At 61.2% G+C, this 40798-nt stretch carries 37 protein-coding genes, 1 pseudogene and 1 riboswitch; of the genes and pseudogenes, 13 read left to right on the top strand and 25 right to left on the bottom strand.

What is annotated here, in order from left to right; genetic code table 11:
* Positions 1–36: 36 nt before the first annotated feature.
* The 4 genes from AB5Y64_RS14915 to aceA all read left to right on the top strand — a co-directional run bounded on the left by AB5Y64_RS14915 (position 37) and on the right by aceA (position 5009).
* Positions 37–1068 carry an IS630-like element ISAhy2 family transposase gene (locus AB5Y64_RS14915; protein ID WP_001809438.1) on the top strand — a complete coding sequence of 344 codons (1032 nt, stop codon included), beginning with the start codon at positions 37–39 and terminating at the stop codon, positions 1066–1068.
* A gap of 117 nt (positions 1069–1185) precedes the next feature.
* Positions 1186–1326, top strand: a complete 141-nt coding sequence (locus tag AB5Y64_RS14910; protein WP_010675269.1) for a hypothetical protein — start codon at positions 1186–1188, stop codon at positions 1324–1326.
* A 692-nt stretch (positions 1327–2018) separates the two neighbouring features.
* Positions 2019–3626: a malate synthase A gene (aceB, locus tag AB5Y64_RS14905; RefSeq protein WP_368204071.1), complete on the top strand. Its 1608-nt coding sequence runs from the start codon at positions 2019–2021 to the stop codon at positions 3624–3626.
* Positions 3627–3695: 69 nt separating this feature from the next.
* A complete protein-coding gene (gene aceA / locus AB5Y64_RS14900) occupies positions 3696–5009 on the top strand; it encodes an isocitrate lyase (protein WP_041214877.1) in 1314 nt (437 codons plus the stop codon).
* A gap of 206 nt (positions 5010–5215) precedes the next feature.
* Here aceA and hda read toward each other — a convergent pair whose 3' ends face one another.
* The 3 genes from hda to upp form a co-directional block, all read right to left on the bottom strand.
* The gene (gene hda, locus AB5Y64_RS14895; RefSeq protein WP_010675272.1) at positions 5216–5917 is read right to left on the bottom strand and encodes a DnaA inactivator Hda; all 702 of its coding nucleotides are present in this window, start codon (positions 5915–5917) and stop codon (positions 5216–5218) included.
* Between the two features lie 102 nt (positions 5918–6019).
* On the bottom strand, positions 6020–7048 hold the full coding sequence (locus tag AB5Y64_RS14890) for a DUF2066 domain-containing protein (RefSeq protein WP_201956282.1): 1029 nt from the start codon (positions 7046–7048) through the stop codon (positions 6020–6022).
* Positions 7049–7188: 140 nt separating this feature from the next.
* Entirely contained in the window at positions 7189–7815 is a 627-nt protein-coding gene (gene upp / locus AB5Y64_RS14885) for a uracil phosphoribosyltransferase (RefSeq protein ID WP_005302745.1), read from the bottom strand.
* Positions 7816–7991: 176 nt separating this feature from the next.
* Here upp and purM point away from each other — a divergent pair, with 176 nt between their 5' ends.
* Together purM and purN are read left to right on the top strand one after the other, a co-directional pair.
* Positions 7992–9029, top strand: coding sequence for a phosphoribosylformylglycinamidine cyclo-ligase (gene purM / locus AB5Y64_RS14880; RefSeq protein WP_010675274.1), 1038 nt, complete (start codon positions 7992–7994; stop codon positions 9027–9029).
* 32 nt (positions 9030–9061) lie between these two features.
* Positions 9062–9700 (top strand): phosphoribosylglycinamide formyltransferase, encoded by a 639-nt coding sequence (purN, locus tag AB5Y64_RS14875; protein WP_042017578.1) that lies wholly within the window; start codon positions 9062–9064, stop codon positions 9698–9700.
* A 114-nt stretch (positions 9701–9814) separates the two neighbouring features.
* On the opposite strand, the gene AB5Y64_RS14870 is transcribed toward purN, so the two are convergent.
* The 5 genes and pseudogenes from AB5Y64_RS14870 to AB5Y64_RS14850 all read right to left on the bottom strand — a co-directional run bounded on the left by AB5Y64_RS14870 (position 9815) and on the right by AB5Y64_RS14850 (position 15725).
* Positions 9815–10576 (bottom strand): Nif3-like dinuclear metal center hexameric protein, encoded by a 762-nt coding sequence (locus AB5Y64_RS14870; RefSeq protein WP_042864115.1) that lies wholly within the window; start codon positions 10574–10576, stop codon positions 9815–9817.
* A gap of 107 nt (positions 10577–10683) precedes the next feature.
* Complete coding sequence (locus AB5Y64_RS14865; RefSeq protein ID WP_053288348.1) at positions 10684–12018, bottom strand: sigma-54 dependent transcriptional regulator; 1335 nt, start codon at positions 12016–12018, stop codon at positions 10684–10686.
* A gap of 70 nt (positions 12019–12088) precedes the next feature.
* Entirely contained in the window at positions 12089–13123 is a 1035-nt protein-coding gene (locus AB5Y64_RS14860) for a PAS domain-containing sensor histidine kinase (RefSeq protein ID WP_043153839.1), read from the bottom strand.
* A 105-nt stretch (positions 13124–13228) separates the two neighbouring features.
* Positions 13229–14646 (bottom strand): annotated as a pseudogene (locus tag AB5Y64_RS14855) (sigma-54 dependent transcriptional regulator).
* A gap of 239 nt (positions 14647–14885) precedes the next feature.
* A complete protein-coding gene (locus AB5Y64_RS14850) occupies positions 14886–15725 on the bottom strand; it encodes a DUF2726 domain-containing protein (RefSeq protein WP_279993259.1) in 840 nt (279 codons plus the stop codon).
* 257 nt (positions 15726–15982) lie between these two features.
* On the opposite strand from AB5Y64_RS14850, the gene AB5Y64_RS14845 reads away from it, so the two are divergent.
* The 3 genes from AB5Y64_RS14845 (at position 15983) to ppx (ending at position 20121) form a co-directional block, all read left to right on the top strand.
* Complete coding sequence (locus AB5Y64_RS14845; RefSeq protein WP_010675281.1) at positions 15983–16495, top strand: glycine cleavage system protein R; 513 nt, start codon at positions 15983–15985, stop codon at positions 16493–16495.
* A 76-nt stretch (positions 16496–16571) separates the two neighbouring features.
* Complete coding sequence (ppk1, locus tag AB5Y64_RS14840) at positions 16572–18641, top strand: polyphosphate kinase 1 (RefSeq protein WP_010675282.1); 2070 nt, start codon at positions 16572–16574, stop codon at positions 18639–18641.
* Positions 18631–20121, top strand: a complete 1491-nt coding sequence (gene ppx / locus AB5Y64_RS14835) for an exopolyphosphatase (protein ID WP_042864118.1) — start codon at positions 18631–18633, stop codon at positions 20119–20121. Before ppk1 ends, ppx begins: the two co-directional genes overlap by 11 nt.
* A 59-nt stretch (positions 20122–20180) precedes the next feature.
* Here the strand turns inward: ppx and mgtE are convergent, their stop codons facing one another.
* From mgtE to AB5Y64_RS14765, 14 genes are all read right to left on the bottom strand, one after another.
* On the bottom strand, positions 20181–21524 hold the full coding sequence (gene mgtE / locus AB5Y64_RS14830) for a magnesium transporter (RefSeq protein ID WP_042017552.1): 1344 nt from the start codon (positions 21522–21524) through the stop codon (positions 20181–20183).
* A gap of 123 nt (positions 21525–21647) precedes the next feature.
* Positions 21648–21817, bottom strand: a riboswitch (M-box (ykoK) riboswitch).
* Between the two features lie 177 nt (positions 21818–21994).
* A complete protein-coding gene (gene flgL, locus AB5Y64_RS14825) occupies positions 21995–23203 on the bottom strand; it encodes a flagellar hook-associated protein FlgL (protein ID WP_319899413.1) in 1209 nt (402 codons plus the stop codon).
* 3 nt (positions 23204–23206) lie between these two features.
* The gene (flgK, locus tag AB5Y64_RS14820; protein ID WP_201925849.1) at positions 23207–25204 is read right to left on the bottom strand and encodes a flagellar hook-associated protein FlgK; all 1998 of its coding nucleotides are present in this window, start codon (positions 25202–25204) and stop codon (positions 23207–23209) included.
* Between the two features lie 3 nt (positions 25205–25207).
* Positions 25208–26308: a flagellar assembly peptidoglycan hydrolase FlgJ gene (gene flgJ, locus AB5Y64_RS14815; protein ID WP_042017546.1), complete on the bottom strand. Its 1101-nt coding sequence runs from the start codon at positions 26306–26308 to the stop codon at positions 25208–25210.
* A 46-nt stretch (positions 26309–26354) separates the two neighbouring features.
* Positions 26355–27452, bottom strand: coding sequence for a flagellar basal body P-ring protein FlgI (locus AB5Y64_RS14810; RefSeq protein WP_010675288.1), 1098 nt, complete (start codon positions 27450–27452; stop codon positions 26355–26357).
* Positions 27453–27512: 60 nt separating this feature from the next.
* Positions 27513–28184: a flagellar basal body L-ring protein FlgH gene (flgH, locus tag AB5Y64_RS14805; protein WP_010675289.1), complete on the bottom strand. Its 672-nt coding sequence runs from the start codon at positions 28182–28184 to the stop codon at positions 27513–27515.
* A 16-nt stretch (positions 28185–28200) separates the two neighbouring features.
* Positions 28201–28989, bottom strand: coding sequence for a flagellar basal-body rod protein FlgG (gene flgG, locus AB5Y64_RS14800; protein WP_010675290.1), 789 nt, complete (start codon positions 28987–28989; stop codon positions 28201–28203).
* A 14-nt stretch (positions 28990–29003) separates the two neighbouring features.
* Positions 29004–29750 (bottom strand): flagellar basal-body rod protein FlgF, encoded by a 747-nt coding sequence (flgF, locus tag AB5Y64_RS14795; RefSeq protein ID WP_010675291.1) that lies wholly within the window; start codon positions 29748–29750, stop codon positions 29004–29006.
* Between the two features lie 146 nt (positions 29751–29896).
* Positions 29897–31243, bottom strand: coding sequence for a flagellar hook protein FlgE (gene flgE, locus AB5Y64_RS14790; RefSeq protein WP_042017542.1), 1347 nt, complete (start codon positions 31241–31243; stop codon positions 29897–29899).
* A 10-nt stretch (positions 31244–31253) separates the two neighbouring features.
* Entirely contained in the window at positions 31254–31991 is a 738-nt protein-coding gene (locus AB5Y64_RS14785; protein ID WP_010675293.1) for a flagellar hook assembly protein FlgD, read from the bottom strand.
* 90 nt (positions 31992–32081) lie between these two features.
* On the bottom strand, positions 32082–32501 hold the full coding sequence (gene flgC / locus AB5Y64_RS14780) for a flagellar basal body rod protein FlgC (RefSeq protein ID WP_005329775.1): 420 nt from the start codon (positions 32499–32501) through the stop codon (positions 32082–32084).
* Positions 32498–32899 (bottom strand): flagellar basal body rod protein FlgB, encoded by a 402-nt coding sequence (gene flgB, locus AB5Y64_RS14775; RefSeq protein WP_010675294.1) that lies wholly within the window; start codon positions 32897–32899, stop codon positions 32498–32500. Before flgB ends, flgC begins: the two co-directional genes overlap by 4 nt.
* Before the next feature lie 61 nt (positions 32900–32960).
* Entirely contained in the window at positions 32961–33785 is an 825-nt protein-coding gene (locus tag AB5Y64_RS14770) for a protein-glutamate O-methyltransferase CheR (protein ID WP_010675295.1), read from the bottom strand.
* Between the two features lie 17 nt (positions 33786–33802).
* Positions 33803–34714, bottom strand: a complete 912-nt coding sequence (locus tag AB5Y64_RS14765; protein WP_010675296.1) for a chemotaxis protein CheV — start codon at positions 34712–34714, stop codon at positions 33803–33805.
* 237 nt (positions 34715–34951) lie between these two features.
* Here AB5Y64_RS14765 and flgA point away from each other — a divergent pair, with 237 nt between their 5' ends.
* From flgA to AB5Y64_RS14750, 3 genes are all read left to right on the top strand, one after another.
* Entirely contained in the window at positions 34952–35557 is a 606-nt protein-coding gene (flgA, locus tag AB5Y64_RS14760; RefSeq protein WP_319026220.1) for a flagellar basal body P-ring formation chaperone FlgA, read from the top strand.
* Between the two features lie 94 nt (positions 35558–35651).
* Complete coding sequence (flgM, locus tag AB5Y64_RS14755) at positions 35652–35972, top strand: flagellar biosynthesis anti-sigma factor FlgM (RefSeq protein ID WP_201964201.1); 321 nt, start codon at positions 35652–35654, stop codon at positions 35970–35972.
* A complete protein-coding gene (locus tag AB5Y64_RS14750; protein WP_039040232.1) occupies positions 35969–36385 on the top strand; it encodes a flagella synthesis protein FlgN in 417 nt (138 codons plus the stop codon). Before flgM ends, AB5Y64_RS14750 begins: the two co-directional genes overlap by 4 nt.
* Before the next feature lie 43 nt (positions 36386–36428).
* Here the strand turns inward: AB5Y64_RS14750 and yfcE are convergent, their stop codons facing one another.
* The gene (gene yfcE, locus AB5Y64_RS14745) at positions 36429–36971 is read right to left on the bottom strand and encodes a phosphodiesterase (protein ID WP_049637068.1); all 543 of its coding nucleotides are present in this window, start codon (positions 36969–36971) and stop codon (positions 36429–36431) included.
* A 10-nt stretch (positions 36972–36981) separates the two neighbouring features.
* The gene (locus AB5Y64_RS14740; RefSeq protein ID WP_368204063.1) at positions 36982–38619 is read right to left on the bottom strand and encodes a peptide ABC transporter substrate-binding protein; all 1638 of its coding nucleotides are present in this window, start codon (positions 38617–38619) and stop codon (positions 36982–36984) included.
* 289 nt (positions 38620–38908) lie between these two features.
* Between AB5Y64_RS14740 and AB5Y64_RS14735 the strand changes: the two genes are divergently transcribed.
* Positions 38909–39811 (top strand): DMT family transporter, encoded by a 903-nt coding sequence (locus tag AB5Y64_RS14735; RefSeq protein WP_113977347.1) that lies wholly within the window; start codon positions 38909–38911, stop codon positions 39809–39811.
* A gap of 101 nt (positions 39812–39912) precedes the next feature.
* On the opposite strand, the gene rsuA is transcribed toward AB5Y64_RS14735, so the two are convergent.
* Positions 39913–40605, bottom strand: a complete 693-nt coding sequence (rsuA, locus tag AB5Y64_RS14730; RefSeq protein ID WP_113977346.1) for a 16S rRNA pseudouridine(516) synthase RsuA — start codon at positions 40603–40605, stop codon at positions 39913–39915.
* Between the last annotated feature and the right edge of the window lie 193 nt (positions 40606–40798).

Here is a 40798-nt window from a genome sequence, read left to right as displayed (position 1 = left end):
CTAAACAAAACAAGCCACACCCAAAGGACTGAGTTGATGCCTATCCTACCACCTCTGCCACGACCACAACGGCGCCGCATTCACAAAATCATCCATGCCACCCGTGATAAAGGACATGCTCGTCGCTTGATGGCCATCTTGCTGTTACATGAAGGACGCACGATCACCGATGTTCATCACCTTACCGGCGCTGCGCGCTCGACCATCGGTCGTTGGCTTCGGTGGTATCGAGATGAAGGCATAGATGCGCTAGAAGCCTTACCGGCTGGCCGTGCCCCAGTCTTACCTATCGCCAAGATTGTCACCTTACTGGTGCTGCTCATGCAGTTTTCTCCGCAAGATTTTGGTTATCAGCGCAGCCGTTGGTGTACTGAACTATTGGCTATAAAAATCAATCGGTTAACAGGGCTCAATGTGGCAGCCTCCACGCTCCGCCGATGGTTACCTCGTATGGGCATTGTCTGGCGCAGGCCCGTGCCGACCTTGCGGATAAAAGACCCAGCCTATCAGGAAAAAATGGCGAATATCGACGCCGCGCTGGCCCGCTGTGATGCCGATAATCCGGTGTTTTATGAGGATGAAGTCGATATAGACCTCAATCCCAAATTAGGAGCCGACTGGATGTTCAGAGCGCAGCAAAAGCGGGTTGTCACACCGGGGCAGAATGCCAAGCATTATCTGGCAGGCGTTCTCCACGCAGGCAACGGAAGGGTACTTTACGTCAGCGGGATCAAGAAAAACTCATCGCTGTTTATTGCCATGCTGGAAAAGCTGCGCCACCACTACCGACGAGCCAAAACCATCACGTTGATCCTCGATAACTACATCATTCACAAAAGCAAACAGACCGAGCGATGGTTGAAGAAGAATCCCAAGTTCTGCCTGGTGTTCCAGCCAGTTTACAGCCCTTGGGTTAATCACATAGAACGGCTATGGCACAAGTTACATGAAACCATCACGCGCAATCATCAATGCAGAGGGATGGCAAACCTGCTGGCCCGAGTGAAACACTTCATGGATACCGTGTCTCCTTTCCCGGGGAATGGCTATGGCACAGCGAAGGTGTAGCACTATTGGGATCAGTTATTTAGGATACGCAACTTTTCCGCCGGCCATAAAAACAGGGAGGTGGACACTAGGGTGATGGAATCACCGACCGGCTTGCAATCAATGAGGCAAGCATCCATGACCCAAGCTGTTGACTCCCAGCCCGTTCAGCCCCTGATCTCCCCCACGCCCTCCGAGCTCGATTCCGCAGAGCACGGGTTTGGCAGTTCAGTGCACCTCGATGTGATCGATCTCGCCGCCCCGGATGAAGATTACTGAGACGAGCCCGTACCATAGTGCGGTTCAAGACGCCGGTTTTGCTGTCCGGCACCGCCCTTGACCCCGGCCAACAGACCGCCACCGCAAATAACGACAAAATGCTGGTTTTTCTTCAAAAATCAGTTTAATTGACCATCTCCTGCGTTCCAACCTCCCTCTCCTTCATGGACACGCCGTGATACAAACCTACGTTATTGCTCGTCATTTCCCTCTCTCCTGTTCGCCTTCGCCATTTTGACCCAATTTGACATTTTAGTTTTAAACACCGGTTCACTACCCGGTCACTTCATAGCCCTCATGCAGGCTGGATTGAACGAAGGCATTTCATACAGCTGTTTTTGCAAAGCTTGGAGTAATGTCGGGATTTGTTTTTGCATTTGTAATTTTATTACGTAATTAGTTACATTTTTAACCCATCCCCTCTACCGAAATCCTCCCCCCTGCCGCCCCGGCAACCCAAGAGCATAACCATCTGCAAAGAGCTTTTGCACTAATCACATAAATCCATTTAAAACAGCATCTTAACTATCATCAAAAAACACCTGTTTTAAAAATCAAGTTGACGAATCCGCCATTCTTTTGCACCTTATGAATCGTGTTACCCCGCTGTTACGGGGAGTTTGAAAGAAAGGGATATAGACGTTAGTCGTAGTTAATAAATTCAAAATGTAACTTTTGGAGGAGTACCCACTATGTCGGCACCGGCCCAGACCATCAGCAGCCCCCGCCTGCGCATTCAAGGCGAGATGCTTCCCGATTACGCGCAGATCCTGACGCCGGATGCGGTGGCCCTGGTGTCCGAACTGGTGGAACGTTTCGCTCCCCAACGCAATGAGCTGCTGAAGCAGCGAGTCGCACGCCAGGCCCGTATCGATGGCGGTGAGTTGCCGGACTTCCTGCCAGAGACCGCCCATATTCGCGATGGTGACTGGACCATTCGCGGCATCCCCGCCGATCTGCAGGACCGCCGTGTGGAGATCACCGGCCCGGTCGAGCGCAAAATGGTGATCAATGCCCTCAACGCCAACGTCAAGGTCTTCATGGCCGACTTCGAGGACTCTCTGGCCCCGGCCTGGAACAAGGTGATCGAGGGCCAGATCAACCTGCGCGATGCGGTCAACGGCACCATTGCCTACCAGAGCCCGGAGGGGAAGGCTTATACCTTGAATCCCAATCCGGCCGTACTCATCTGCCGGGTGCGCGGTCTGCATCTGCCGGAGAAGCACGTCACCTTTGATGGTGCCCCCATTCCCGGCGGCCTGTTCGACTTCGCCCTCTATTTCCTGCACAACCACAAGGCGTTGCTGGCCAAGGGCTCCGGTCCCTACTTCTACGTACCCAAGCTGCAGAGCCATCTGGAAGGGCGCTGGTGGAGCGAGGTGTTCGCCTGGACCGAGGACAGGTTCGGCCTGCCCCGCGGTACCATCAAGGCCACCGTGCTCATCGAAACCCTGCCCGCGGTGTTCGAGATGGACGAGCTGCTCTATCAGATGAAGGATCACATCGTCGCCCTCAACTGCGGCCGTTGGGACTACATCTTCAGCTACATCAAGACCTTGAAGAACCACCCCGATCGTGTCCTGCCGGACCGCCAGGTGGTGACCATGGACAAGCCATTCCTCTCTGCCTATTCGCGACTCCTTATCAAGACCTGCCACAAACGCGGCGCGCTGGCGATGGGGGGCATGGCTGCCTTTATTCCGGCCAAGGACGCGGCCGTCAACGAGCAGGTGTTTGCCAAGGTGCACGCGGACAAGCAGCGCGAGGCCGACAACGGCCACGATGGCACCTGGGTCGCCCACCCCGGTCTGGCCGATACCGCCATGGCGGTGTTCAACGCCACCATTCCGGCGGGTGCCCAGAACCAGATCGGCGTGCTGCGCGAGCAGGATGCCCCCATCACGGCCGCCGACCTGCTGGCCCCCTGTGAGGGTGATCGCACCGAGGCGGGCATGCGCACCAATATCCGCGTCGCCCTGCAATACCTGGAAGCCTGGATCAACGGCAATGGCTGCGTGCCCATCTACGGACTGATGGAAGATGCCGCCACCGCCGAGATCTCCCGCACCTCCATCTGGCAGTGGATCCGCCACGGCAAGACCCTCTCCAACGGTCAGGCGGTGACCAAGGCGCTGTTCCGCCAGATGCTGGCCGAGGAGCAGGAGGTGGTCAGAGGCGAAGTGGGCGAGGCCCGCTGGCAATCTGGCCGTTTCGCCGAGGCGGGCGCCCTGATGGACGAGATCACCTGCGCCGACACACTCATCGATTTTCTGACGCTGCCCGGCTACGAGCGGCTGTGAGACCCGGGCCGGTAACGGCCCCCATAACAAGTCAATGGAAACGTGAAATCAATGAAAGAGGGAACTGATATGGCACTGACCCGTGAGCAACAGATCCAGGCTATCGAGAAAGACTGGGCAGAAAACCCCCGCTGGAAAGGGATCAAGCGCGGCTACAGCGCCGAGGACGTGGTGAACCTGCGTGGCAGCCTGCAGCCGGCACACACTCTGGCCCAACGCGGCGCCGACAAACTGTGGGAGCTGATCCACGGCGGCGCCAAGAAAGGCTATGTAAACTGCCTCGGCGCCCTGACCGGCGGCCAGGCGGTGCAGCAGGCCAAGGCCGGCATCGAAGCCATCTATCTCTCCGGCTGGCAGGTGGCGGCGGACAACAACCTCTCCTCCACCATGTACCCGGATCAGTCCCTCTACCCGGCCAACTCCGTCCCCTCCGTGGTGGAGCGCATCAACAACTCCTTCGCCCGGGCAGACCAGATCCAGTGGGCCAACAAAGTTGGACCAGAGGACAAGGGCTTCATCGACTACTTCCTGCCCATCGTGGCGGATGCGGAAGCCGGTTTCGGCGGCGTGCTGAACGCCTTCGAGCTGATGAAGGGGATGATTGAAGCGGGCGCCGCCGGCGTGCACTTCGAAGATCAGCTCGCGTCCGTGAAAAAGTGCGGCCACATGGGCGGCAAGGTACTGGTCCCGAGCCAGGAAGCGGTGCAAAAGCTCATCGCAGCCCGTCTGGCAGCCGACGTCTGCGGCACCACCACCCTGGTGATCGCCCGTACCGACGCCAACGCGGCAGATCTGCTGACCACGGATGCCGACCCCTACGATGCCGGCTTCCTGACCGGTGAGCGCACTAGCGAGGGCTTCTACAAGGTGCAGGCCGGCATCGAGCAGGCCATCTCCCGCGGCCTGGCCTACGCCCCTTACGCCGACATGGTGTGGTGCGAGACCGCCAAGCCCGATCTGGACGAGGCGCGCAAATTTGCCGAGGCCATCAAGGCCCAGTACCCGGACAAGATCCTGGCCTACAACTGCTCCCCGAGCTTCAACTGGAAGAAGAACCTGGACGATGCCACCATCGCCCGCTTCCAGCAGGAGCTCTCCGACATGGGCTACAAGTACCAGTTCATCACCCTGGCGGGTATCCACAACATGTGGTTCCACATGTACGAGCTGGCCTACCAGTACGCCCGTGGCGAGGGAATGAAGCACTATGTCGAGATGGTGCAGCAGCCGGAATTCGCCGCTGCCGAGCGGGGCTACACCTTCGTGGCACACCAGCAGGAAGTGGGTACCGGTTACTTCGACAAGGTGACCACCGTCATTCAGGGCGGCCAGTCGTCGGTGACCGCGCTGACCGGCTCGACCGAAGAAGATCAGTTCCACTGATAGCAGTGTAATGCTCACAAACAAACCCCGGCCAAGTCCCGGGGTTTGTCGTTATGGGGCTTAGAACCTATCCCAGTAGGCGTAATCGTTGAAGGCAGTTTGAACACGGACAGCGCGCAGAAACCGGAGCGTACTGTAGTACGTGAGGATTTCGAGCACTGCCCAGGTTCAAAATGGCGAATAAGTTAGCCTAATGGGATAGGTTTTCAGAGCTCGAGGATCTCTTTGACGAAAGGGATGGTCAGCTTGCGCTTGGCACGGAAGGAGGCGTTGTCGAGACGATTGAGGGTGGCAAGCAGGGTGCGCATGTCGCGGGAGAGGCGGTTGAGCAGGAAACGGCCCACGTCGATGGGCAGCTTGAAACCCCGCAGCTCGGCGCGCAGTTGCAGGGCGCTGAGTTTGCCCTCGTCGTCCAGCTCGTCGAGGTGGAAGCTCACTCCCCAGTCGAGACGGGACGCGAGATCCGGCAGTTGCAGCCCCAGCTTGCGTGGCGCGCTGCAGCCGGTAACGATGAGCGTCCCCTCCCCCTTCTCCTTCCAGCGATTGTAGAAGTCGAACAGGGCCCGCTCCCACAGGGCGTTGCCGGCGATCGCCTCCAGGCTGTCGAGACAGACCAGGGGCAGGCTCTCCAAAGCATCGAGCATGCTAGGGTCAAGCTGTTCGAACTGATCGAGGGAGAGATAGGCCGCCGCCGCGTCGCGGGCGTTGACCTCGGCGCAGGTGGCATGGAGCAGATGGGAGCGGCCCGACCCCTTGGCTCCCCAGAAATAGAGGAAGGGCGAGCCCTGACCGATGGCCGCATTCTTGAGGGCGGTGATCAGATGGGCGTTGTTGCCGGGATAAAAACTGACGAAGGTTTCATCATCCGGTAGTTGTACGGCTAAAGACAGTTGGGCCGGTTGCTTCACTCGTTGGGCTTTGACTGTGATATTTGCGGGCAAGTGTATCACCAGCGGGGCAGATAGAGAACCGCCCGGACCATGCCGGGCGGTCAGGATCCTTCCCCGGGATCAGGGCTGCGACCATTGATAGCGCAGGCCGCTCTCGTTGTCTTCCACCTGATGCAGGCGGCTCTCCAGTTGCAACCCCCTCACCAGCTCGGCCTTGTCCCCTTGCAGCGAGAGGTTGAAGGTCACCTTGTCCCCTTCCAGCTTGCCGATAGCCACCTTGGTGACACTTGCCATCCCCTGCAGCAGCTTCTGGATCTGGATCATGCCATCGATATCGGACAGCCCCTCCACCACCAGGGTCTGGCTGGAGGCGACACCGGAGAGACGGGTACCGTACTGCTGCACCAGCCAACCGGCAAGGGCATCGGCAAAGCCCTTTGCCACCTCGGCCTGGGTACCTGAACCCGAGCCCTTGGTCAGCTCGGTCAGCTCTCCTGCCTGCGCCCCCGGCTTGGTACCATAAAGACCCCAGTCGATGCTCCAGGCCTCCCCCTCCGGGCTCAGTTTGCCGAGCACCACCATTTCGGCGCCGTAACGCTGGCTCGCCTTGAGCACGGGATCGGCAAAGCGGCCCCAGACATCGGTGGCATTGACCGCCATGTTGTCATCCAAGTCCATCAGCGGGAGACTGACCGGCAGCCCCATGGCCTGGGTCTGGGCACGCAGCGCCTCGGACCAGCCATCGCCGGACTGATCCGGCAGAATGCGCCGCTCCCCTTCGTCGACCACCACCCAGATGGCGACCTGCGGCCGCACCGGGCCAAGCAGGGCAAACTTGCTCTGGCCGACCAGGGCGTTCACCTTGGCCACATTGAAATCCGCCTTGAGAAACTTGACCGAGCCGATGTCCTGATAGCTGTATTGCTGCACGTAATCCGCCGGCGCCGCCAGAGCCTTCACCACATCCGGCTGGGTGAGGATATCGCGCTTGCCCGTCACCTTGACGAGCACGTCCCCCAGCGCCTGGGACTGGGCGGCCGTCATGTCGCCACTGGTGGGAGCCTTGCCCTGATAGAGGTCGGTTACCTGGGCGGCCGACACCACGAGTGGCAGACAGCAGCAGAGGAGAGTCGCTAAGCGTTTCAGCATAAAGAAGATTCTCGAAATGGGGGATGGTGCTTATGGTAGCGGCAAGGCGCGCATGGCAGCAAGCAAAGGGGGGAGAAACAGCGGAGCCGGCAGGGTGCCGGCTCCGTTTGCGCGCCTTGGGCGCGGCGATGGGGTGATGCTTACTTGGTGCCGAAGATCTTGTCGCCAGCATCCCCCAGACCCGGGACGATATAGCCCTTCTCGTTCAGCCCCTGGTCGATGGAGGCACAGAACAGCTCCACGTCCGGGTGAGCGGCTTCCAGGGCCTTGATGCCTTCCGGCGCGGCAACCAGCACCAGCACCTTGATGGACTGGCAACCTTTCTTCTTGAGCAGGTCGATGGTGGCGATCATGGAGCCGCCGGTGGCCAGCATGGGGTCGATGACCAGGGCCAGACGCTCTTCGATGTTGCTGACGATCTTCTCGAAGTAGGGGACAGGCTGCAGGGTCTCTTCATCGCGATAGATACCGACCACGCTGACGCGGGCGCTCGGCATGTGCTCCAGCACCCCGTCCATCATGCCAAGACCGGCGCGCAGGATGGGCACGACGGTGACCTTCTTGCCCTTGATCTGGTCGACTTCCACAGGGCCGTTCCAGCCATCGATGGTCACTTTTTCGGTTTCGAAGTCAGAGGTCGCTTCGTAGGTCAACAAACTGCCCACTTCCTTGGCCAGTTCACGGAAACGCTTGGTGCTGATGTCGCCTTCGCGCATCAGGCCGATCTTGTGCTTGACCAGGGGGTGTTTGACTTCAACGACTTTCATTATTATCTCCTCTAACCGGCGCCAAAAAAATCGCGGAATCATACAACAAAAGCCACGGCTTGTAGAGCTTTTCGATTCAAAAACGCGCAAACGATTTTCTTTCTGGTTTTTCGTACCCGCTGGTAGAATACGCCCCGAATTTTACCCTCCACTTCTTTATATGACGGGGAATACGCGTGACTGACAAAACCTCACTGAGCTACAAGGATGCTGGCGTAGATATCGATGCCGGCAATGCACTGGTTGAACGTATCAAGGGCGTGTCAAAACGCACTCGTCGTCCTGAAGTCCTTGGTGGTCTTGGCGGCTTTGGGGCCCTGTGTCAAATCCCTGCTGGCTACAAGGAACCGGTACTGGTCTCCGGTACCGACGGGGTGGGCACCAAGCTGCGTCTGGCCATCGACCTGAAGAAGCACGACACCGTGGGGATCGACTTGGTCGCCATGTGCGTCAATGACCTCATCGTGCAGGGCGCCGAGCCCCTCTTCTTCCTCGACTACTATGCCACCGGCAAACTGGACGTGGACACTGCCGCTGCCGTGGTCACCGGCATCGGCGCCGGCTGCGAACAGTCCGGCTGTGCCCTGGTCGGCGGTGAAACTGCCGAAATGCCTGGCATGTATGAAGGGGAAGATTACGACATCGCCGGTTTCTGCGTCGGCGTGGTGGAAAAGAGCGAGATCATCGACGGCAGCAAGGTTGGCGAAGGGGATGCCCTGATCGCCCTGGCCGCCAGCGGTCCCCACTCCAACGGCTTCTCCCTCATTCGCAAGATCCTGGAAGTCTCCAAGGCCGACGTGCAGCAGCCGCTGGGTGACACCACCCTGGCCAACGCCCTGCTGGAGCCGACCCGCATCTATGTGAAGCCCGTGCTCAAGCTCATCAAGGAGTGCGAGATCCACGCCCTGTCCCACATCACTGGCGGCGGCTTCTGGGAGAACATCCCGCGCGTGCTGCCCGCCAACACCCAGGCGGTCATCGACGAGCAGAGCTGGCAGTGGCCGGCGGTGTTCAGCTGGCTGCAACAGGCAGGCAACGTCACCCGCCACGAGATGTATCGCACCTTCAACTGCGGCGTCGGCATGATCATCGCCCTGCCGGCGGATCAGCTGGACAAGGCACTGGCCCTGCTCAAGGCCGAAGGCGAGAACGCCTGGCACATCGGCCACATCGCCAAGGCGGCCGATGGTGAGGAGCAGGTCATCATTCAATGAATGATCGGATCAACGGCCAGATGACCTCCCCTATGAAACGCATCCTCGTCCTCATCTCAGGCAGCGGCAGCAACCTGCAGGCCATCCTCGATGGCTGTGCCGGCGGCAAGATTGCCGGTCAGGTGGTCGGCGTCATCAGCAACAAGGCTGATGCCTATGGCCTGGTGCGTGCCAGGGAAGCCGGGGTGGCAACCGCCATCCTGGCCCAGCAGCAGTTCGCCAGCCGGGAGGAGTATGATGCCGCCCTGCTGGCCCTGATGGCGGATTATCAGCCGGATCTGGTGGTGCTGGCCGGCTTTATGCGGATCCTGAGCGCCGACCTCGTGCGCCACTTCGCGGGGAGGATGATCAACATCCACCCCTCGTTGCTGCCAAAATACCAGGGTCTGCACACCCACCAGCGCGCCATCGAGGCCGGTGATGACGAGCACGGCGCCAGCGTCCACTTCGTCACCGAAGAGCTCGACGGCGGCCCGGTGATCCTCCAGGCACGGGTCCCCATCTTCGAAGGGGACAGTGCAGACGAGGTCGCCGCCCGGGTCCAGGTGCAGGAGCACAGCATCTACCCACTGGTGGTGCAGTGGTTCTGTGAAGGGCGCTTGCAGATGCGAGAAGGGTCTGCCTTCCTCGATGGCAAGCAGCTTGGCCTGGCAGGCTATGCCAGCGAGTAACCGCGAGCAGCAGTAAGACACAACAAGGGAGGCTCAGGCCTCCCTTGTCATTTCTATCGGCCAGCGCAATGGCTGTCATCACGTCCGATGACGCCGCTGCGCGGCTCATCGGCCCTACACCGGATTGTCGATATCTATAAAGGTCACCTCCAACCCGTGTACGGTGGCGAGCCACTCTCCCAGCGCCTTGACGCCGTAGCGCTCGGTGGCGTGATGGCCTGCGGCGTAGAAGTGCATGCCCATCTCGCGGGCGGTGTGGATGGTCTGCTCGGAGGCTTCGCCGGAGATGAAGGCATCGATGCCCTGCTCCGCCGCCTGGCTGATGTAGCTCTGGCCACCGCCGGTGCACCAGGCCACGGAGCGGATGAGCTCGGGACCACTGTCACCACAATGAAGCGGCTCGCGACCGAGACGCTCGGCAATCAGCTTGGCAAAATCGCTGCCGCTCATGGGCTCCTCCAGCTTGCCCACCATGGCCACGCTCTTGCTGTTCCAGGGCTCGAGACCGCGACGCACCTTGATGCCGAGCAGCCTGGCAAGCTGGGCGTTGTTCCCCACCTCGGGGTGCACGTCCAGCGGCAGGTGGTAGGCAAACAGGTTGATGTCGTGGGTCAAGAGGGTCTTGAGACGACGCTGCTTCATGCCGGTGATCTGGGCCGGCTCGCCGCTCCAGAAGTAGCCGTGATGAACTAGGATGGCATCGGCCCCGGCGGCCACGGCGGCATCGATGAGGGCCTGGCTGGCGGTGACGCCGGTCACCACCTTGCGAATGCGCTCGCGCCCCTCCACCTGCAGGCCGTTGGGGCAGTAATCCTTGATGGCATGGGGTTCGAGCAGGTGGTTGAGCAGGCTTTCCAGTTTACGATGAGAGATCATGGGGGTCTCCTAGCTGGGCTCCCCACGCACTGTGCGGGGAGCCGGATTCCGATCGTCAGGGCCCATGATAATCGAGCCGGACCGGCAAGGCCATGCGCCTGTCAGGCCTAGGCGGGCAACTCGATGCCGGCGTCACGCATCTGGGCCAGCTTGTAGCGCAGGGTGCGCGGGCTGATGCCGAGCTTGTCGGCCACCGCTTTGCGACTGCCGTTGCACTCCTGCAGGGTGTCCAGAATGATCTGGTGCTCCTGCAGCTTGAGTTCGCCGCCAAGCCCCTCCCCTGACAGCCGCTCAAGCGGCCGCACCAGGGTCTCGTCCGTCTCTTCCAGGATCAGGTGCTCACAGTCGATGAGGCCGTCTGGGCAGAGGATCAGGGCGCGCTGCACCACGTTGTCGAGCTCGCGCACGTTGCCGGGCCAGGGGTGAGCCATCAGACGCTCTCGGGCGCCCTCTGCAAGCTGCGGCGTCGGCAGCCCCATCTGGCTGGCATGCAGCGCCAGCAGATGCTCCGCCAGGGGAAGAATGTCCCCCGGGCGCTCCCAGAGCGCCGTCCAGCGCAGGGGGAAGACGTTGAGGCGGTAGTAGAGATCTTCGCGGAACAGCCCGTCCTGCACCGCTTTTTTCAGATCCCGGTTGCTGGTGGCAATGACCCGCACATCGAGGGGGATCATTTTGCGGCTGCCGAGCCGCTCCACCTCTTTCTCCTGCAAGACCCGCAGCAGCTTGGCCTGCAGTCCCAGATCCATCTCGGTGATCTCGTCGAGCAGCAGGGTTCCTCCCTGAGCCTGCTCGAACTTGCCAGGGCACCCCTGCACCGCACCGGTGAAAGCGCCCTTCTCGTAGCCAAACAGGGTCGCTTCCAGCATGTTCTCCGGAATGGCGGCGCAGTTGATGGCGACGAAGGCCTGTTCTGCCCGGTTGGAGTGGTCGTGAATGTAGCGAGCCAACACCTCCTTGCCCGTCCCGCTCGGGCCGGTCACCATGACGGTGGCTTCGCTTCTCGCCACCCGGGTCGCCAGCTGGAACAGCTCCGCAGTCCTAGGGTCCCCGTACACCACGGCCCGCTTCTCCACCTTCTGGGCCGGCACATAACGGCTGACCTGGTTGAGCAGCACCTCGGGGGAGAAGGGCTTGGCCAGATAGTCGATCGCCCCCTCGCGCATGGCGCGCACCGCCCCGTCGATGTTGGCGTAGGCAGTCATCAGGAGCACAGGCACCTGGGGATATTGCTGGCGGATGTTGGCGAGCAGGGTCAGGCCATCCATGCCCCCCATCTGGATGTCGGAGATCACCATGTCAAAGCGCTGACGGGACAGGGCAAGCAGGGCCCGCTCGCCGCTGTCCACCTCGCGGCACTCATACCCACCGAGCAGCAGGGTATCCACCAGCGCCTCGCGCAGGCCGTTGTCATCTTCCACCACCAGAATGCGAGCCTGGGTCATGCCACACCTCCTACAACCAACATGGCCTTGTCGAGAATCATCTTCACCGGCGCTCCGGCTTTTGCGCGCCTCATGCCACGCCCCCCAACTGAACCTGTTGCTGATGCAGGGGGAAGGACAGGGTAAAACAGGTGCCCTCGCCAGGGACCGAGGCCACGCTTACCTCTCCCTGATGGGCTCGTACCACCGACTGCACCACCGCAAGACCGAGGCCCGTGCCTTGGGATCGGGTGGTAAAGAAGGGTTCGAAGATCTGGTTGAGCAGGGAGGGGGCCATCCCCTTGCCGTTGTCGATGACCCGCATCTCCACCCGGTTGCCGCTGCGCACAGCGCTCACCAGGAGCGAATCGGCGCCGGCCTGCCGGGCATTGGCGATGAGGTTGTTGATGGCCCCCGCCAGAGCACTGCTGTTGGCAAGCAGACAGAGATCGGGCTCAGGGGCCTCCAGATGCAAGGCGCAGCCCTGCTGCTGGCAGAAGGCTTCGGCCCCCGCCTGCACTTCCGCCAGCAAGCCCTGCACCGAGAGGGGCGCCACCACCTGGTTGTCGCCATTGCGGGCAAACAGCAGGATGTCGTTGATCTGCTTCTCGAGATCCTGCAGGCGCGCCATCAATTTTTGCTGGAACTGGCTGCGGGATTCAGGCTTGAGGGTGCGGTTGGCCAGGTTGGCCGCATAGAGCATGGCGGCGGAGAGCGGGGTGCGGATCTGGTGCGCCAGGGAAGCCGCCATGTTGCCAAGGGCGGAGAGACGCTTCATGTGGTTGACCCTGTCCTGCAACTGGCGGGTCTCGGTCAAGTCGGTAATGAACACCAGTTGGCCGGGCTGATCCGGCAGCGGCTGGGTCGACAGCTGAACCCGGCGACCGTCTCGCAAGGAGATCTCGTGACCGTCATCCTCACGGGGTTCGAAGCAGCGGGCAATGATCTGGCGCCAGGAGAGGCCTTCCAGTGGCTCTCCCAGCAGCGCCAGGGCGGCAGGGTTTGCACGGGTGATCAGCCCCTCGCCATCGAGCAGCAGCACGCCGGTCGGCAGCGCCGTGAAGATGGCGTAAAGCTGACTCACTTCATGTGACTGGAGGGGGACATCCTGCTGCAAGATTGTCATAAAGCTGACCTCAAACTGGCGATTGAGTCAGCTTATTCAATTTCCATGCCAGCAAAATAGACGTTATTTATCAATGTATTGGGTCAATGCGTCAAAGCATTGACCTCAATTGTCCTTGCTCATGCCGTACTTCTTCATCTTCTCCACCAGGGTGGTGCGGCGCATGCTGAGCAGGTCGGCGGCGCGGGCCACCACCCCGTCCTGGGACTCCAGGGCCTGGCGGATCAGCTCCACCTCGAGGTCGGCCAGCATCTCCTTGAGGTTGACCCCCTCTTGAGGCAACTGCATGGGCAGGGGCATGGCGATGCCGGGATCCAGCTCTGGTGGGGACTGGAACACGGCAGCCAGGGCGTCCCGCTCGTCCATCTCGGTGAGCCGCTCATCTCGTGGCTCGCAGGGCAGCAGGCGATAGCGGCCGGGCAGATCCGCCACATCGACGATCTGGTTCGGATAGAGGATGAGCAGGCGCTCGATGAGGTTGGACAGCTCGCGCACGTTGCCGGGCCAGGCGTACTGCATCAGGGACTCCATGGCGCGCTGGGTCAGACGGATGATCCCCTTGTGCTGTTCGGCATGGCGATTGAGCAGCTCCTGCAGCAGCAGCGGGATGTCGTCGGCCCGATCCCGCAGGGGGGGCGTCTCGATGGGGAACACATTGAGGCGGTAGTAGAGATCTTCGCGAAATGCCAGGGTGCGGATCATGGCTTCCAGATCCCGGTGGGTCGCCGCGATCACCCGCACATCGGCCTGGACGGCCTTGCCGCCCCCGACCCGGTCGAACTGGCGCTCCTGCAGCACCCGCAGCAACTTGACCTGCATCGGCAGCGGCATGTCGCCGATTTCGTCGAGGAAGAGGGTGCCCCCCTGGGCCAGTTCGAAGCGGCCGCGCCGGGCGGCAATGGCACCGGTGAAGGCCCCTTCTCGTGACCGAACAGCTCGCTCTCGAGCAGCTCCGCCGGAATGGCGCCGCAGTTGATGGGCACGAAGGGGCCCGCGCTTCGGGCGGACAGCTCGTGGATGGCGCGAGCCACCACCTCCTTGCCGGTTCCGGACTCACCGAGGATCAGTACGTTGGCGTCGGTCTCGGCCACCTGGCCGATAAGACGGCGCACCTCCTGGATGCCCCTCCCCTTGCCCACCAGCAGGCGCAGCAGGGTCTGACCCTTGTCGTGGGTCTGATGACGGGGATGCAGGGAGATGAAGGCCTGGCAGAAGTGCAGATGACGGGTGAGGGACTCATAGGTAAAGGGCGCCTCGGCCACCCCGATGAAGTTGCTGCAACCATGGCTCGCCGGCATCAGGGAGAGGAAGGGCAGACGAGGATGGGCGGCAAGCAGCTCACTCAGGGCGCGCTCGCGCAGTTCCCCGGCCAGAATCCCCTGCAAGGGCCCGGCAGTCTCGATGGCCACATCGAGATCGCTCTCAACCACCTCCTGCCAGGGGATCCCCATGAAGGAGAGCACAGTCCCCAGTTGCTGGCGCCGCACATCATCGGCATCAACAAGCAGCACACCCATAGCCATCCTATCCATATTTTCACACCTGACGCCAAACTATTGTTTTTTAAGTGCTTATTAAAACCAATTTCGCACTGTGTCATAAGGGGGACAAAGTGCCAAAATTATGGCGGATTGTCAAAACTTGTCACATCCTCCCGGACCCTGGCGGGACGGGGATCACGCTTCCAGCCAGATTGAGTATCGGATGAAAACCAGCGAAGGGGAAAGAATGACGCCGACAGGGTGCGGCGTCAGAGGAGGGATCAGTGTTTCACGCTCTCCTGGGGAGCGGCATAGCGGCACTCGGGAAACCGGCTGCAGGCGAGGAACAGGCGACCGGCATGGGGACCCTTTCGTGCTTCCCGTGCCACCAGGGGCGCGGCACAGCGGGGGCAATGAGGGATCGTCTCCCGGGGCTCCTCCTCATCCGGATCGAGGAAGGGATTCTCCTCCATCAACACGGGCATTGCCTCTCCGGCCTGGGGGGGCGGCACCTGGGGCTCCCTGGCAGCCCCCGGGTGTGACGTGCCCAGATCGACACCATCGAGCAGCAGCGGGCTGAAGGTCGGTTCGCGGCGCTCGCCGGGCAGCAGGTCATCCACCGGCGCCGTCGTTCTCGCCAGCAGGGGCAGCAGTTGCTCCCGCAACTCGTCGACCTGGTAGTGGCTGCTGGCCGGGATCTGCAACAGCGGCAGACCGGCGCCATCGCAGGCCGCCTTCAGGAAGAGATCCCGCGCCTTGCGCTTCTGGTGGCGGTGCCCCTCGTCATCCAGCTCCACGGCACACAGGAAAGAGAGATCCGCCGGGTGGCAGAGCAGAAAATCGAAGTGCTTCTCCCCTATCTTGCCGAGCGCCTGCTGGCGCTTGCCCTTGCCAAGGTGCGCCTCGGGCGTCAGTACATAGGAGGCTCGTACCTTGGCAAAGACACGGGCCTTGTCCCCCACCGCCTGATCCAGCACCCCGAAGAAGGTGCGCTCGGCTGGGCTCATCAAGGTTTCCTGCAGATCATAGGGCTCGGCTTTGCCCCCTTTCTCCCTGCGCCAGACGATCACCAGCAGGAGCAACCCCAGCAACACGGCTCCCGATACGACAAGGCTATTCATACACGCACATCCCGTTTACAAGACAAATTCAGTTCACACCAGAGGAAGGGGCACACTCTACCACGGGGAAAGCGACTCAGGCAGCGCAGAAATCAAGCCCGTCCCGGCATTCGCGTTTTTTCACTGAATTTGCGCAAGGCGGGCTTCATATGGCCTGTCACAGCAGGCACAATGCTAGAGCCCATGGACGTTCTGGCGCACTCCCGTCGCCGCCAGGCGTCAACGGACCCCACGCAGCCCCATTCAAGGAGAGCAGGATGCAAAAGCAATTGGTCGTCACCGTGATCGGCGCAGACAAACCCGGGATCGTCGAGAGCCTGGCCGATACCATCACCCGGCAGCAGGGCAACTGGCTGGCCAGCTCCATGAGCGAGCTGGCGGGGCAATTTGCCGGTATTTTGCACGTCGCCGTGCCTGACGAGCATTACCGCAGCCTGTGCGAGGCCCTGGTGATGCTGCCTGGCCTCACCGTGAGCTTCGCCGAAGGGCAGCTCAGCCCGCAACCGGCCCATCAGGTGATGCTGAGCGTCACCGGCAACGACAGACCGGGCATCGTCCACGAAGTGGCCAGCATCCTGCGACAGCTCAACATCAACGTCGCCGACCTCACCACAGGTTGCGAACCTGCGCCCCACTCAGGCGCCCCCCTCTTCTATGCCCACGCCCTGGTGGCCCTGCCGCCGCAGCTCGAACTGGACGATCTCGTCACGGCCCTGGAGTCCCTCTCCGACGACCTCGTCGTCGACATCGATCAGGATCTGAGCGAATAGTGTCGCCTGTCATAAATTTGTCATGGTTTGACGCCATAACTTCCGCGCAGACGCAACCAGAGCAAAGAGGCACCAGATGAGCACCGACAAGCAGTATGAAGAGAAAGAGCTTAGCTGGCTCTCATTCAATGAACGGGTGTTGCAAGAGGCGATGGACAAGACGGTACCCCTCATCGAGCGGGTTCGCTTCCTCGGGATTTTCTCCTCCAATCAGGACGAGTTCTTCAAGGTACGGGTGTCGGACGTCAAGCGCCGCATCCTCATCAACGAAGTCCACGGCGGCGACGACGAGGCCAAGGTGCTGCTGCGCGCCATCCAGCAGAAGGTGATGGCGCTCGGCGAGGCGTTCGACAACACCTACAAGGAGCTGCTGATCGCGCTGGCTCGCCACAACATCTTCCTGGTGAACGAAAGCCAGCTCTCCGAGTCCATCCAGCAGTGGCTGCGGATCTTCTTCCGGGAAAAGGTGCTGCGCCACATCATCCCCATCCTCCTCAACAAGGAGGTCAACCCGGTCAAGTTCCTGAAAGACGAGCACACCTATCTCGCCATCGAGATGAAGAAGAACGGCCAGGTGATCCAGTACGCCCTGGTGGAAGTGCCCACCGACGATCTGCCCCGCTTCTTCCAGCTACCACCAGAGGGCACCCGTCGCAAGAAGCAGATCATCATCCTGGACAACGTCATCCGCTTCTGTCTGGACGAGATCTTCAAGGGCTTCTTCGACTACGACGAGATTGCCGCCTACGCGGTCAAGCTGACCCGGGATGCCGAATATGACCTCTCCGACCAGCTGGACCTCAGCTTGGTCGACAAGATGAGTGACGGCTTGAAACAGCGCCTCACCGCCATGCCGGTGCGCTTCGTCTACGAGCGGGAGATGCCGGCGGCCATGATAAGCTTCTTGAAGCTCAAGCTGCAGATCAGCTCCTACGACGCCATCATGCCCGGTGGGCGCTATCACAACTTCAAGGATTTCATCGGCTTCCCCAATGTGGGCCGGGATTACCTGGAAAACCCCAAGCTGCCGGCCCTCGATTGCCGCGACTTTGACGGCTTCGTCAACGCCTTCGACGCCATCGCCAAGCAGGACATCCTGCTCTACTACCCGTACCACAAGTTCCACCACTTCACCGAGCTGGTGCGCCAGGCGGCCTTCGACCCGGCGGTCAGCGCCATTCGCATCAACATCTACCGGGTGGCCAAGAAGTCGCGGATCATCCACTCCCTCATCGACGCCGCCAACAACGGCAAGAAGGTGACCGTGGTGGTGGAGCTGCGCGCCCGCTTCGACGAGGCAGCCAACATCGACTGGGCCAACATCCTGACCGACGCAGGCGTCAAGGTAGTGTTCGGGGTGCCCAGCCTCAAGATCCACTCCAAGCTCTGCCTCATCACCCGCCACGAGAACGGCGAGGCGGTGCGCTACGCCCATATCGGGACCGGCAACTTCAACGAGAAGACCGCCAAGATCTACACCGACTTCTCCCTGCTGACCCGCCATCCGGACATCACCGCCGAGGTGGAGAGCGTGTTCGAGTACATCGAGTACCCGTACCGGCGCTACAAGTTCAACCACCTGCTGGTCTCCCCCATCAACAGCCGCCGCCAGCTCTATCGCCTCATCGACAACGAGCTGGCCAACGCCAAGGCGGGGCAACCCAGCGGTATCACCCTCAAGATCAACAACCTGGTGGACAGAGACCTCATCAACCGGCTCTATGCCGCCGGCCAGGCCGGGGTGCCCATCCAGATGATCATCCGGGGCATGTGCGCCCTGCGCCCGGGGGTGCCGGGTCTGAGCGACAACATCCGGGTCATCAGCATCATCGACCGTTTCCTCGAACATCCGCGGGTGATGGTGTTCCACAACAAGGGCAATCCCCAGCTCTATATCTCCAGTGCCGACTGGATGAGCCGCAACATCGACGGTCGCATCGAGGTGGGCACCCCCATCTATGACGAGCGGCTCAAGCAGCGCATCCTCGACATTCTCGAGCTACAACTGAGTGATACCTGCAAGGCGCGGGTGATCGATGCCGACCAGAAGAACGAGTACGTGAAGCGGGGCAACCGCCGCAAGGTCCGTTCCCAGGTGGCGATTTACGACTACCTCAAACGCATAGAGTCAAACCATGGACAATAGTCTGTACGCCGCTGTCGATCTGGGCTCGAACAGCTTCCATATGGTCATTGCCCGCCTCACCGAGGGGCGGATGCAGATCATCGATCGCATCAAGGAGCGAGTGCGCCTCGCCGAAGGGATGGATGAGCAGCGCCGCATGTCCCCGGAGGCCATGGCGCGCGGGCTGGACTGCCTCGCCCTGTTCGCCGAGCGGCTCACCAACATCAAGCCGGATCAGATCCGCATCGCCGGCACCTACACATTGCGCCGCGCCAGCAACGCTCGCGACTTCGTGCGCGAGGCGGCCAAGGTGCTCAACCACCCCATCGAGATCATCAGCGGCCAGGAAGAGGCCCGCCTCATCTATCAGGGGGTCGCTCATACCCAGCACATCGAGGGCCAGGTGCTGGTGGTGGACATCGGCGGCGGCAGCACCGAGCTCATCATTGGTGAGGGGTTTGAGCACAAGGCGCTCACCAGCCGCAAGATGGGCTGTGTGAGCTTCACCCAGAGCTTCTTTGGCAACGGCAAGCTCGGCGAGAAGGCCTTCAACGCCGCCGTGCTGGAGGCCCAACATCAGCTCGCCCCCATCATCAACCAGTACCGCAAGCTGGGCTGGCAGAGCTGCCTCGGCAGCTCGGGCTCCATCCGCACCGTGCGCGACGTGTTGCAGGGAGAAGAGTGGACCGATGGTGCCATCACCCTGGCGGGACTGGAGCGGCTGAAGGAAGAGATGCTCAAGCACAAGCGGGTCGACCAGCTCAAACTGGCGGGCCTCACCGAGGAGCGTCAGGGGGTGTTCGCCGCCGCGGTGGCCATCCTGCTCGGGCTCTTCACCTCCCTGCCCATCGAGCGGATGGAGTACTCCGACGGCGCCCTGCGCGAAGGGTTGCTCTACGAGTTCGAGGAGCGCCTGCAGCATCACGACATTCGCGAACGTACCGCGCTTGCACTCAGCACCCACTATCGCATCGACAAGCGCCAGGCCACCCGGGTGGAGAGCAGCGTCCTCTCCCTGTTCGACGCCCTGAGCGGCCCCTGGGAGATGCCGGAAGAGCCCTATCGCGCCATCCTCGGCTGGGCGGCGCGGTTGCACGAAATCGGCCTTGCCATCAACTACAGCGGCATCCACAAACACTCCGCCTACATCTTGCAAAACACCGACCTGCCCGGCTTCAACCAGGACGATCAGGCCTTGCTGGCGGCCCTGGTGCGCTTTCATCGCAAGGGGCTCAAGCTCTCCGAGCTGCCGGCCCTGCCCAACCACGACGAGCAGACGGTGCTGCGCTGCATCCGCATCCTGCGCCTCGCGGTGGCGGCCCACCACAGGCGTCAGGACAACCTGCTGCCCGAGTGGAACGTGCAGGCCGCCGGGGATCAGCTGGTGGTCACCCTGCCCCTGGACTGGTGCGACGAGAACAAGTTGCTGATGCAGAACCTGGAAAAGGAGCACCGCTACTGCCACGAGCAGGGTTGGCCCCTGCTGTTCCAACTCGGGTGATCCGCTCCTCTACGCAAAAAAGGCAGCCGATGGCTGCCTTTTTTGTCTCTTGTGCTTTCCTACTGCAGATCCGGCAGGATCAGCTTGGCTATCTCGAAGTAGATGATGAGGCCGGTACCGTCCACCAGGGTAGCGATGAAGGGGGCGGAAACCACCGCCGGGTCGATGCGAAAGCGACGCAGCACCATGGGGATCACCGAGGCGACGGTGGCGCTCCAGAGCACGATGGCGACGATGGTCAGGGTCACCACCATGCCGATCTCGGGCCCCACCCCCAGGCTCCAGGCCCGCACCCAGGCCGCCAGTGCGATGGCGGCCGAGATGAGCAGACCGGTGGAGATCTCCTTTTTCAGCACGGTGCCGAGGTTTTTCAAGCTCACCTCCCCCACCGCCATGGCACGCACTATGGTGGTGGTGATCTGGGTGCCGCTGTTGCCACCGGTACCGATGAGGAGCGGGATGAAGAAGGCCAGGGCGATGGCCGCCTCCAGCTGCTCTTCAAAGGCCCGCAGCACGGTACCTGTGTAGGCTTCCGCCACGAACAGGATCAGCAGCCAGCCCACCCGCTTGCGCCACAGCTGCCAGGGGGTGGCCTGCAGATAGGGGGTATCCAGCGGCGAGGAGCCCCCTTGCAGCTCCGCATCCTCGGTGGACTCCAGCTCCAGGATGTCGGCGGCATCGTCCACGTGGAAGACCCCCACCAGACGACCCTGATCTTCCACCGGCAGGAGCGAGAGGTCGCGGTCAATGAGCAGGCGGGCCGCCAGCTCCTGATCCGCCCGGGCGTTGATGCGCACCGCCTCCCCCTCCATCAGCTCCCCCACCGGCAGCAGCGGATCGGCGATCAGCAGCGACTTGAGGGAGACGCTGCCAAGCAGGCGCTGCTCGCCGTCAACCACATAGAGATGACCGAACAGCCTGGCCTGATCCCAGGCGCCGTGGATCAGCTGCTTGGCGCTTTCCACCGTCGCATCGGCCTCTACTGCCAGGTATTCGTGGCGCATGTTGGCCCCCACCGACTCGTTCGGCCAGGCCAGCAGGGACTGGAAAGCTTTACGGGCGGGGTCTGGCAGCCGGGCGAGCAGGGTCTTGCGATCGTGCTCGTCGAGCCTGCGCAGGATGGCCAGCAGGTCACGACGGGCCAAGGTGCCCTGCAGTATTCCCACGATGCTGCCATGCAGCCTGAGCAGCAGATGGCCGGCACACTCCGCCGGGAGGGAGGCGAGCAAGGACGCCCCTTCCGGCATGGAGAGGGTATCGAAGATGCAGTTGAGCTCTTCCGGGCGCAGGGTCAGAAGCTGATCGGCACGGGCCACCGGATCCAGGTTGTGCGCCAGCCAGTTGCGCAAGGCAACCGGGTCGAGCAGTTGATGACGATTGAGCAGGGTGTGTGTTTTCTTCATCACAGATGTCCTCATGTGATTTCAGGCGAACCTGAACGCCTCCGGCACCTGGCCGGATGCAACGGCAAGAAAACAGCAATTTGATTGACGAGTAACAGGCAGGAAATGACGCCGTCCGGCGTGTTTTCATCCCCACGTACCAGCTTTAGCACTGCATAACGTATCCGGCATGCCGGAAGCCACTTGGGTTGACACCTTAATCCGATGAAAACTGTCCTGATCTTGGGCGTCTCTGGACGTCGTGAGATCAGTGGCCTGTGTTTATGCAGGAGCCTCGCCTAACGAGATGCTGCGAACATTGATTGCACGGCGCGACCGTGCGGGCGGCATCATCTGCCCAGGCGCAGGTCGAGTCAAGGCAAACGGGCCCCTGGCAACGGGTTGTTACAAATTGGCCGGACGGCGGGCCTTTCATGAAACGAGGCTCCCCCGTGCGTGGCACGGGGGAGCCTGCGGTCAACGGATGAACGTCAGCGGATATAGTCGAAGAGGGTCAGCTTGCTTATCTTGCTGAAGGCGAGCTGGGAGGCGCTCATGGCTGCATCCTCCTTGGAGAGGGCCGCGATCACCTCGTACATGTCCGCCTCGGACACCTTGGCCCGCGCCTGCTGGTTCAGGGTGCTGAGTCCGTCGTTGGAACTCATCACCTGCTCCAGGCTGTTCATCCTTCCCCCCAGCTCCCCCAGTCCCCGGTCTATCTTGGTTCTGGCGTTGCTCATGTGGGTGGTGGCATCGGAGACCGCCAGCTGGAAATCGCTCTCGGACAGGGTCGGATCGCGCATGGCGGAGATGAAATCGGACATGCCATTGAGGATGTTGTCGTTTTTCGGGGTATCCAGCACGAAGTTCTGGGTCGCCGACCCCGCAGGGAGGTCGAGGGTGAGCGCCAGGCCGTTGAAGGGGATCTTGTTGCCCGCCACATAGTCGCCGCTTTGCAGCAGGGCGCCACCGCTGTCACGGATCTCGTAGGTGTCCGGCGGCCCGGCCAGGGTGCTGACCGCATACTGGTTGCTCGGCAGGGAAGCATCATAGTTGTTGCGATAGAAGCTCTCGAAGTTCCCCTGATCCGCCACCGACACCTGGATGTTGCCACTGGCGGCGCTGGCGGTGCGCCGGGTCGCCACCATCTCGAACAGATCGAAACCGGAGTCGTTGGCCGGGATCTGCACCGTGGGAGAGACCTGGATGTTGCGCTGCCCCGTGTCCCCCTGGAACACATAGTTGCCGCTGGCATCCTTGACGAAGGGCTGGGTCTTGCTCTGATTGCCGCCGAAGATGTACTCCCCCTGGGAGTTCTTGCTGTTCATCAGGTCGAACATCTGCTTTTGCAGCCCCTCCAGTTCGCTCGCGATGGCGTTGCGTTCCTCGGAGCCCATGGCGGAGTTGTTCGCCTTCTGGATCAGGGTCTGGGCACTCAGCATGGCGTTGTTGAGGGAGGTCAGCACCGTCTCCTCGTGGCCCAGGCTGTTCTCCAGCAGGCTGCCGTTGACGCCGTACTGCTTGAAGAGATCGATCTCCTTGGTCAGCGCCATCTTCTGGCTCATGCCGGCCGGGTCCTCCCCGGAACGGGAGAATTTATCCCCCGTCATCAACTGGTTGTAGGCGGTGTTCTGGCGCTCGCTCACCTTGCTCATGGAGGCAAGGTTGCGGTCATAGATCATGTTGGTGGTGATGCGCATGACTTACCTCACGGAGGAGAGCAGGGTGTCGAAGATGGTCTTGGCGGTGTTCACTATCTGGGCCGAGGCCGCATAGGACTGCTGGAAGCGGATGAGGTTGGCCGCCTCCTCCTCCAGATTGACGCCGGAGACACTCTCGAAGATGGCGGTACTCTGGGTCAGCTTCGCCTCGTTGGCCTGCAGCAGGGTCTTGGCCTGGCTGGTCTTGTTGCCAATGCCGCTCACCAGACCCGAGTAGGCATCGTTGAAGGTCATCTTGTCGTTGCTGGTGGCGGCGTTGTTGTTCTTGCGCACCAGCTCCTTGTTCTGCAGCTCCGCCAGCGCCAGGCCGTTGGCGTTGTCCGCAAAGCCGTCCTTGTTGTAGCTGAGCGTGAAGCTGTCGTTGGCCTCCACCTTGCCGGTGATGCTGAACTCATAACCCGGGCTCTGGGTCGGATCGGCGTAGACCTTGGGCCCCCCAAGGGGGCTCTCGAGGGCGGCCATCAGGTTCTTTCCCTTGCTGGAGGCGGGGGCCACACCGAGCAGGTTGTTGTTCTTGTCATAGACCTCGTAGTTGCCGCTGCCGTCGATCTTGATGACCTGGGGTGCACTCGGGTCCAGAGTGTTGGTGCCAAAACCCGAGCCCGTGCCGGTGTTGTAGACACCGCCCAGCGTTATTTCGCCCGAGCCCAGGTTCTGGGATCCCTTGTCCGCCTTCAGGGGGGATGCCAGCGCGATATCCTCGGGACGGGTGATCGCCTGCTCCAGGTTGGCAGCCGCATTCCGGGTGGGTTGCAACAAGATCTTGTCACCCGCGACCGGAGTGCCGGAGAGATCGATTTCGATGCCATGTCCCGCCACCTCGAAGGTGGCTGGCGGCGTGGTCCCCGTGGCGAGCGAGGTACGCTGCCCGCTGCCGTCGATGGCGAACACCTCGTAACCGGTGGCGCTGTTGAACCGCACCTCGTAGTCGAAGGTGGTGACCTCGCTCCCCTTGCCGGGGACGAAGTTGACGCTGGCCGCCCCGTTACCCTGGTTGCTGGCGTAGGGCAGCCCCTGGCTTCCCTTGAGGGTGAAGAGATCCCCCCCAAGCTCGTTGTCGAGATCCATCCCCAGCCGGTTCTGCTGGTTCATGGCATCCCCCAGGGCGACGGCCAGCTGCCCCAGCTCCCGCTTGGCGGGCTCCAGATCCCGGCGCGCGGTGAAGAGGCCACCGATGGCACCGCCAATATCCTTGTCGTTGATGCTGGCCTGGTTCTTGCCCAGGGTCAGCTGCAGGGAAGGCTCACGGGAATCCGGGTCCCCCGGCACCACCTTGAACTGGGCCACGCCGCCATCGAGCACCAGGGAGTGCCCTGTACTCATGTTGACCAGCATGCTGCCATTGGGCTGGGTCACGGTGCGGATCTCCATCTTCTCGGAGAGCTGGCGAATGGCCTCATCCCGCTGATCGAACAGCATCAGATTCTCTTCAGGGGAGCCTTGGGTGCGGACGATGGCCTGGTTCAGATCGTTGATGCTGTTCAGCAGGCTGTTCACCCTGTCCGTCTCGTCCCCTATGGTGGCGTTGATGGTATCGGACTGCTTGTCGAGCTGGGCGGAGAGGGTATGGAATCTGTCCACCATGCCGCTCAGTTCACTCAGGGTCGTCTTGCGCCCCCCGATCTCGGACGGTGACTCGTTGGCGGTGTGGAAAGCCTTGAAGTAGGAGGTGATGGTGGTCCCCACGCTGTTGCTGGCATCACCGAGCAGGCTGTCGAGCCGGAACAGTTGATCGTAGCGGGTGTTGGCCGCCTGATAGGCGGACGTATCCCGGCGCACCTCGGCCTGGGCATAGGCGTTGATGATGCGCTCGCTCACCATGTCGCCCGTCCCCAATCCGACGGAATTGGTGTAGATCAGGGTGCGTTCACGTACATAGCCCTGGCTATTGACGTTCACTATGTTGTTGCTGGTGGTCTGCAGCAGTCGCTGCTGGGCCAACACACCCGAGGTCCCAATTCCAAGCAGATCGCTTGCCATAGCTTACAGCTCCATCTCTGTGTTCCTGTCTGCAATGTTGCCGGGCGTCGAGTAACCGGCGATGGCATCACTGCGCAACACTTGTTTAAGTTTCCTGGCGTACTGGGGATCGGTGGCATAACCGGCCTGCTGCAACGCCTCGAAGTAACGGTCCGGGCTGTCCACCTTGGCCAGCGCCCCCTTGTAGCGACTCCCAGAGGTCAGGAAATCCACGTAGTCGTTGAAGCTCTCTTCGAACGACTCGTAGGAACGAAACGCCGCCTTCTGGCGCGAGGCCACCCCTTGCTCGTATTCCAGGGTGCTCACCACCGCCTTGGGGCCTTCCCAACGCGGATCGGCCTTGATGCCGAACAGGTTGTGCGTCACGTTTCCGTCTGCATCCTTGATCACCCGCTTGCCCCAGCCACTCTCAAGGGCGGCCTGGGCCACCAGCACCGCCGGGCTCAACCCCAGCTTGTCCGCCGCCTTCTTGGCCAGCGGCATCAGCCTGTCGACGAACTCTTCCGGGCTGTCAAACACCTTCGCGCTGCCATCCAGGGCCGAAGGCCTCTGGCTGCTGCCCATGGGCGGCACGGTGCGGTGGGGGCGTCTTGGCAGGGCCAGCGTACGCTCGGCCCCATTCAGCTCACCCTTCATTTCGTTATCAGCAAAATCTTTGCCAACTTTGGAGGCAGCAATCAGATCGTTGGAGGCACTGGGGGGTTGATAGGGCTTGTAGACTCGCTCGGTACGCTGGGGCAGCTTGAGTACCCGGCCATCCTGATGGGTGAAGGTCTGCTCGGGTGAGAGCTGCCTGGCCACCATCTCGGCAATGCCCAGCCCCCCCTTGCTCGACATGTCGGCAACCCGCTGCTCGTCCAGCATCCCTTCATAGAACTGGGTGTAGCTGCTGTTCATCGGGTTGCCCTCGGTGAGCACCGAGTTGGCCTGGCGCATCCCCTTGAACAGGGTCTGGGTGAAGATGGATTCGAACTGGCGGGCGGCCGCCATCAGGGCCCCTTGCTTCCCCTCCTTGCTCAGGCTCATCTGGCGCAGTTTGTCCAGGTTCTGGACGTCCTGCACCATGCCAATATTGATACCGCTCTGGGTGTCGAACTCTGCCATAACCTACCTCTTTGCCGCCCGTGGCAACCGCTTGCCGCTCACGAAATTACAGAATGACCAGTTGGCCCTGGATCGCGCCCGCCTGCTGCAACGCCTCCAGGATCGCCATCAGATCCCCGGGGGCGACCCCCACCTGGTTCACCGCCCGCACCAGGTCGTCCAGGGTCGCGCCGGTATCAAGCTTGAACATCCGACCGGGATCCTGCTGCACGTTGATGGTGGAGTTGTTGGTGACCGCCGTCTGCCCGCCAGCGAGCGGATTGGGTTGGGAGACCTGCTGGTTCTCGGCGATGGTGACCGTCAGCCCACCGTGGCTGATGGCCGCCGGGCGCAGCTTGACCTCGCTGCCGATGACGATGGTCCCGGTGCGCGAATTCACAATGATCTTGGCGGACTCGCTCGCCGGGTCCACTTCCAGGTTCTCGATGGTGGAGAGGTAGGAGACCCGCTGGGCCGGATCCCGCGGTGCGAATACCTTGATGGAGGTGGCGTCCATCGCCTGGGCGGTGTTCGGACCCACCAGATCGTTGACCACGTCCGCCAGACGGCGGGCGGTGGTGAAGTCCGGCCGGTTCAGGTTGAAGGTGATGGTGTCGCCCTGGCTGAAGGAGTTGGGAACCTCCCGCTCCACGGTCGCCCCGTTGGCGATGCGCCCCACTGTGGGCGTGTTCACCACCACCTTGGAGCCGTCCGCCCCTTCGGCCCCGAGGCCACCGACCACCAGGCTGCCCTGGGCCACCGCATAGACGCGGCCATCCAGCCCTTTCAGGAAGGTCTGGAGCAGGGTGCCGCCACGCAGGCTCTTCGCCTCGCCGATGGCGGAGACGGTGACGTCTATGGTCTGGCCCGGCTTGGAGAAAGGGGGCAGATCCGCGTGGATGGCCACCGGTGCCACGTCCTTGATCTTGGGCTTGATGTTGTCAGGCACCTTGATGCCGAAGTTGTTGAGCATAGTCCTGAAGGTCTGCTCGGTGAAGGCGTTGTTCTTCTCCCCCGTGCCGGGCAGGCCCACCACCAGACCGTAACCGATCAGCTGGTTGCTGCGCACCCCTTCCACCGAGGCGAGGTCCTTGATGCGGGATGCGTGCGCCAGCCCGAAGGGCAGCAGGCAGCACAGCAGGGCAAGCAGACGGAATCGGTTCATGACATCTCCTAACAAAACCTTCCTGATCCGGGACCCGTGAACGCCCCGGACTCTTGAGTCTTAAATGGGCCACCAGGGGCCGTTGAAGAAGCTGGTGAGCCAGCCCTGTTCCTGGGTGTTCGCCAGATCCCCGGTACCGCCGTAATAGATACGCGCATTGGCCACCCGCTGGGAGGAGACGCTGTTTTCCGAGCTCACGTCCTCCGGGCGCACCAGACCGGTGATACGGATATATTCGTTGCCATTGTTGAGCATGATCCACTTCTCGCCGCGCACCAGCAGGTTGCCGTTTGGCAGTACCTTGACCACGCTGACCGAGATGTTGCCCTGCAGGCTGTTGCTCTGATCCGCCTTGGCCTGCCCCTTGAAGGCACTGTTCTGGCCGATGGAGGCCGACAGATCGTAGGGCCCCGCCGTGACCGGCACGCCACCCAGGGTGACGGGGTCGAGCGCCAGCTTGTTGTCCTTGCCGCTCTGGGTGTTGGCCTTTTTCGACGCCGAGGTCGACTCCGCCAACTGGATGGTGATGATGTCACCCACCCGGTGCGCCTTGATGTCCGAGTAGATGCCGTTGACCTGCTCGGGCTGGAAGATGGCGCCGGTCGGGCGCACCGACACCGGCTCCGACTCCCCGTAGACGGGGGCGAAATCCGGGTCATCCGGTTTGGCGGTATTGGGGGTACTGGTGCAACCCGCTAGCGTCAGCAGTCCCAGCATCCATATGGCTTTCATCATGGCACTCCTTTCATCAGGTCCGCTGGGTCAGGAAGGACATCATGGAGTCGACGGCGGAGATGACCTTGGAGTTCATCTCGTAGACCCGCTGAGCCTGGATGAGATTCACCAGCTCCTCGGTCACGTTGACGTTGGAGGTCTCCAGCATCCCCTGCTTGATCACCCCCAGCCCGTCCGCACCGGCAGTCCCCTGAATGGGGGCGCCGCTGGACTGGGTCTCGAGGAAGAGGTTCTCCCCCATGGGCTGCAGGCCGGTGGGGTTGACGAAGTCCGTGGTGTTGATCTGGCCCACCACCTGGGATTGGCCATCCCCCTTGAGCTGGACGGAGACCTGGCCATCCTCCCCCACGGTGACGCTCTGGGCGTTCTCGGGGATCTGGATCTCCGGTTGCAACGGGTAACCGTTGCCCGGGGTGACGATGGTCCCCTCGTCGTTCAGGGTGAACTGGCCGTTGCGGGTATAGGCGGCGCTGCCATCGGGCAGCTGGATTTCGAAGTAGCCGCGGCCGCTGATCATCAGGTCAAGGGAGTTGTCCGTGGTCTGGACGTTGCCCTGACTGTGGTTTTTCTGGGTGGCGACCACCTTGGCCCCCGCCCCCAGCATCAGGCCGGAAGGGAGCTCGGTGTCCGCCGAGGAGCGACCGCCAGGCTGGTTGATGTTCTGATAAAGCAGATCCTCGAAGATGGCCCGCGCCTTCTTGTAGCCCACTGTGCTGGCGTTCGCCAGGTTGTTCGAGGTGACCGAGATGTTGGTCTGCTGGGCATCGAGGCCGGTCTTGCTGATCCAGAGTGCAGGATTCATGGGGTGCTCCTTGATTAGCTGATACGCAGCAGCTGGGTTTGTGCCTCGTCGTTCTCCTCGGCGGTCTTCATGATCTTGACCTGAGTTTCAAACTGACGTTGCAAGCGAATAAGGTTGGTCATCTCGTCGACCACGTTGACGTTGCTCCCCTCAAGGGAGCCGGCGATCAGGCCCACATCCGCAGACGCGGCCTCATTCTGGCCATCCTTGCGGCGAAACAGGCCGTCCTGACCTTTCTCCACCGCATCTGCCGCCGGGTTGACCAGCTTGATACGTTGGAAATCTTCCGGCAGGTTGGCGGCTGCCCCCTCGGGACGGCCGCTGATGGTACCGTCACGATTGATCTCGATCTTCTCCATGGGCAGGGGCAGCACGATGGGCTGACCGGCATCATCCACCACGTTCAGACCGGTGGAGGTCTGCAGATTGCCGGTGGCATTGAGCTGCAGGTTGCCCATGCGGGTATAGGCTTCCGCACCGTTGGGATCCTGCACCGCAATCCAGCCCGGCCCATCGACGGCAACGTCAAGATCCCGACCCGTGGTCATCAGCATGCCGTGCTGCAGGTTCTGGCCCGGCCGCTCGGTCATGGCGAACACCCGCGTGGGCAGCCCTTCGCCAAACGCCTGCATGCTGCGCGCCTGCTCGAAGTCAGACTTGAAGCCAATGGTGTTGGCGTTGGCAAGGTTGTTGCCACGAACAGCCAGGCTGTTCATGTTCTCCTTGGCCCCGGACATGGCGATGTAAAGCAGGTGATCCATGGGATCCTCCGTCAAACAGATGACTCTCACAGCTCAACTGCAAGTTGAATGCCAAGAGAGATGACGAAGACGGAATGAAAGGAGGAAATGAGGCGGGACGGAAATGACAAGGGGCGCCGAAGCGCCCCTGCCAACTACCCGCCGTCTTAGCGGATCTGCAGTATGTTCTGCTGCAGGGAGCTGTTCACTTCCAGGGAACGGGAGTTCGCCTGGAAGTTGCGCTGGGCAGTGATGAGATCGACCAGCTCGGTGGTGAGGTCCACGTTGGACTGCTCCAGCGCCGACGACTTGATGGAGCCGAACGTGCCGGAGTTCGGGGTGCCGGGCAAGGCATCGCCAGAGAGCAGGGACTGGCGCCAGGAGGTGTCGCCGACCTGGGTGAGACCCTGGGCATTGGCAAACTTCGCCATGGCCACCATGGCCACCTTGACGGTGGTGGCGTTGCTGTAAGTGGCGGAGACTATGCCATCCGCCCCGATCTCCACCTTGGTCAGGCGACCGACGGTGGAGCCGTCCTGGGTCAGCTTGCTCACTTCAAAGGGGGAGGCGTACTGGGTCACGGTACCAAGCTTGAACTCAATCTCCTGGGTGCCATCGGCGCCATTGGTGATGATACCAGCCCCCGCCGCCCCCAGGGGTTCCGTCTTGATGACCGCCGGGGTGGTGGGTGTGACCATCTTGCCGGAGGCATCGAAGGTCACCCGGGCGCTCAGGGGGGCCTGGCTCAGACCGGTCGCCATGGTGGTGGCCGTACCGCCTACGATGTCGATGGGCTTGTCCCCTTCATAGAGGTACATGCGCCAGGCAGTCGGCACCGCCGCTTGGGTAGGATCGGCCGGATCCGCTTCCTTGGTGAAGTACTGGGTGATGGTGTGTGGCTCGCCCAGGGAGTCATAGACCACCACGGAGGTGGAGGAGGAGTAGGTGGTCGAGTCAGTGGGATCGAATTTGGAGGCATTGACATCCATCAGCGTTTTCGTGCTGGAAGGCAGGTTGAAGCCAGCTTCGACCGTCGTGGTCTGCACCGGCTCACCGGCCTTGTCCGGGATCTGGATGGGCTTGGTGGCGTTGATGCTCACCGCCTTGGGGGTGCCGTCAGAGTTGATCTCGTACCCTTGCAGATAACCGCCGGAGTTGCTGACCATGTAGCTGCTCTCATTGAGCTTGAAGGCGCCCGCACGGGTGTAGGTGCGATCCAGGTTGGTCAGGCCGTCCGAGGTCACGAAGAAGCCGTTGCCCTGGATGGCGAGATCCAGCGCGTTGTTGGTGAATTGCAGCGCGCCCTGATGGAACTGCTGGGCCACCGCGCCAGTCGCCACCCCGTTGCCGACCTGGGTCTTGGCGTTGACGAAGATGGAGTTGGCATAGACGTCGGCAAACTCGGCACGGGACTCCTTGAAGCCGGTGGTATTGACGTTGGCAATGTTGTTCGCGGTGACGTTCAGGTCTTTTTGAGCCGCATTGATGCCGCTGAGGGCATTGTTGAATGACATGTCTTTCTCCTTAGATCACTGCGTTAGAGGACGAAGCCGACTGGGTGGTGGTCTTGCCGGTCGTCGCGCCAATTTCCAATACATCGGTCAGGTAGATGCCGCCCAGTCCCTTGAGTTTGAGGGTGCTGGGGTTGGTGCTCGTTCCCAGGGTGACGCTCTCCACCTTGGCGTAAGTCAGGGCGGGGACGCTCTCCGACTTGCCGTCGACGGTGGCATGCGCCTCTATCGAATATTTGCCGCTCTTGGCCTGGTTGCCGGACTTGTCCTTGCCATCCCATTCAAAGGCCACGTTCCCCTTGTGGCTCCCTTCGATGGCGAACTCCCTGATGACCTGGCCGCTCTCGTCCTTCACCGTCACCTTGATGTTGCTGCCGCCGTCGCCGGTGGCGATGACCCCCGTGAGGGTGCCTCCCTTCTCCACGTAACCCGTGTTGGACGGGATCAGCACGTTCTGCCCCACCAGCGCGGAGGCCTGCAGCGCCTGGCTGGAGGTCATCAGGCTGTTGAGGCTCTCCATCTGGGTGGAGAGGCTGCTGATCCCCTGAGACGTCGACATCGAGGTCATCTGGGAAAGCATCTGGGCGTTGTCCACCGGTTTGAACGGATCCTGATAGGAGAGCTGCATGGTCAACAGCTTCAGGAAGGACTCCTGATCCAGCTCCTTTTTCTGGGTACTGGTGTTGACCGTACTGGTCTGGGCCGACGTCGTCCGGTTGACGCCCAGCAGGCTGTCATAGGTATCTGCCACTTATGCTCCCCCCTCTAGGGCGTGCCCACTGGGCCGATTGTTGCCGCCTGGCAGGCGATCACGGGTCACTCTCATCCGGGTTCACCTCTGTCAGGACTTGCCCAGACCCAGGGTCTGCTGCAACATTTTCTTGGCCGCATCGGCCACCTGGACGTTGGTCTGGTAGCTGCGCGACGCCGCTATCATGTCCGCCATCTCTTCCACCATGTTGACGTTGGGCTTGAAGATGAAGCCATCCTTGTCCGCCATGGGATGATTCGGGTTGTACTCCTTGAGCAGGGGCGCATCACTCTCGACGATGCCCTTCACATCCACCCCGACCGAGGCCTGCTTGTCGGACATGGCCTGATCCAGCTGGGCGGCAAAGACTGGCCGCCTGGCGTGGTAAGTTTTTTCCACGCTGGAGCTGACGCTGTCAGCGTTGGCCATGTTGCTCGCCACCGTGTTGAGGCGAACGGACTGCGCGCTCATGGCAGAGCCTGCAATGTCAAAGACCTTGAACAAACTCATCCTTGCTCTCCTTTCAGTGCCTTGAGCAGGCCGCTTATCTTGCTGTTCATGAATTCAAGGGAGGCCTGGTATTCGAGGCTGTTGCGTAGGAACTCGCTGCGCTCCTGCTGCACGTCCACCGTGTTGCCGTCACCGGTATCCGGTTGCAGGGGATTGCGGTACTGGGTCGTGCCCGGGGTATCCATCTGCAAGGCGAAGTGCTTCTCGCTGGTGGTGCTGAGCCCGAACCCTTGCTGGCCCTGGGCATCCTGCAACGCCTGTGAGAAGTCGATGTCACGAGCCTTGAAGCCCGGCGTGTCCGCATTGGCGATGTTGCTGGACAACACCTCGGCACGCTTGGCGCGCACGCTCAGCGTGTACTGATGAACACCGAATGCCTTGTCGAATGAAATTGCCATAGCACACCTCCTGCTTCATGAATATTTAGCAAGAGATGTGCCAAGAGGGTATTGAGCGGGGTTATTTGACCTTGTAGACGATGCCGGGGTTGCAGCGGATCATCTCGAACTTGTCGGTGAGGCCGGCCAGAGACTCGGAGGCCCCCAGCATCAGGTAGCCGCCAGGATTGAGGCTGCTGGCGAACTGGTTGAGGATCTTGGATTTCACTTCGGGCGCAAAGTAGATGAGCACGTTGCGGCAGAAGATGATGTCAAACTTGCCGAGCAGGCTGTAGCTCTCCAGCAGGTTGAGGGGACGGAAGCTGGTCAATTTTCTGACACGCTCCACCACCCGCATCTTGTTGTCGCCACAGGGTTCGAAAAAGAGTCGCTTGCGCTCGGGGGAGAGCCCGCGGGCCAGCGCCAGGCTGTCGTAGACCCCCTCCTTGCACTGGTTGAGCATGGTGCTGGAGATATCGGTCCCCACTATCTGCACCCCGCCCGGCAAGGTACCCGGCCGCTTGACTTGCTGCTCCAGCGCCGTCATGGCGATGGAGTAGGGTTCCTGCCCGGATGAAGAGGCGGCAGACCATATCTTGATGGGACGACCGCTCTTGCCAAGCTCCGGGAAAATCTTGTCGCTCAGCAGCTGGAACGGATAGGTATCGCGAAACCACAGGGTCTCGTTAGTGGTCATGGCATCGACCACCGCCATCTTGAGCTCCCGCTCGCGCACGCTCATCGCCCGGGTGACCAGATCAGACAGACTCTCGATACCAAACTGAGTCATCAAGGGCGACAGGCGGCTCTTGACCAGATACTGTTTGTTGTCACCCAGCACTATGCCGCTCTGTTGCGCCAGAAAATTGCTGAATTGCCTGTATAAGTCGTCCGAAAGTGTCTTCATGCAGTTGTTCTTCTTGATTAGAGAGCGCCTTGTACGGCCTTGGCCAATTCATCCGGCTGGAATTTGGCAATGAAATTGTTCGCTCCGACTTTCTGCACCATGGCCTGATTGAACACCCCACTGAGGGAAGTGTGCAGGATAACATGCAAATCCTTGAGGTTGGGATTGTTGCGGATCTCGGCGGTGAAGGTATAACCGTCCATCTCCGGCATCTCGATGTCCGAAATGACCAGAGCTATCTGATCCTTGATGGGACCGTTCTTGGACATCTCCAGCAACATGTTGAGCGCTTCCCGTCCATCCTTGGCCAGCACGCACTGCACCCCGATAGCCTCCAGTGCCCGTTGAACCTGCTTGCGCGCCACCGAAGAGTCGTCCGCAACCAGCACGGGACGCCCGTGAGGATTGCGCTCCACGCTTGCTTCCACCAGTTCGGTGGACACCTCGGTGGAGACCGGCGAGATCTCGTTGAGAATGCGCTCCACGTCCAGGATCTCCACCAGCTCACCATCTACCTCGGTCACCGCCGTCATGTAGTTGATGCGACCTGCCCCTTTGGGTGGCGGCAGGATGGACTCCCAGTTCATGTTGATGATGCGCTCGACCGAGTGGACCAGGAACCCCTGAATGGAGCGGTTGTACTCGGAGATGATGATGAAGCACTTGGAGAGGTCCTGGATGGGGCGCTTGCCCATCGCCATGCTGAGATCGATCACCGAGATGGTCTGGCCACGGATATGTGCCACGCCGCGAATGCAGGAGTTGAGCTTGGGCATGACGGTCAGAGGGGGACACTGCAGCACCTCGCGTACCTTGAATACGTTGATGCCAAATCTTTGACGTCCATTGAGACGAAACAACAGCAGCTCCAGCCTGTTTTGTCCCACTAGCTGGGTTCGCTGGTTGACCGAGTCCAGAATACTCGCCATAAACACTCCCTAAAAATGCTTGGCACTGATCGTGCATGTCATTATGCATGCACATTGGCTTGCATCAGATCATCGTTGTTTCAACAATCGAATAATTCTGGAGCAAGCATAGTTAACTACGGTGGTATACGTGAATAACTTATCGACCGGTAAGCAAAAATGATTAGTAGACTTTTCCTTATCTTACTGCCGTTTTGCAGTCTGTCTCACGCCATGGCGTCCGAGGTCACCGACTATCTGCAAGAACAGGCACAGGCGTTCGTGCTCGACCAGCTCGATATTCCCCTCGATGCACAGGCCGACGTCAAGGCCGGTACCATTGACGAGCGCCTCCCCCTCACGCGCTGCGAAGATGCCCTCACCATTTCCCTCCCCGCCAGGATGGAGATCCGTCGCAACACCACCGTCTACCTCAAGTGCGAGGGAGACAAATCCTGGGATCTCTATCTACCGGTCCGGGTCAGCATCCAGAAACCCTATGTCACCGTCACCGTCCCGGTTGCCAAGGGGGACATTCTGAGTGAACCCATGCTGACCCTGGCATACCAGGACCAGACCCTGATCCGTGGCGACTACCTTACCGACCCGACCGCCCTCATCGGGGTACGCAGCAAGCGTGAGCTCAAACCGGGCCAGCCAATCAGGCTCACCCAGGTATGCGTGGTCTGCAAGGGGGACCAGGTCACCCTGAGCGCCGAAAACAGCAGCATGCAGATCAAAACCATGGCCCGCGCCTTGCAAGATGGCAGCTTCGGAGACATGATCCGGCTTGTCAACACGCGCTCGGGCAGAACGGTGCAAGGCCAGGTCAGTGCAGTGGGCTCCGTGGTCGTGACATTCTGACACAGGAATGCACTGCGCAATTTTTTTCTAAAGTTCTGACCGCCGTCACCGATACACAGGTAAGCGAACAGCAAAGCAGACGAAGGTAAACCTTATGGCTATCAACAATATCAACAACTTGGCTAACAACCGCCTGCAAAACAGCGGCAGCAACCAAGGTGTAGCCACCAAGTCGGCTACCTCCAGCGAGAGCAGCCGTGCGACGACCGTCAAGAGCGACTCTGTCTCCTTGACCAGTGAGGCGCAGCAATTGCAACAGATGCAGAAGACCCTCAACACCGCCTCCACCGGTAACGAGAGCCGCGTCGAGAGCCTGAAGAAGGCCGTGGCCAGTGGGGAGTACAAGGTCAACAGCGAAGCCGTGGCCAGAAAGATGTTCAGCTTCGAAGCCGATCTGGATAAACGGTTGGGATGATGGACCTCCCTTCGCTGCTGCGCGCCCAGGACGACAACCTCTCCCAGATGCAAGGCTTGCTGGCAGAGGAGTTCGACCTCCTCAAGGCTCACCGGGCCCTTGCCTTGCCGGCACTCGCCGATCGCAAGCAGCAACTGTTGGTGGCCATCGAGACGCTGGACAAGACTCTGGCGGAGCTACCCGACCTGCAGCAACAGCTGGGCGCCTTCCCGACCCAATTGCAGGCCCTTCAAGCCAAGCTGGAAGCCTGTCAGGAGCAGAACAACCTCAATGGACGTCTGCTCGAACTCAGCATTGTCTCCAATCGCCGTCTCGCCAGCTTCCTCAGCAAGCTCAGAGACAGCAGCTCCCTGACCTATGACGCCAAAGGCAATACCCGCTCAGGCACCCGCTCTTTCGGGATCAAGGCCTGATCTCCTCTCCCCCTTCTGATTTCCTCTCCTTGCCAGCCCCTCATCAGAGCACTAGCTGCATCAGGGTTTCTCCATCCTTGCAGGCATGGATGCTCATGCAGCCGTCGTCATAGCGCCCATAACTGGCCACCCACTCGCCCCTTGGAAAACAGATAGACCCCGGGTTCATCAGGAAAATCTCTCCCTCCTGGCGCAGCACAGGCACATGGGTATGACCGCTGATGAACAGGCTCCCTGCTGGCAGGGGCACGTTGCCGGGCTCATAGAGATGACCGTGGCTGACAAACCAGCGCCGCCCATCCACCAGCAGCTGGTTGTAGGGCGCCGTGATGGGGAAATGGAGCAGCATCTGGTCCACCTCCGAATCGCAATTGCCACGCACCGCCATGATGCGGGGGGCCAGCTCGTTGAGCCTTGCCGCCACGGCGGCAGGATCATACCCCGCCGGCACCGGATTGCGCGGCCCGTGATTGAGCAGATCCCCGAGCAGCAGATAGTGATCAGGCTGCCAGGGAGCGAGTTGCGCCAGCACCTGCTCGAGGGCAGTCAGACTGCCGTGCAGATCCGAGATAATGGCAATCTTCATTCCACACTCCTCATGGCTGGCTGAAATAGAGATCCTTGGTGGCGATGGCGCCCTTGAGGTTGCGGCTCGGCAAGCCGCGCAGTGCCGGGTCCACCAGTCGCATCTGGTTGTAGTGATAGACGGGGATGACGGGCACCTCCTCCATCAGCAGTTGCTCGGCCTGATGATAGATCCCGGACCTAACGTTGGCATCCAGGGTCTCGGAGGCCTGCTGCAGCAGACCATCGAAGGCGGGGTTGCAGTAGCCGCTCTCGTTCTGGGGATCCTGGCAGCGGAAACTGCCAAGCATGGACGACGGCTCGACATAATCACCAAACAAAAATGAACGAGCCAGCATGAAATCACCACTGTCCTTGGCCACCTGATAGGCATTCCACTCCATGTTGTTGAGAGAGACCTCGACCCCCAGCGGTTTCCACATGGCCGCCACCGCCAGGGCCAGCTTCTTGTGGTTCTCCGACGTGTTGTAGGTCAGCGTCAGCCTGAGGGGATGGGCGCTGTTGTAGCCCGCCTGGGCCAACAGTGCGGCGGCCCGGGCCAACCGAGTTGACTGGTCTTCCCGGGAGAGGGGGATATCCAGTTCGTCATAACCTGGCATGGCGGGCAGCAATGACCAGGCAGGACGTTCTCCCTGGCCGCTCACCTTCTCGGTCAGCAGGTAGCGATCAATGGCCATGGAGAGCGCTTGGCGCACCCGCACATCCTGCAATTCAGGGAGATTGAGATTGAAGGTATAAAGATAGGTGCCAAGCAGCGGCAAACCCCAGATCCGCTCCGGTGCCTCCTGCATGGTCTTCTGGTAGTACTCCAGCGCCACCTTGTTGGTGAGCTGGATCTCCCCCGCTTCGTAACGCAGCCGCTCCCCATGCTGGGAAGCGAGCGGCAGGTAGGTCACACGCTGGATCCGGGTATGGGCGTCATCCCAGTACTGGGGGTTGCGCTCGGCTTCGATGCGCTCGTTCACCACCCAGCTCGCCAGCTTGTAAGGGCCATTGCTCACCATCTTGCCTGGCTGGGTCCACTGCTTGCCAAACTGGGTGATGACCCGTTCGTTGACCGGCACGAAGGGACGCTGGCTGACCAGTTGCAGGAAATAGGGAACGGGACGCTCCAGGGTCACTTTCAGGATCTGGTCGCTTTCGGCCTCCACCCCCAGGGCATCGAGATCGAGCGCACCGGCATAAATGGACTGGGCATTGTTGATGCCGGTCGCCAGCAACAGGCCAGCGGAGGGGGAAGCCTGCGCCGGATTCAGCAGCCGCCGCCAGGCGTAGACGAAATCCCGGGCTGTGAGGGGCTCGCCGTTGGACCATTTGAGCTGGGGACGCAGAAAGAAACGCCACACCAGTCCATCCTCGCTGGTCTCCCAGCGCTGGGCCTGGGCGGGCACTATCATGCCCTGTCCATCCTCGCTCACCAGCCCCTCGAACAGGTCCACCAGCACCACCTCCCCTGGGAAGCCGGAGCGGATCAGGGCCGGATCGAGGGACTCGGGTTCGGCGCCATTGCCTTTGACCAGGGTTTGTCTATCTGAAATGTAAGTCTGCTCAACCACGCTACTAGCCAGTGACGGCGGCACCGCCATCAACCCAAGCAGTAAGGGAGATAGCCAGCGACGGGCTGGCCTGACGGCGAAACGGTAAAACATACATTAACCTCGTTCAATTCTTTTGACTGCAATAGGGAGAAGGCCGGCGGCGCGCCTGGAAACGAATGCATGATGCCGCGCTTGTTATCCCCGAAGACGGCCCGTATTGTATCGGGCCTGCCCGATAGAGGGAGTCTTCCGGGCTATTTTTTTCATGGTTTTATGACGACACGGCCGCCACGGGTGCGTGCGACAGCAAGAAGGCACGCTCCCCTGCCCCGTAAGCAATCGGCCCGGGGCGATATGTCGCCTGTAGGTCCGGTTGTCGTCTACCGTTTCAGGGGTCTTTATGGGTTACGAATGGTTGGCGCTGGCTGCCGCAAGTTTATGGGCGATCGCCGCCCTCATCTCCGTCAAACCGGCTCGCCATCTGGGGGCCTTTGCCTACAGCCGCTGGCGGATGTTCCTGGTCAGCCTGATGCTGGCCAGCGCAAGTCTGGTGACGGGAGGCTGGCAGACCCTCACCGAGAGCGCCCTTCCCCTGCTGGCCCTCTCCGGCCTCATCGGCATCTTCGTCGGCGACACCGCCCTCTTTGCCTGCATGAACCGACTCGGCCCCAGGCGCAGCGGTCTGCTCTTCTCCTGCCACGCCCTCTTCTCCGCCCTGCTTGGGCTCTGGCTCTTTGGCGAGCGGCTCGATGGTTGGCGCCTGCCAGGCGCCTTGCTGGTCCTGGCCGGGGTCATGCTCGCCATCCTGTTTGGTCGTCGTGGCGACAACCAGCAGAACGAATGGGAGCAGGTGCGCGGCCGCCTCGTGGTCGGCATAGCCCTTGGCCTTACCGCAGCCCTGTGCCAGAGCCTCGGAGCGATCATCGCCAAGCCGGTGATGATGAGCGGCACCGTGGACGCAGTGAGCGCTTCTGGCGTGCGCATGGGCAGCGCCCTCTTGGCACACTGCGTCTTGCGGGCTCTGCGCCTGCCGCTCGCCATGCCGCACAACCCCATCAACCGGCAGGTGCTCGGCATGATAGGTATCAACGGATTTCTGGCGATGACGCTGGGAATGACCCTGATCCTGGTGGCCCTGCGTCAGGAAGATGTGGGCATGGTGGCCATCTTGTCTTCCACCACACCGGTCATTCTGCTGCCCTTGCTGTGGTGGCACTCGGGGATGCGTCCCTCGCTCCCCGCCTGGGCCGGAGCCCTGCTCGCCACCCTGGGCACGGCCCTGGTGCTGGGAATGGGGAACTGAGCCCCGTCTCTCCTGCAAGAAGGAAGGACCAACACGCCCATCGGCGGCACTGAGCCGCCGATGCTCCCCCGTGCCGGACAGGGAGAGAGGCGATCGCGTCCCTAGAACAGGGCCACTTCCTCTTCGGTCAGCTCCCGGTATTCCCCCGGAGCCAGCTCATCGTCCAGAGTCAACTCGCCGATGCGTTCCCGATGCAACCCGACCACCTTGTTGCCGATGGCGGCGAACATCCGCTTCACCTGGTGATACTTGCCCTCGTGGATGGTCAGGCGTGCTTCTCGCTCGTCCAGGATCTCCAGCTCCGCAGGGCGGGTCTTGTCGTTCTCGTTGCGCAGATAGATACCGTCAGCAAAGAGCGAGATGGCCTCTTCACTCACGGGGTCAGCCAGCCAAACATGGTAGGTCTTGGCACACTCGTGACGGGGCGACGTGATGCGATGGGACCACTGGCCATCATCGGTGATCAGCACCAGCCCGGTGGTATCGAGATCGAGGCGCCCCACCACATGCAGTTTGCCCATGGCCGGCTCGTCGAGCAGGTGGAACACGGTGGCGTGATCCGGATCCTCGTTGGAGCAGACGTATCCTTCCGGCTTGTGCAGCATGAAGTAGCGATTCTGCTGGTTCAGGGTCAAGGTCACGCCGTCAAACTCGATCTGGTGTTGCTCGTTGATGTGAAAGGCGGGCTGCTTGACCAGCACGCCGTCTACCAGCACTTCCCCCTGACGGATCAGCTTGCCCGCCTGGGAACGGGTCAAATCGGAGCAATCGCAAAGAAATTTGTCGAGCCGCATGCAAAAACCTCGGAATCCATCATGATTGGGGGCCACATTATATCGGTCAGACCCGACAACACCAGTACTAAGCGACAGGGACTCAAGTTGACATCCTCCCCCACCTTAGCGCTTCGCGTCACAGGAGGGGGATCCCCATTACTGGGTGATAGCTGCTCGCGCAGTACCGGGTTCCTGCTTCATCGGGCGGCCT

The sequence above is a fragment of the Aeromonas sp. R5-1 genome (genome assembly GCF_040908265.1).
Lineage (GTDB): Bacteria > Pseudomonadota > Gammaproteobacteria > Enterobacterales > Aeromonadaceae > Aeromonas > Aeromonas caviae.
Note: the sequence above shows the minus strand (reverse complement) of the source record. Positions and strands in the feature narration are given on the sequence as shown.

Bases quoted from the DNA above. Each gene is read 5' to 3' on its own strand.
- AB5Y64_RS14765 (WP_010675296.1), bottom strand. From the start codon at position 34,714: ATGGCGAGTATTCTGGACTCGGTCAACCAGCGAACCCAGCTAGTGGGA.
- flgK (WP_201925849.1), bottom strand. From the start codon at position 25,204: ATGGCAAGCGATCTGCTTGGAATTGGGACCTCGGGTGTGTTGGCCCAG.
- flgC (WP_005329775.1), bottom strand. From the start codon at position 32,501: ATGAGTTTGTTCAAGGTCTTTGACATTGCAGGCTCTGCCATGAGCGCG.
- AB5Y64_RS14890 (WP_201956282.1), bottom strand. From the start codon at position 7,048: ATGCTGAAACGCTTAGCGACTCTCCTCTGCTGCTGTCTGCCACTCGTG.
- ppk1 (WP_010675282.1), top strand. From the start codon at position 16,572: ATGAGCACCGACAAGCAGTATGAAGAGAAAGAGCTTAGCTGGCTCTCA.
- flgJ (WP_042017546.1), bottom strand. From the start codon at position 26,308: ATGGCAGAGTTCGACACCCAGAGCGGTATCAATATTGGCATGGTGCAG.
- AB5Y64_RS14735 (WP_113977347.1), top strand. From the start codon at position 38,909: ATGGGTTACGAATGGTTGGCGCTGGCTGCCGCAAGTTTATGGGCGATC.
- flgH (WP_010675289.1), bottom strand. From the start codon at position 28,184: ATGAAAGCCATATGGATGCTGGGACTGCTGACGCTAGCGGGTTGCACC.
- AB5Y64_RS14750 (WP_039040232.1), top strand. From the start codon at position 35,969: ATGATGGACCTCCCTTCGCTGCTGCGCGCCCAGGACGACAACCTCTCC.
- purN (WP_042017578.1), top strand. From the start codon at position 9,062: ATGAAACGCATCCTCGTCCTCATCTCAGGCAGCGGCAGCAACCTGCAG.
- mgtE (WP_042017552.1), bottom strand. From the start codon at position 21,524: ATGAAGAAAACACACACCCTGCTCAATCGTCATCAACTGCTCGACCCG.
- AB5Y64_RS14870 (WP_042864115.1), bottom strand. From the start codon at position 10,576: ATGATCTCTCATCGTAAACTGGAAAGCCTGCTCAACCACCTGCTCGAA.
- flgB (WP_010675294.1), bottom strand. From the start codon at position 32,899: ATGGCAATTTCATTCGACAAGGCATTCGGTGTTCATCAGTACACGCTG.
- AB5Y64_RS14865 (WP_053288348.1), bottom strand. From the start codon at position 12,018: ATGACCCAGGCTCGCATTCTGGTGGTGGAAGATGACAACGGCCTGCGC.
- flgF (WP_010675291.1), bottom strand. From the start codon at position 29,750: ATGGATCACCTGCTTTACATCGCCATGTCCGGGGCCAAGGAGAACATG.
- aceB (WP_368204071.1), top strand. From the start codon at position 2,019: ATGTCGGCACCGGCCCAGACCATCAGCAGCCCCCGCCTGCGCATTCAA.
- AB5Y64_RS14770 (WP_010675295.1), bottom strand. From the start codon at position 33,785: ATGAAGACACTTTCGGACGACTTATACAGGCAATTCAGCAATTTTCTG.
- AB5Y64_RS14915 (WP_001809438.1), top strand. From the start codon at position 37: ATGCCTATCCTACCACCTCTGCCACGACCACAACGGCGCCGCATTCAC.
- AB5Y64_RS14740 (WP_368204063.1), bottom strand. From the start codon at position 38,619: ATGTTTTACCGTTTCGCCGTCAGGCCAGCCCGTCGCTGGCTATCTCCC.
- rsuA (WP_113977346.1), bottom strand. From the start codon at position 40,605: ATGCGGCTCGACAAATTTCTTTGCGATTGCTCCGATTTGACCCGTTCC.
- yfcE (WP_049637068.1), bottom strand. From the start codon at position 36,971: ATGAAGATTGCCATTATCTCGGATCTGCACGGCAGTCTGACTGCCCTC.
- AB5Y64_RS14860 (WP_043153839.1), bottom strand. From the start codon at position 13,123: ATGACAATCTTGCAGCAGGATGTCCCCCTCCAGTCACATGAAGTGAGT.
- flgL (WP_319899413.1), bottom strand. From the start codon at position 23,203: ATGCGCATCACCACCAACATGATCTATGACCGCAACCTTGCCTCCATG.
- flgE (WP_042017542.1), bottom strand. From the start codon at position 31,243: ATGTCATTCAACAATGCCCTCAGCGGCATCAATGCGGCTCAAAAAGAC.
- AB5Y64_RS14850 (WP_279993259.1), bottom strand. From the start codon at position 15,725: ATGAATAGCCTTGTCGTATCGGGAGCCGTGTTGCTGGGGTTGCTCCTG.
- AB5Y64_RS14910 (WP_010675269.1), top strand. From the start codon at position 1,186: ATGACCCAAGCTGTTGACTCCCAGCCCGTTCAGCCCCTGATCTCCCCC.
- AB5Y64_RS14810 (WP_010675288.1), bottom strand. From the start codon at position 27,452: ATGAACCGATTCCGTCTGCTTGCCCTGCTGTGCTGCCTGCTGCCCTTC.
- flgM (WP_201964201.1), top strand. From the start codon at position 35,652: ATGGCTATCAACAATATCAACAACTTGGCTAACAACCGCCTGCAAAAC.
- aceA (WP_041214877.1), top strand. From the start codon at position 3,696: ATGGCACTGACCCGTGAGCAACAGATCCAGGCTATCGAGAAAGACTGG.
- upp (WP_005302745.1), bottom strand. From the start codon at position 7,815: ATGAAAGTCGTTGAAGTCAAACACCCCCTGGTCAAGCACAAGATCGGC.
- flgG (WP_010675290.1), bottom strand. From the start codon at position 28,989: ATGAATCCTGCACTCTGGATCAGCAAGACCGGCCTCGATGCCCAGCAG.
- AB5Y64_RS14845 (WP_010675281.1), top strand. From the start codon at position 15,983: ATGCAAAAGCAATTGGTCGTCACCGTGATCGGCGCAGACAAACCCGGG.
- ppx (WP_042864118.1), top strand. From the start codon at position 18,631: ATGGACAATAGTCTGTACGCCGCTGTCGATCTGGGCTCGAACAGCTTC.